The 48,168-nt window shown below is 53.3% G+C and carries 44 protein-coding genes, 1 other RNA gene and 1 pseudogene (1 of these 46 cut by a window edge); 29 read left to right on the top strand and 17 right to left on the bottom strand.

Annotated features, from left to right (window positions below; all coding sequences use genetic code 11):
- Positions 1 to 284: 284 nt before the first annotated feature.
- The 5 genes from ABRZ28_RS19425 to ABRZ28_RS19405 all read right to left on the bottom strand — a co-directional run bounded on the left by ABRZ28_RS19425 (position 285) and on the right by ABRZ28_RS19405 (position 7,338).
- A complete protein-coding gene (locus ABRZ28_RS19425; protein ID WP_330521199.1) occupies positions 285 to 2,036 on the bottom strand; it encodes a hypothetical protein in 1,752 nt (583 codons plus the stop codon).
- Positions 2,037 to 2,342: 306 nt separating this feature from the next.
- Positions 2,343 to 3,611: a hypothetical protein gene (locus ABRZ28_RS19420; protein WP_330521198.1), complete on the bottom strand. Its 1,269-nt coding sequence runs from the start codon at positions 3,609 to 3,611 to the stop codon at positions 2,343 to 2,345.
- 216 nt (positions 3,612 to 3,827) lie between these two features.
- The gene (locus ABRZ28_RS19415; RefSeq protein ID WP_330521197.1) at positions 3,828 to 4,832 is read right to left on the bottom strand and encodes a hypothetical protein; all 1,005 of its coding nucleotides are present in this window, start codon (positions 4,830 to 4,832) and stop codon (positions 3,828 to 3,830) included.
- Between the two features lie 591 nt (positions 4,833 to 5,423).
- Positions 5,424 to 6,299 (bottom strand): integrase domain-containing protein, encoded by an 876-nt coding sequence (locus ABRZ28_RS19410; RefSeq protein ID WP_330521196.1) that lies wholly within the window; start codon positions 6,297 to 6,299, stop codon positions 5,424 to 5,426.
- Between the two features lie 793 nt (positions 6,300 to 7,092).
- The gene (locus ABRZ28_RS19405) at positions 7,093 to 7,338 is read right to left on the bottom strand and encodes a helix-turn-helix domain-containing protein (protein WP_330521195.1); all 246 of its coding nucleotides are present in this window, start codon (positions 7,336 to 7,338) and stop codon (positions 7,093 to 7,095) included.
- 158 nt (positions 7,339 to 7,496) lie between these two features.
- Between ABRZ28_RS19405 and ABRZ28_RS19400 the strand changes: the two genes are divergently transcribed.
- Together ABRZ28_RS19400 and ABRZ28_RS19395 are read left to right on the top strand one after the other, a co-directional pair.
- Entirely contained in the window at positions 7,497 to 7,778 is a 282-nt protein-coding gene (locus ABRZ28_RS19400) for a helix-turn-helix domain-containing protein (RefSeq protein WP_048636099.1), read from the top strand.
- Positions 7,779 to 7,886: 108 nt separating this feature from the next.
- Positions 7,887 to 8,153 (top strand): helix-turn-helix transcriptional regulator, encoded by a 267-nt coding sequence (locus ABRZ28_RS19395; RefSeq protein WP_048636098.1) that lies wholly within the window; start codon positions 7,887 to 7,889, stop codon positions 8,151 to 8,153.
- A gap of 69 nt (positions 8,154 to 8,222) precedes the next feature.
- On the opposite strand, the gene ABRZ28_RS19390 is transcribed toward ABRZ28_RS19395, so the two are convergent.
- From ABRZ28_RS19390 to smpB, 3 genes are all read right to left on the bottom strand, one after another.
- On the bottom strand, positions 8,223 to 9,464 hold the full coding sequence (locus ABRZ28_RS19390) for an integrase domain-containing protein (protein WP_330521192.1): 1,242 nt from the start codon (positions 9,462 to 9,464) through the stop codon (positions 8,223 to 8,225).
- A gap of 190 nt (positions 9,465 to 9,654) precedes the next feature.
- Positions 9,655 to 10,018: a transfer-messenger RNA gene (gene ssrA / locus ABRZ28_RS19385) on the bottom strand.
- 49 nt (positions 10,019 to 10,067) lie between these two features.
- Positions 10,068 to 10,550, bottom strand: a complete 483-nt coding sequence (smpB, locus tag ABRZ28_RS19380) for an SsrA-binding protein SmpB (RefSeq protein WP_319605663.1) — start codon at positions 10,548 to 10,550, stop codon at positions 10,068 to 10,070.
- A 154-nt stretch (positions 10,551 to 10,704) separates the two neighbouring features.
- Here smpB and ABRZ28_RS19375 point away from each other — a divergent pair, with 154 nt between their 5' ends.
- Both ABRZ28_RS19375 and ABRZ28_RS19370 read left to right on the top strand, forming a co-directional pair.
- Positions 10,705 to 11,139 (top strand): type II toxin-antitoxin system RatA family toxin, encoded by a 435-nt coding sequence (locus ABRZ28_RS19375; protein WP_319605664.1) that lies wholly within the window; start codon positions 10,705 to 10,707, stop codon positions 11,137 to 11,139.
- Entirely contained in the window at positions 11,132 to 11,416 is a 285-nt protein-coding gene (locus tag ABRZ28_RS19370) for an RnfH family protein (protein ID WP_319605665.1), read from the top strand. The genes ABRZ28_RS19375 and ABRZ28_RS19370 overlap by 8 nt, the downstream gene beginning before the upstream one ends.
- Positions 11,417 to 11,529: 113 nt before the next feature.
- Here ABRZ28_RS19370 and bamE read toward each other — a convergent pair whose 3' ends face one another.
- Positions 11,530 to 11,865, bottom strand: coding sequence for an outer membrane protein assembly factor BamE (gene bamE / locus ABRZ28_RS19365; protein ID WP_319605666.1), 336 nt, complete (start codon positions 11,863 to 11,865; stop codon positions 11,530 to 11,532).
- Between the two features lie 468 nt (positions 11,866 to 12,333).
- Here bamE and ABRZ28_RS19360 point away from each other — a divergent pair, with 468 nt between their 5' ends.
- Genes ABRZ28_RS19360 through ABRZ28_RS19340 form a run of 5 tightly spaced genes read left to right on the top strand, consistent with a single transcriptional unit; the run spans position 12,334 to position 19,021 of the window.
- A complete protein-coding gene (locus ABRZ28_RS19360; RefSeq protein ID WP_330521191.1) occupies positions 12,334 to 13,983 on the top strand; it encodes an ABC transporter substrate-binding protein in 1,650 nt (549 codons plus the stop codon).
- Between the two features lie 31 nt (positions 13,984 to 14,014).
- On the top strand, positions 14,015 to 14,983 hold the full coding sequence (locus ABRZ28_RS19355) for an ABC transporter permease (RefSeq protein ID WP_330521190.1): 969 nt from the start codon (positions 14,015 to 14,017) through the stop codon (positions 14,981 to 14,983).
- Positions 14,980 to 15,864: an oligopeptide ABC transporter permease gene (opp4C, locus tag ABRZ28_RS19350; RefSeq protein ID WP_319605669.1), complete on the top strand. Its 885-nt coding sequence runs from the start codon at positions 14,980 to 14,982 to the stop codon at positions 15,862 to 15,864. Before ABRZ28_RS19355 ends, opp4C begins: the two co-directional genes overlap by 4 nt.
- Before the next feature lie 57 nt (positions 15,865 to 15,921).
- The gene (locus tag ABRZ28_RS19345) at positions 15,922 to 17,394 is read left to right on the top strand and encodes a Sapep family Mn(2+)-dependent dipeptidase (protein WP_330521189.1); all 1,473 of its coding nucleotides are present in this window, start codon (positions 15,922 to 15,924) and stop codon (positions 17,392 to 17,394) included.
- A 25-nt stretch (positions 17,395 to 17,419) separates the two neighbouring features.
- Entirely contained in the window at positions 17,420 to 19,021 is a 1,602-nt protein-coding gene (locus ABRZ28_RS19340; RefSeq protein ID WP_330521188.1) for a dipeptide ABC transporter ATP-binding protein, read from the top strand.
- Positions 19,022 to 19,063: 42 nt separating this feature from the next.
- On the opposite strand, the gene recN is transcribed toward ABRZ28_RS19340, so the two are convergent.
- Positions 19,064 to 20,725, bottom strand: a complete 1,662-nt coding sequence (gene recN, locus ABRZ28_RS19335) for a DNA repair protein RecN (RefSeq protein WP_319605672.1) — start codon at positions 20,723 to 20,725, stop codon at positions 19,064 to 19,066.
- A gap of 85 nt (positions 20,726 to 20,810) precedes the next feature.
- A complete protein-coding gene (gene nadK / locus ABRZ28_RS19330; protein ID WP_319605673.1) occupies positions 20,811 to 21,689 on the bottom strand; it encodes an NAD(+) kinase in 879 nt (292 codons plus the stop codon).
- Between the two features lie 130 nt (positions 21,690 to 21,819).
- Between nadK and grpE the strand changes: the two genes are divergently transcribed.
- The 3 genes from grpE to nudK all read left to right on the top strand — a co-directional run bounded on the left by grpE (position 21,820) and on the right by nudK (position 24,604).
- Positions 21,820 to 22,398: a nucleotide exchange factor GrpE gene (gene grpE / locus ABRZ28_RS19325; RefSeq protein WP_330521187.1), complete on the top strand. Its 579-nt coding sequence runs from the start codon at positions 21,820 to 21,822 to the stop codon at positions 22,396 to 22,398.
- Between the two features lie 268 nt (positions 22,399 to 22,666).
- Positions 22,667 to 23,905 (top strand): Nramp family divalent metal transporter, encoded by a 1,239-nt coding sequence (locus tag ABRZ28_RS19320; protein WP_319605675.1) that lies wholly within the window; start codon positions 22,667 to 22,669, stop codon positions 23,903 to 23,905.
- Positions 23,906 to 24,025: 120 nt separating this feature from the next.
- Positions 24,026 to 24,604, top strand: a complete 579-nt coding sequence (gene nudK, locus ABRZ28_RS19315; protein ID WP_319605676.1) for a GDP-mannose pyrophosphatase NudK — start codon at positions 24,026 to 24,028, stop codon at positions 24,602 to 24,604.
- Between the two features lie 150 nt (positions 24,605 to 24,754).
- Here nudK and ABRZ28_RS19310 read toward each other — a convergent pair.
- Positions 24,755 to 24,928, bottom strand: a pseudogene (locus tag ABRZ28_RS19310) (transaldolase family protein); the annotation flags it as partial.
- A gap of 89 nt (positions 24,929 to 25,017) precedes the next feature.
- On the bottom strand, positions 25,018 to 25,476 hold the full coding sequence (gene rpiB, locus ABRZ28_RS19305; RefSeq protein ID WP_319605678.1) for a ribose 5-phosphate isomerase B: 459 nt from the start codon (positions 25,474 to 25,476) through the stop codon (positions 25,018 to 25,020).
- Between the two features lie 441 nt (positions 25,477 to 25,917).
- Here rpiB and ABRZ28_RS19300 point away from each other — a divergent pair, with 441 nt between their 5' ends.
- From ABRZ28_RS19300 to maeB, 7 genes are all read left to right on the top strand, one after another.
- The gene (locus ABRZ28_RS19300) at positions 25,918 to 27,282 is read left to right on the top strand and encodes an MFS transporter (protein WP_330521186.1); all 1,365 of its coding nucleotides are present in this window, start codon (positions 25,918 to 25,920) and stop codon (positions 27,280 to 27,282) included.
- A gap of 1 nt (position 27,283) precedes the next feature.
- Positions 27,284 to 29,056 carry an L-erythrulose kinase gene (lerK, locus tag ABRZ28_RS19295; protein WP_330521185.1) on the top strand — a complete coding sequence of 591 codons (1,773 nt, stop codon included), beginning with the start codon at positions 27,284 to 27,286 and terminating at the stop codon, positions 29,054 to 29,056.
- Complete coding sequence (gene lerI / locus ABRZ28_RS19290; protein ID WP_330521184.1) at positions 29,053 to 29,826, top strand: L-erythrulose-1-phosphate isomerase; 774 nt, start codon at positions 29,053 to 29,055, stop codon at positions 29,824 to 29,826. The genes lerK and lerI overlap by 4 nt, the downstream gene beginning before the upstream one ends.
- Positions 29,827 to 29,851: 25 nt before the next feature.
- On the top strand, positions 29,852 to 30,688 hold the full coding sequence (locus tag ABRZ28_RS19285) for a sugar phosphate isomerase/epimerase family protein (RefSeq protein ID WP_330521183.1): 837 nt from the start codon (positions 29,852 to 29,854) through the stop codon (positions 30,686 to 30,688).
- Positions 30,689 to 30,726: 38 nt separating this feature from the next.
- Positions 30,727 to 31,584 carry a phosphogluconate dehydrogenase C-terminal domain-containing protein gene (locus ABRZ28_RS19280; RefSeq protein ID WP_330521182.1) on the top strand — a complete coding sequence of 286 codons (858 nt, stop codon included), beginning with the start codon at positions 30,727 to 30,729 and terminating at the stop codon, positions 31,582 to 31,584.
- 326 nt (positions 31,585 to 31,910) lie between these two features.
- A complete protein-coding gene (locus tag ABRZ28_RS19275; protein WP_319605684.1) occupies positions 31,911 to 32,873 on the top strand; it encodes a sugar-binding transcriptional regulator in 963 nt (320 codons plus the stop codon).
- 227 nt (positions 32,874 to 33,100) lie between these two features.
- The gene (gene maeB, locus ABRZ28_RS19270) at positions 33,101 to 35,380 is read left to right on the top strand and encodes an NADP-dependent oxaloacetate-decarboxylating malate dehydrogenase (protein WP_330521181.1); all 2,280 of its coding nucleotides are present in this window, start codon (positions 33,101 to 33,103) and stop codon (positions 35,378 to 35,380) included.
- A gap of 61 nt (positions 35,381 to 35,441) precedes the next feature.
- Here the strand turns inward: maeB and ABRZ28_RS19265 are convergent, their stop codons facing one another.
- Both ABRZ28_RS19265 and hemF read right to left on the bottom strand, forming a co-directional pair.
- Positions 35,442 to 35,888, bottom strand: a complete 447-nt coding sequence (locus ABRZ28_RS19265) for a YaiI/YqxD family protein (RefSeq protein WP_330521180.1) — start codon at positions 35,886 to 35,888, stop codon at positions 35,442 to 35,444.
- Positions 35,888 to 36,832: an oxygen-dependent coproporphyrinogen oxidase gene (gene hemF / locus ABRZ28_RS19260; RefSeq protein ID WP_330521178.1), complete on the bottom strand. Its 945-nt coding sequence runs from the start codon at positions 36,830 to 36,832 to the stop codon at positions 35,888 to 35,890. The genes ABRZ28_RS19265 and hemF overlap by 1 nt, the downstream gene beginning before the upstream one ends.
- Before the next feature lie 187 nt (positions 36,833 to 37,019).
- On the opposite strand from hemF, the gene ABRZ28_RS19255 reads away from it, so the two are divergent.
- The 10 genes from ABRZ28_RS19255 (at position 37,020) to ABRZ28_RS19210 (ending at position 46,469) form a co-directional block, all read left to right on the top strand.
- Positions 37,020 to 37,445 (top strand): GNAT family acetyltransferase, encoded by a 426-nt coding sequence (locus ABRZ28_RS19255; RefSeq protein WP_319605688.1) that lies wholly within the window; start codon positions 37,020 to 37,022, stop codon positions 37,443 to 37,445.
- Positions 37,446 to 37,654: 209 nt separating this feature from the next.
- Positions 37,655 to 38,242 (top strand): RpoE-regulated lipoprotein, encoded by a 588-nt coding sequence (locus ABRZ28_RS19250; protein WP_319605689.1) that lies wholly within the window; start codon positions 37,655 to 37,657, stop codon positions 38,240 to 38,242.
- Between the two features lie 38 nt (positions 38,243 to 38,280).
- Positions 38,281 to 38,724, top strand: coding sequence for an arginine:ornithine antiporter (locus ABRZ28_RS19245; RefSeq protein WP_330521177.1), 444 nt, complete (start codon positions 38,281 to 38,283; stop codon positions 38,722 to 38,724).
- 201 nt (positions 38,725 to 38,925) lie between these two features.
- Positions 38,926 to 39,825: a Dyp-type peroxidase gene (locus ABRZ28_RS19240; RefSeq protein ID WP_330521176.1), complete on the top strand. Its 900-nt coding sequence runs from the start codon at positions 38,926 to 38,928 to the stop codon at positions 39,823 to 39,825.
- A 587-nt stretch (positions 39,826 to 40,412) separates the two neighbouring features.
- Positions 40,413 to 41,441, top strand: a complete 1,029-nt coding sequence (locus tag ABRZ28_RS19235; RefSeq protein WP_330521175.1) for a sulfate ABC transporter substrate-binding protein — start codon at positions 40,413 to 40,415, stop codon at positions 41,439 to 41,441.
- Positions 41,441 to 42,274 carry a sulfate/thiosulfate ABC transporter permease CysT gene (gene cysT / locus ABRZ28_RS19230; RefSeq protein ID WP_330521174.1) on the top strand — a complete coding sequence of 278 codons (834 nt, stop codon included), beginning with the start codon at positions 41,441 to 41,443 and terminating at the stop codon, positions 42,272 to 42,274. Before ABRZ28_RS19235 ends, cysT begins: the two co-directional genes overlap by 1 nt.
- Positions 42,274 to 43,164, top strand: coding sequence for a sulfate/thiosulfate ABC transporter permease CysW (gene cysW / locus ABRZ28_RS19225; protein WP_330521173.1), 891 nt, complete (start codon positions 42,274 to 42,276; stop codon positions 43,162 to 43,164). Before cysT ends, cysW begins: the two co-directional genes overlap by 1 nt.
- Positions 43,165 to 43,220: 56 nt before the next feature.
- Positions 43,221 to 44,102 carry a cysteine synthase CysM gene (cysM, locus tag ABRZ28_RS19220; RefSeq protein ID WP_330521172.1) on the top strand — a complete coding sequence of 294 codons (882 nt, stop codon included), beginning with the start codon at positions 43,221 to 43,223 and terminating at the stop codon, positions 44,100 to 44,102.
- Between the two features lie 295 nt (positions 44,103 to 44,397).
- Positions 44,398 to 45,078 (top strand): response regulator transcription factor, encoded by a 681-nt coding sequence (locus tag ABRZ28_RS19215; RefSeq protein ID WP_319605696.1) that lies wholly within the window; start codon positions 44,398 to 44,400, stop codon positions 45,076 to 45,078.
- Complete coding sequence (locus tag ABRZ28_RS19210) at positions 45,078 to 46,469, top strand: ATP-binding protein (RefSeq protein ID WP_319605697.1); 1,392 nt, start codon at positions 45,078 to 45,080, stop codon at positions 46,467 to 46,469. The genes ABRZ28_RS19215 and ABRZ28_RS19210 overlap by 1 nt, the downstream gene beginning before the upstream one ends.
- 81 nt (positions 46,470 to 46,550) lie before the next feature.
- Here the strand turns inward: ABRZ28_RS19210 and crr are convergent, their stop codons facing one another.
- The gene (gene crr / locus ABRZ28_RS19205) at positions 46,551 to 47,060 is read right to left on the bottom strand and encodes a PTS glucose transporter subunit IIA (protein WP_319605698.1); all 510 of its coding nucleotides are present in this window, start codon (positions 47,058 to 47,060) and stop codon (positions 46,551 to 46,553) included.
- Between the two features lie 47 nt (positions 47,061 to 47,107).
- Positions 47,108 to 48,168: the 3' portion of a phosphoenolpyruvate-protein phosphotransferase PtsI gene (ptsI, locus tag ABRZ28_RS19200; RefSeq protein ID WP_319605699.1), read on the bottom strand. 667 nt of this gene lie beyond the right edge of the window; the window shows 1,061 of its 1,728 coding nt (coding positions 668–1,728); the start codon falls outside the window, past its right edge; it ends in the stop codon at positions 47,108 to 47,110.

Below are 48,168 nucleotides of genomic sequence, written 5' to 3'. Positions count from 1 at the left end.
CATCAGAGACGGTGTAGTTTTGATCGACAACCAGCTGAGCAGATTCGCGTTTGAATTCAGGACTAAAATTTCTTCTTTTCATTGGAGCACCTGTGTTGTTCTGAGGTGAGCATATCACCTCTGTTCAGATGGCCAAATTCAGTAAACCACTACAACTAACGTACCCATGTATCAGCAAACAGATCGCAGAGCACAGTAAGATTGATTATTAATAATGCTGCCTAACATTGATTTAACAAAAAGCTTTAGAATTTCTTCTGAAAATTATATTACAGTCCGAATACTTAATGTAGGACTTTATTTAAAACTATATTAATGCATTCTAAGCTCTCAATGATTTTATCAAATATAAAATCTAACGCATGGCTATAACCGGATGCCAAAGTTGCACTATCAAAGCCAAGCTTAGCTAAATGTTCGATGGATTTACCCACTGCTTCGTGAGCTTCAGAGTTCCTCAAATCGTTATTTATAAATAGAGCTGCTAACTTAAGGTTAGGTGAATTGAAATTTGCAAGTTCATTAGCATGTTTAAGTGCTGATTGTTCCTCATTCTGTTCAAGAGTAGCCTTCGTAAGGTTTAATATTCCTTGCAATAACTTTAGCGTTTGCAATCTTTCAATATCCTTAGTATTCACACCCATTGCAATACTTAGTTTCTTTAATGAACCTATTCTAATCTTATTGATGATCTCGTTTATAGTCTTGCATCTCGCTAAGAAATCTTGCTCTTGCATATCGCTTGAGGCTACATGAGAAAGCTTTTGCAATACAGGATAGTTTCTTAGGCCTTCAGCATCAAGTTCATCTTTGTTATATTCAAAAATATCAGAACTCGATAGGTGAACATCCAAAACCCTCCCTAGAGATACTAGGTTATTATTAAGATTAGCTAGTTCTCTAGCAAATCTAAAAGTCTTAGAAACAATATGCTCAACATCTAATGAGTTAACATCAATAAGATTTTGATCTTTCGCATAATCAAAGACATGATATATTTCTTTTTCTGGAACTCCTCGGTACAGCTCATAAAAAGGTATTTTTACTAAGTTTCTTCCGACTCTTATACAGTCTCTAAACGCCCACTGCCCGCCATAACTAGGGTCTGCTTGATAATGATTATTATAAAAAAATGGAATAGCTTGGTAGGTTTTATCTTTCTCATATTTAATAAGAAAAGCATCATCAACATACACGTATTCGCTTCTTCTATAATCGCTAGCTCGGGACATTGTCATCGGAGCCGTGTGACCAGGCCATACTAATGTATTGACGTCTAATTCAACGCAAAGCTCTGGCTGAACAGATTGAACAGTTCCCCATGCTTGAATTATTACCCTATCTCCATGATCAACTATTTCGAAATCAATCCAAGGAAGATTTAATACATAGTGATTAGCACCTGATAAAAGACTGAGTACCTCTTTGGTTCGTTCGATAAAGGCTTCGAAGAAGAAAACTTTTACGCCTACACAACCTTTCATCCATAAATATTTTCTGAGGTAATCATTCCTCATTGTCCACTTAACATCTTTCTTGCTTTTAAAGTAATATTCGCTTGAGACATCTCCTTGTGCGACGCCATAAGATGGCGAAGTAACCTCATCAAATATAACTTTTTGTTCATCATCACCTATGAGCCTTGGTTTTAAACCCAGTTTCATCCAAACATCTTCGGCCAAAAAAAAGGAGTAGTGAGAACTAGACCCCCAAGAGGCTACAATATACCCATAACCTGAAATAGATATATTTATCCCCCAAGCTCCACCTTTTACTGTACAGTCTGGCGTGGAATATGTTACGACACCTTCACTGGATTCACGTAACACTCTTAGTTTTGCAACATCATCCTCGGGAACTACGGCCATGATCATATGAGTATAATCATAATCATCTTGATATTTATTTTTTTCGTACCGATGAGTTACAGTAACATCTCGCTGAGGGTTGGAATTGTCTTCAACAAATAATAGATCCTTTAAACCCGGAGGTATTTGCTCAGCTGGTAACGGAAGCTTTGATATATAATCAAGCATTTAATAACCCTTTATGATAATTATGAATGTTTTCTAATTTAGCAATTATATCCAATTTGAAGAGTTTATGTCTAACCTACTTTTGTCAATAAAATCATTACAGAGCTTTAGCATTTCTGCAAGCAGTGATCACTATATGTCTGTCGCTGAAGTGCACTATTACTTGTTGCAAATTGCCTGTCTGCTATTGGCACGAAGCAGACCACCTGAAGGACTGTGGGGTCTGCTAAGAGCGAGGTGCTGACACTAACTTAAAGCCCCCAAACGATCTAATATGGCAAAGGCTCATGAATTTTTATGAAATTGCTACTTTAAATTTTTTTTGAGTTCATTGATTCCTATCACTTGGGTCTTAACACCAAGTATCTCATAAATAATTCTAGCTCGATTTTTTAATCTTGTATCTTCTGTCACAAAATAATCACAGATATAGGCATGTTCTAAATGCGCTCTATCTCTATACGAACTAGCAATCTTGTTAATTTTTGAAAACTTTAAGTGTTCTGTTTCGAAATTTACAAAATCAAAAAGAGAACTTAGATCCTTTATCGCTGTTCTGTAGTCCTCAACGAAACCAATACTCCCGGAGTCAATAAATTCACCGATGCTTGTATTTGAAAACTTGTGTTTAACATAGTTAAATCCAGAAACCTTCTCCTTTTCATTTCTCTTAAAGAACCCAATAATATCACTGGATATAGTATTACTCAATTCACGACCTTTACGCAATTCAGGGTAAGCGTGAAAATATTTGATAAAATCCGGTGCAATGGTAGATTCGAATAATTTTGTCAGTCCAAAGTACTTTTGGACACGAGCAGTTGTATGCTCAATATTTTCAGTTACATAGCAAAGCCCTTCGTTCATATAACCAACCATCTCACCATTAGTTAATGAAAGCAAGTCTGAGCAGAAAGAACTAAAAAATATTGGATTACTATTTAATGCATCTTCAACCAAATAAGAACTATAAACAAATGAATAGTTTGCTTTTTTTGTTAGACTCAAGTCATTTGCTAGTATTTGAATAGTATTAGTATCTAAATATATTGATTTTTTTTTGATAATTATTTTTTTGAATCTTATGTTTTTTTCTTGAATAATATGTTGGTTGTCGAAAAAAACATCTTGAGAATCTGCACTCTCATAACTCAATAACGCTAGTCTAAAATCACATATAATACCATCGAGGACTGAAATATAATTCCGATATTTGCTACTCCAAGGAGGTGATAGTTTAATGGAGATTTTCTTTTCGTGGTTGTAAAGAGTTCCTGAAATAAGAAGATCATCTTCTATTTTAGCATCATATATTTTCAGTATATGTGAAATTAACTCTTTATTCCCCTTGTTTAATTTATTAACGCATTCGTTTACTTTTTTATAAGCGCCAACAACTAGATCATAATCAACATTCTCTTCACCTTCAGTGCATTTATACATCCTATCTAAATCGATGAGCAGCTTAAAATCTTGCATTTCTTTTATTTTAGCAATTGACTCTATATCATCAAAATGTTGCCTAAGTAAATTATAGAGTATCCTTGCGATTGCTTTTCCTAATGTTTTGTTCATTTTAAATTTCATCTACATAATGTTTTTAAAGATGGCTAGCATGCTGATGGAAAACAATTCTAATTGTATACACTATATTTGTTTTTTGCGGATTTCAAGCGTTGATGTTCGAAAAACCGCTAAAAAATATGAATTTTGTAGAAATGAGTTTCATCTCAACATTTCAGGTTAAAATAACCCCCTTCCACAATTACCTTTATGAACGAAGGGAAGAGATCAATCTAATGCTGTGTCATCGGTGTTTTCAGCTTTATTTGTTAGTTCCTTCTTTTTTTTGGTAGTGCATCGATTTAAATTTGCTAATTTCTGCAAAATTTCACTTTCCTTTGTCTTTATATGCTTGATGGTTACTTTGTTAATGGGGAATGCTTGATTACTTTCCGCTCTAGATAAATTCATGCCCCAAAACTCCTTGAACATTATCTTATGTATTTCTGAGAGCTTAATAGGTGAGCAACTATTGTACATAGAGCTACTTATCATATATTTTCTGAGCTCAGTATTATCTTTCCCACCTAAAGCGACTAAGAATATGTATGTGCATTCTACATAGGTTAATTGTGAAAAAACTAAATCGCGATATTGTTGTATATTAGAATTTACAGGGCAATTTTCTTCTAAATGTCTAAGTAATATTTTGAAACTTTCTATTAGTCTCCATTGACGACTCAATACACTGCTGAGAAAGATGAAATGCTTATAATAGTAGTAATTCATTATTTCTTTATCATCATCAGTAAGTTCATTTCTTCTATATTTTTTGCGTAGTTGAGCCGGAATGACATTTAATCCAGAATCTTTTATTTTCCCGGTAAATATGGCTAATGATTTTTGAAGAGCATCTCGCCCAAATAATTCACTACCTTCATAATTTATTTTAACTTCTTTCATGGTGCTATGAAAAAGAGAAATTAATTTATGTAACGTTTCTTCGTATTGTAGTTGAGAAGATATTCTATCTTGTTTCTTTGACTCGTTTTCTTGACTGTTTATTTGACGTTGTTGATAAAAAAGAGTAATTAAGAGGCCTGAGAAACCCAGCCCTGAAAATAATGCATTTAGAATTCCAAAGCTATCGCCGAATGAACCTAATGAACTAAGAGAGTCTGTCTCGCTTACGTTGTGGATTATGTAGGCCATAAATCCAAAGTAAATGAATATAATGATTGTGAATGGTATGGTAAATATGTAATTTTTTTTGAGCCAATTAATGTCTTTCATTGTATTCATATAAATTAAATTGTGAGTATCGATATGGCCATATTAGTAAGCTTACGCAATGTTCGCTATCAAGGCTTTTAGGCTACTGTCATAGTGTTTTCATCCAACATAACCTCCATAGAAAATCTGAGGCTTATGACAGCGAGTGTAGCTAACGTTCTTAATAAAGACCACAATTTTTAAGTTCATGGTACCCTGTATAAGGGGCTGATAAATAAATTGATCTCTTCGCTGAAAACAGAGCCAGAAAGAAGTCAAGCAACTTAAACGCGAGCTGGTTCGTAAGGAAAAGGCGCTGACGGTGGGGGCCGCGATACTGATGCTACGAAAGCAGTCGCGGGATTTTTACAGGGAAACCGACGACCCCCGCACAAGAACGGCAGACACTTATAGGTTGTGTGCGAGAAGCGATGGTTGACGATCCTGCCCTAAAGTTGGGCTGACCCATCCTGAATCACTTAAAAGTGTAGTTCTCCGGGTGCGAATGACCACAGTTGGCACATAGCCGCCTGCCGGATTAGATTGCGCTCAGATCAGCAAAAGAGCCGGATCGAGCATGGGTCAGTACCCGCTGATTTATTCAACGACACTCTACAGCGCTTTCCCATAAACCCGCTCCACATACCTCCCACGCCCATCTCCATGCCCTAAATCCATCGAAACCAGCGAGCGGGCTTCCCGGTTACTGAACCCCTGTCGCCGATAATAGCGCATCGCATCCTGCGCCCATGCGTAACGCAGGCTGTGCGGGGAGTATTGCCCCTTTAGTCCTGCCAGAGCAGTTTGTGAACGCCAGCGGTTAATGGCGCTTTTCAGATCCGGTTTATCAATCAGCCGACCATTGCGAGCAGCGGTAATCGCAATCGCCTGATGCACTGCCTGCGTTAACGCTTCCCGATCCAGCACTCGCGTTTGCCGGGGCCGTCCGCCTTTGGTGCCGAATACCACCGTTAATTGCTCGTCGCCTCTCTCCAGCGCGGTGGCCCACGTCTTGAGCGACTGCGAACACTGCACCGCCTCTTGCGAACGTAGGCCCATCATTCGTGCCAGTTGAAGCGTCAGCGCGAGTCCAGTGTCTTTCTGTTGCAGGATTGCCAGCGCCGCCCGATAGCGCTCCGGCGTAATCGCCTGCCGCGTGCCGTCCCGGCTGGCGCCGCTCAGCCCTAACGCCCTGTTGCTCAATCGGTCCGAATCCGCCAGCTTAGCCCGCCCGGCGGTGCGCAGTATCACCCTCACTGCCGCCATTTCATTATGCAGCGTGCGCAGTGTAATTCCCTGCTCTAACCGCCCGGCGATATAGCATTCGATGTGTTTTGCTTTCAGATGCTGCACCGAGCGGATCTGAATATTCAAAGACAGCAGATGGCTGGCAAGCCGCTCTGCAATCTTTAGTCGATCATGTACCGTCTTATGGCTGCCGCCGGCCTGTCGGGCCAGCGTCTGCATCTCCCGACTTAATCGTGACATATGCTATCCCCACCATACTCAATAACCTCTGTTCTCCGGCGCACGGTGATTCACGACACGGATTTACCGTGCCGCACTGAACAATACCTGCGCGCCGGAGCGGCAGCGGTTGAGATATGACGGAGATATCGGTTATGCACTCGGTGCAGCCGCCTGCATCAGCAGGGTAATCCCCTCAGGCTGAAAGCCTGCCTCAGGTATCGGTTCAGTCCTCCTCTGATAAGTGGGTTGATGAGAATTGACGCAGAAAATGTGCGTCAGATGACAGGTCGCGCCGGAAAGCGCTGTGGCGTAAGGGTTGGCGCAGAGATTGTTCGCGGCGTCACTTGCAACGGCTATGCGCCGTATGAAGTGACGCCGCTGCCTCATGGGTAAATCAGGCTGAGGCAGCAAAAGGCTGCAGACGGTTACGCCAGCTATAAAGGTTGTTGTACGCATCAATGCGTATGCAAAAAGCAGTTGCTTCACGAAGAACAAGCAGGATGCCGCCCTAAGGAGCTGAAATAAGGTAGCTACCATCGCCGCAGCGATCACCCGCGAACTGGTAGCGAGGCGGGTTGGGAGTCGACCACACAGGTTGGTCCTGCGCGTTGCCTTGAAGGTCGTGGCAACATGGGAGTGCTGCGTGCAGCAGCGGTATAACACTGACAATCTACTGCGCCAAAATCCGTATATCAAGCGGCTAACGCGCTGCGCTTGTTGGCTCCTTACTGGGTTTCTATTCCATAGAAATCCAGTAAGGAGCGTCTAAATCCACTAACAGTATGAAAAAATTTTTGTAAATTTTTAGTGGCTAATCCGGAGTTCCATCTCGGTATTGTTGATGCTGTCCGCTGTTATAACGTGAAGGCCAGATCTCTTCAGGGCGTTTATGCAAGGCTTCGGCGATTAAGCGTTCTCCTTTAGGCCAATGGCGCGTCAGTGTATTTGCCAAAGTGGAAGAGGCGAGTCCCGCTTCTCTGGAAACCGCAGCCAGTGTTGTGCCTTTCTTTCTTAAACCAGCAATGATATCTGCCGGATGCCAGTCTTGTTCGGTCATCGGAAGTTACCCTCGTTAGTAGTCATAAGACAGAGTCAGCGAAGTTGCCTTCTTCCGACTCAGGCATGTTTTATGTTTCTTCTTTAGGAAGTCTAAAGATAATGAATCTTAAGGAATGCTAAAGATTCTGTCAATACAGTTATTGATGGCAGATCCTTATGATCCCTGAACGTCTTAAAAATGCGAGGTTACGGGCTAATCTGACGCAAGAGCAGCTTGGCGTATTAGCCGGGATTGGCGAAGAGACGGCCTATTCTCGTCTCTCGCAGTATGAGAGCGGAACTCATACGCCATCGTTCAAAACGGTTTGCGCCTTTGCACACGCTTTGAACGTGCCAGAAAGTTATTTCTACACCGTGGACGATAGCTTTGCAGAAGCGATCCTGAAACTGTATGCCGGTGAAACCGTACGGTGGCAACGCACGCCAGATGGCAAATAAGGGCAGGGTGCATACTAAGCGTGTCGCCATCTTTATAAACTCTAAAGAAAATCCATATTGAGGAATGCTAAAGATTACCGCAATACATTAACTGCCGGTAATAACTGAATGATTCCTAAGCGTTTGAAAGCGGCCAGATTAAGAGCGAATTTTACGCAGGAGAAGCTCGGCGTACTGGCTGGTATCGAAGAGGCTACCGCCTATTCGCGTCTGTCTCATTATGAAAATGGCACGCATAAACCCACGTTTGAATTGGCCTGCGAATTTGCCCGCGTACTCAATGTGCCGGAGTGCTACTTTTACATAGTTGACGATGAATTCGCAGAAGATGTGCTGAATTTGTATCTTGAACGTTCCCGCCGCAAAGAAAAATAACGCGTCTCCCGCCTCACACCATCACTTGCTTATGGTGTGAGGCGGGAGAAAAAACACGGCTTCATACAATCACCCAATTGCCTTAAGTCCTCGGACCCCGCCTTCCAGCACGCTGCCGTTGTCCGCCGCTTTTACAAAGTCAGCCCACCATTGCATCATGGGGCGGCGTTGTTCCAGATAGTCGCTGCGGTTATAGGCCCGGCGTACTTCATTTTTATCTACGTGGGCGAGGGCGGCTTCGATGACATCGGGCGGAAAGCCTTGCTCATTGAGCGCGGTACTGGCAATGGATCGCATGCCGTGTGATACCAGAATGCCGCCTAATCCGGCGCGTTTTAGCGCGGCGTTGACCGTCTGGCTATTCATTGGCTGTAACGGTTTAATGCGGCTGGGGAAAACATATTCCCGGTGGCTGCTTAAGGGTTTCATTAGCGCCAGAATCGCCAACGCCTGTTCTGACAGCGGAACGATATGTACCCGCTTCATTTTCATGCGTTCGGCCGGAATGCGCCATTCTTTAGCGTCCAGATCGATCTCTTGCCAGCGTGTTTCAGCGGCTTCGACAGGGCGGGTGAGGGTGAGAAGCTGCCACATAAACAGACAGCGGGTCGGCAACTCGATATTTGCCAGCCGCATCGTTTGCATCAGTTGCGGTAGCTGATCCGGGCGGATACTGGGCATGTGCTTTTTCTGCGGTTTCTCGAATGCCTTACTGATATTGATGCTGGGAGCCGCATCGATCAAGCCAACGTTCATGGCATAGATCATCACCTCGTTAATCCGCTGGCATAACCGCCTTACCGTTTCCAGCGCGCCTCTGGCCTGCACCGGCTGGATAGCCTGTACCAGCGTGCGCGCTTTAATGTCCGTAATGCTGATATCGCCGATGGCGGGAAAGATATCCTTTTCGAGGGAGCGCCGGATATCGGAGGCATAGTCGGCGGTGACGCTGCTCTTTTTTAACTGTAGCCAGCGTTCGGCAACGACCTTAAAGGTGTTGGATTGGGTTTCCAGTGCTTGCTTGCGCAATGAAAGCTGGTGTTCATAAGGGTCAATATCTTTTACCAGCAGGGCGCGGGCCGCTGTACGGCGTTGCCGGGCGTCGGCCAGAGTGACTTCGGGATAAGGGCCAAAAGTCAGTTTTGCGCGCTTTTTGGTTAAAGGCCGGTAGTAGCGCATCTGCCAGACTTTCCTGCCGCTGCTTTTGATTAGCAGTTGCAGACCGTCGCCGTCATGCAGTGTGTAATCCGCCTCCTGTGGTTTGGCGGCTTTGATCTCCGTATCGGTGAGGGGTTTTGTTAACCGTGCCATAGGTACCTCCATCATTTAGGTACCCGTTAGATGGGTACCTGCCTTTCGGGTACCTAAGAAGGTACCTAAAAGTTGTGGAAGCCACAAGATCGCCCCAGCGCTCAGCAGACGCAAAAAAGCCCGCAGGGCTTGCGCCATGCGGGCTTTTCGTACTTCACCGGCCTTATCTGGTAATAACCGGTGTCTAAATTGGTGGAGCTGGGGGGATTTGAACCCCCGTCCGGAATTACTCTACCGTTGGTACTACATGCTTAGTCTAATCTTTACATTCGCCTGCCAGCTGCGGATAGACACGCTACTAACAAACTAGCCTGATTGGATTTAACGCTTCAGCCCCAGGCAGGACATCCACGCGATCTCTTTTGGGTTTGACCTCTCTTGATCCCCGTCCTAAGAGCGGAGGCTAGGGAGAGAGGGCTCAGAGCAGGTTATTAAGCTGCTAAAGCGTAGTTTTCGTCGTTTGCGACTATTTTTTTGCGGCTTTTTACGAGGCCAACCGCCCCTCGGCATGCACCTAGGGCTTTGCAAATCCCGTCGAATCCAGAATCAGCCCCAAGGAACTTTCGTTAGTATATCAGAACTTACCTGACTTTAGCCACCCGCTTAGCGGTTTGCGTTCTTCATGATACGCGCTTTGTCTACTTTCCACTCACGATCTCGAATATCGTCACGTTTGTCGTGGTCTTTTTTACCTTTCGCTACGCCGATTTTGACTTTGCTCCAGGCGTTTTTCCAGTACATGGATAAGGCAACCACCGTGTAGCCATCACGGCTGGTGCGGCCCAGCAGAGAATCGAGTTCCCGTTTGTTGAGTAACAGTTTGCGCGTGCGCGTCGGATCACAAACAACATGTGAAGAGGCGACGTTGAGCGGTGTGATGGTGGCGCCGAACAGATACGCTTCGCCGTCACGGAATGTCACATAGCTGTCGCTGATATTGGCTTTGCCCGCACGCAGTGATTTTACTTCCCAACCTTGCAACGAAAGACCGGCCTCAAATTCCTCTTCAATGAAGTATTCGTGGCGGGCACGCTTGTTTTGCGCAATGGTAGCGGAACCGGGTTTGTACGCTTTTTTCTTTGTCATAGTGCCGTCATTATACTGGATGTAAAAGGGAATGAAATCCCTGCCGATTGTTTGAACCATTGTTAATGATATTGTGCGATAGTGCGCGCGGAATTTTCATCTGTCGGCTTATCAGTGCTATTATTTTGCGCGTTTATGAATCACGGAAAATGATATGCCAAAGATAAGTCGTTCTGCTCTGGTGCCATTCAGTGCGGAGCAAATGTACCAATTGGTGAATGATGTCTCTTCTTATCCCGCGTTTTTACCAGGTTGCACCGGCAGCCGGGTAATTTCTGCCACGCCAGATGAAATGACCGCCGCGGTTGATGTTGCCAAAGCGGGGATTCACAAGACATTTACCACACGCAACACGCTGACCAATAACCAGAATATCAACATGCAACTGGTTGATGGTCCTTTTCGCCAATTAAGCGGCGACTGGCGCTTTACGCCGTTAAGCCCCGATGCCTGCAAGGTGGAGCTGCACCTTGATTTTGAATTCACCAATGCGTTGATTGAACTCGCTTTCGGTAAAATTTTCAAGGAGTTGGCAGGAAATATGGTGCAGGCGTTCACGCAACGGGCCAAAGAGGTTTACAGTGCCTGATATTCGCGTGGAGGTCGTTTATGCCTTATCGGAACGACAATACCTGCGGCCGGTAACGCTGGCGGAAGGGAGTACCGTCGAACAGGCGATTGTTGCATCGGGGCTGTTGGAACTGCGCCAGGATATCGATTTACAGACCAATAAAGTCGGTATCTACAGTAAAGCGGCGAAATTGACCGATATTCTCAATGATGGCGATCGCGTCGAGATTTACCGGCCGCTGATTGCCGACCCGAAAGCGTTGCGTCGTCAGCGCGCCGAGCGCGCTAAAAAGTAAAGCGTCCGGCGCTTTACTCCCGTCACTCGTCTGCACAGCGGAAACCTTGTCTGATAAAATCGTGGGTTTTCGCTGTTTCAGATTCGCTCTACATTCAACAGGTTATCGCCAGATTAATTCAGCGCGGGTTTGTTATCGATGTGAGTTAACACGCCTTCGCCGCTAAAGGTCAGCGTCAAGGTTTGTTGTTTGACGGATTCATGGCCCGGCTGTTGGCGGAATACATAAAACCAGGTATTGCTGCCGAACGGATCCTGCATCATGGGCGTTCCCAGGATATAAGCAACCTGTTGTCGGGTCATTCCCGTGTGGATTTTCGCGACGTCAGCCGGCGCCAGATAGTTTCCCTGATTGATATCCGGCCGATAAACCACTTTCTCTAACGTGGAACAACCGGCAGTCAGCATAACAACCACCGCAGCGACGACAGTCAGCGTTTTACAGCGCATAGTGATTACATTCCTTAAGAGCATAGGTTGCCGATGATAATAGACCTTGCCTGAATTGAAAACCTGCAAGACCCCAGTATGACCTCGGGAAGGCAAAAAAGTTGGGATTTTTTATGGCGGGCCGTCACTACGTGGCTTGAAAACGCGCCCGGCGTTAATTGCTTTGCTTTATCGAGTAAGGCTGACTTCCCCTTATCGGGTTTACGGGCGTCGATGTCCCCGATTTTCAGCGTCCGCAGGCTGCGTTTCCTTCCCCTGTTTTTCTGCAAAAATAACGCATAATCAATACCATTTTTGTTCTTTGTGGTTTCTGTTCGCCTGTGGCAGCATCGCTCTGGACTCAGGTTCTCCTGTCTTCTTGTGCCATCGTCCGATCCGGCGGCACTCATCCTTAGCTTAACTATGAATACATCATTACTGCCCGTTGGCGTCATATCGGCGGGTGGCTTCGCTTAAAATGAGATCGATATGCTATTTTCAACTGCGTTTTACTTTTTCTCCGCCAGTAAATTAAAGAAATATGCCGCCGCGGCCGTGATGGGAACGTTATTTTTGCTTACCGGTTGCGATGATGGCGGTAATGAAACGCAAACGTCATCGCCCTCGACGATCCGTTATGCGCTATGGTCTTCTCCCAGCGGAAACTTTCATCCCGAACTTTATTTTACCGATTACGATCGCGCGGTGATTTTTGTCACCTTTGATCGTCTGGTGGAGCTGAGTCCGAAGCAGGAGTTTATTCCTTCGCTGGCGACCCGTTATGAGTACGCCAACGACGGCAAGACGCTGATTTTCCATCTGCGCGACGACGTAAAATGGCATGACGGTAAACCGTTCACCGCCCATGACGTGGCGTTTACCTATCAGGCCACGGCGGATGCGAACTGGCCGGCGGATACGCCGGAGTTTACCACCCAGCTCGAAGGCTTCGACGCTTACCACAGCGGTAAGGCGCAGCAGGTGAGCGGCATTAATGTCATTGACGATCACACGGTGAGCTTTACGTTCAAAACGCCTTACGCTTCGGCGCTGGCGTATTTTGCCGATCGCCCGGTGCTGGCGAAACACGTATGGGAAAGCACGCCGGTAGGCGAGTGGAGCAACGCAACCGCGCTGCTGAATAACCCGGTGGGAACCGGCCAGTATAAAGTGGTGCGTTTCGTGCCGGATCAATATGTGGAACTGGCGCGTAATGATGACTACTTCAAAGGGCAACCGAAAACCGAGCGGCTGATTTTCAAAGTCAGCAACCGCGATACGGCCCAGTCGGAACTGCTGAACGGCGAACTGGATATTGTGCAACTGTCCTCTTTTAACCCCGCGGATTTAAAGCAGTATGAAGATGCAGGCGTTAATCTGGTGATTCAGAACGGCACCAGCGGGCAGTATATGACCATCAACCATCAGGATCCGATCCTGGCCGACGTGCGCGTGCGTCAGGCGCTGATATATGGCATCAACCGGCAGGGGATTATCGATCATTTGCTGTTTGGCCACGGCCAGTTATTCAATGCCAAGGTTCACCCGCAGGATCCCGCCTATCCGTCGGCGATCAACAATTATTCCTATTCGGTTGAGAAGGCCGGCGAACTGCTGGAAGAAGCGGGCTGGCTGAAGGGCAGCGATGGCGCGCGCGTCAGAGACGGCCAGCGTTTGACGCTGACGCTGCATGTGCCGACCGGCAACCGCACTCGCGAACAGTCTGCGGCAATCATCCAGCAGGATCTGAAAAAGTTGGGGATTGACGCCAATATCATTGTCGGCGACTTCAACTCCACGCTGTCGATCCTGCAAAAGCCGAGCACGCCTTACCAACTGCTGTTGATGGGCGGCACCTTCCGTCCGGGGCAGTACGACAATAACTACTGGTGGGAACGCTTCAGCGACGATCGCCTGACTCAACTGGGCAATGAAGCCAACCGGACGGTGGATAACGCCGCACGCTACCAGATTCTGCATCGTTGGGTACAGCGCCAGAACGAACTGGCGATCCTTGGCTGGCTGTATATCCCCAGCATCGGTTATGCGGTGAATCCCCGCATTCAAAACTATCAGCCCTATCCCTATGAACCTTTCCGACAGGCCTATCAATGGGAGGTTGAGCAGGCAAAACCGTAGGTCATAGCCGATAAAGGAGAGTCAGATTGCTATGCTGATCGTCTATTTTTTACGCCGTTTGCTGCTGGTGTTGCCGATCGCGTTAGGGATTTCGGTGCTGGTGTTCTTGTTGATTAACATGCAGCCCGGCGATCCCTACGCGTTGATGATCGATCCCAACGCGCCGCCGGCGGTGAAAGAGGCGCTGTTGCAGCGCGTGGGGTATTACGACCCGCTTTATATCCAATATTTCAAATGGTTATTTCGGGTATTGCAGGGCGACTTCGGGTTTTCGCTGCATTACCGCATGCCGGTTTCCGAGGTGATAGCGAGCCGGTTCGGCAATACGCTGTTGCTGGCCGGCGCGGCGCTGGCGATTTCGTTTCTGGTATCGATACCCTTGGGTACGCTGGCGGCGTTACGTCGCCAGACGTCGTTGGATTATCTGACGGTCTCTTTCAGTTTTATTTTTTTCTCCATCCCGGCCTTTTTCCTCGGTCTGGTGCTGATCAAACTGTTCGCCGTGGATCTGCGCTGGCTGCCGGTATCGGGCAAGGTCACGCTGGGTAAAACGCTGACCGGCGTTGATTACGCGCTGGACGTGCTGCGTCATCTGGTGTTGCCGGCCCTGGTGCTCGGCTTGATGAACAGCGCGGTATTTATCAAATATTTACGCAGTAGTCTGATCGGCATTTTGGATCAGGATTTTATGCGTACCTTGCGCGCCAAAGGGTTATCGCGGCGCAATATCATCTGGCGTCATGCGCTGAAAAACGCGGCCAGACCGATGATTACCGTCTTGTCGCTGGAGATCCCGGTGCTGTTTTCCGGCGCGCTGATGACGGAAACGGTATTTTCCTGGCCGGGTATCGGTCGTCTGAATTATGAAGCGGTATTAAACCGTGATTACAACCTGCTGATGGGGATCATCATGCTGTTGGCGCTGCTGACGCTGCTGGCCAATCTCTTGGCTGACGTGCTGTATGCGATAGTGGATCCGCGGGTGAGGTACACGTCATGAGTATCACGCTGCCTGCCGCGAACGATGCGGCGTCGATACAAGGCAACCGGGCGTGGCGGCGTTTTCGTCGTCATACGCCGGGTATGGTCGGGCTGGCGGTATTGGCGCTGATCGTCATCGTGGTGCTGGTCGCGCCGTGGTTTATGCCGCTCGACCCTGATGATATCGATTTGACGCGCATCGAGTCGCCGCCCTCCGTTCAGCACTGGCTGGGAACGGACGAACTGGGGCGGGACGTGCTTACCCGTCTGATCTATGGCGGACAGGTTTCCGTGCTGGTGGCCTTCAGCGCCACGCTGTTGCAACTGGGCATCGGCATCACGCTCGGCGGTCTGGCCGGCTATTTTGGCAAAGGCGTTGACGCCGTGGTGATGCGTTTCACCGACATCATTATGTGCTTCCCGTTTTATGCCATCGCCATTTCCATGGCCGGCCTGCTTGGCGCCAGCACCTGGAACGTGGTGATCATCATCGGCGTGCTGAACTGGACCGGGATTGCACGTCTGATCCGCGCCGAATTTCTCTCTTTATCCAGTCAGGAATATGTGGAGGCCGCTCGCGTGATGAACGTAGGGCACTGGCGCATCATTTCCCGCCATTTGCTGCCGAACGCGCTGGGGCCGGTCATCGTCTACGCCACGCTGGCGATCGCCACCGGCATCCTGGCCGAGGCCGCGTTGAGCTTCCTCGGGCTGGGGGTAAAACAACCGACGGCCAGTTGGGGCAATATGCTGTCGGCGGCGCAAAATATGCGCGTGTTGGGCAATGCCTGGTGGCTATGGCTGCCGCCGGGCGTGATGGTTTTTGTCATGGTGCTGGCGATTAATTTTGTTGGCGATGCGTTGAGATACGCATTCGATCCCACTTCTTCGCGGGCTTAATACCCTGTTGGCAGTAATCCCATGTTGGCGGTAATACCACGTAGTGTCGGAGGTAACATGAGTACGTCTTTGAATGAGCAGGAACAGCAATGGCTGGCGCGTATTGACGAATGGGTTGAACGGCATCAGGAAGAGTTGGTGGCCGATATCGCCGAGTGGGTGCGGATTCCGAGCATCAGCATCAGTCAGGACGGCGAGGACGCGCCTTTCGGCGCGAACTGCGCGCAGGTGCTGGACGTCGCGCTCAGACGCGCGCGCGAACTGGGCTTTCGCACGCAAACGCATCAGGGTTATGCCGGTTCCATTATTTATGGCGAGCACGAACAGGATATCGGTCTGGCGAGCCATCTCGACGTGGTGCCGGAAGGCGAAAACTGGGTTTACCCGCCGTTTGAGGTTACCCGCAAGGGCGACTTTCTGATTGGGCGCGGGGTGGCGGATAACAAAGGGCCGGCGGTGCTGGATTTGTATCTGCTGCGTCTGATTCGCGATCTCGGTATTCCTCTGTCGCACAATTTGCGCCTGATTTATGGTCTGGCGGAGGAGACGGGCATGGAAGATCTGGCCTGGTATGCGCGCAACGCGCCGGTGCCGGTGGTTTCCATCGTCACTGACGGTCGTTTTCCGGTGAATTATGCCCAGAAAGGCCAGATTTCGCTGACGCTGAATGTGCCGGTGGGCGAGACGCTGCGGCATTTTTCCGCCGGTATCGCCGGCAACAGCGTGCCGGAACGGGCTGGCATTCAGCTCGACGGTATTGATTTGACCACGGCGCAGGCGGCGGTGGCGCGGCTGTCCGGGCTGGCGCAAGGAAAAGTGCATGTTGAGGCGCGTGCGCAAGGCGTATGGCTGGAAGCGCAGGGGATCGCGGGCCATGCCGCGTTTCCCGAGGGAACGCTGAGCGCGGTGCGCGTGCTGTTCGCCGCGTTGCTGGAAGCGCAACTGCTGACGGGGCGCGATCGGGACGTCGCGTTGTTCTTCGAGCAGGCGCTGGTTTCCCCCTATGGCGAGCATGTCGGTATCGCTTTTGCGGATGCGCCGTCCGGCAAGCTGACATTCAATGCCGGCGTCTGGCGGCCTGACGAACGGCAGGACGCGCTGCGGGTCACTCTGGACATCCGTTATCCGGTGACGACGAAGGCGGAAGCGGTGATCGCCGGGCTGGAGAAAACGCTGGCGCCGCAGGGCATTACGCTGCTGTCATGGAAAGATACGCCGCCGTTTTATATCGAAGAAAACGATCCGCGCGTACAGATCTTACAGCAAAGCTATCAGGCCATACGCAAAACTGATGAACCGCCTTACGCCATGGGCGGCATCACCCACTCGAAAGTGCTGCCCCGGGGCATCACCTTCGGGCCGGGCTATGCGCGTACCGACGGCCGAATTCCCGATTTCCTGCCGCCGGGACACGGTTTCCCGCACGGCGCGGATGAATCCCTGCATCTGCCGTCGCTACTGTCGGTGTTCCCGATTTATGTGTTATCGATTATCCGGCTGGATAACTGGCTGCGCGAGAATCCGCAATAACCTGAATTTCTAAGGAAATAGAGTGATGCCCAATCCCCCCTCATCGCTTGTGCTGTCCGTGCGCGGTCTGAATGTGAGTTTTGCTCAGGCCGCGGGGGAGCAATCGGTGCTGACGGATATCGATTTTGATCTGTACGGCGGCGAGGTGTTGGCGCTGGTTGGCGAGTCCGGTTCCGGTAAGAGCCTGACGGCGCTGTCGATACTCGGTTTGTTGCCCGCCAATGCCCGCGTCAGCGGCGATATCCGCTATGCCGGACAGTCGCTGCTTGCGGCGTCGGAAAGCCAATTAAGGCAGATTCGCGGTAAGCGTATCGCCATGATCTTTCAGGATCCGCGTCTGGCGTTGGATCCGGTGTTCCGTATCGGCGAACAGATTACCGAGGCGCTGCTGACGCATCACAAAGCGCTCAGCCGCGCGGCCGCCCGAGCGCGCGCTCTGGAATTGCTGGAACTGGTGGATATTCCCGACGCGGCCAGCCGCATCGATGCCTACCCGCACGAACTGTCCGGCGGGCAGTGTCAGCGGGTGATGATTGCCATGGCGCTGGCGTGCGATCCGGAAATTCTGATTGCCGACGAGCCTACCACGGCGCTGGACGCCACGGTGCAGAAAGAGATACTTCAGGTATTGCGTCGTCTGCGTCAGCGTATTCCTATCGCCATCTTGCTGATCACGCATGATATGGGCGTGGTGGCGGAAAGCGCCGATAGGGTGATTGTGCTGCGCCGCGGGCGCATAGAGGAAATCACCGACGTCGCCGCCTTGTTTCATCAGCCGCAATCGGCCTATAGCCGGGAATTGCTGGCGGCGATCCCTCGCTATCGTCGGCATGCGCCGACGTCGACGCCTTCTCTGCCGACGTTAGTTCAGGTGACCGGACTGTGCGTGGAATACCGACGGCATCGGCAACGCGTGCGGGCGCTGGACGCGCTCTCCTTTACCTTGCCGGCGGGCTGCTTCACCGGCATGGTGGGGGAGTCCGGTTCCGGCAAATCGACGGTGGGGCGGGTGCTGGCCGGTCTGGTTGCTCCCGGCGCCGGCGAGGTGGTGATCGACGGTATCAATATGGCAGACGGTCGGACGCGGGATATACGGCGCGTTCGCCAGCAGATCGGCATGGTATTTCAAAGCCCGCGCAGTTCGCTCAATCCGCGTTATACCGTGGCGCAGTCGATAGCCGAACCGCTGGCGGTGCATAGCGATCTGGCGAAACGTGCTATCGACGTTCGGGTTGATCTTTTGCTGGAGCAGGTTGGGCTGGGGAGTTCGTGGCGGCATCGTTATCCGCATGAGCTATCCGGCGGGCAGTGTCAGCGCGTAGCTATCGCCCGTGCGCTGGCGCTGAAGCCGACGCTGCTGATCGCGGATGAACCGACGTCGGCGCTGGATGTGTCGGTACAGGCGCATATTTTGACGCTGTTGAAAAATCTGCAACAGGAATACCGCTTCGGCTGTTTATTCATCAGTCACGATCTGGCGGTGGTCAGCGAATTGTGTCGTGAAGTGCTGGTACTGAAAGCGGGACGTCTGGTGGAGTCGGGGCCGGTCGATAAAGTGCTGCATCATCCCGATCATCCCTATACCCGCAAACTGATCGACAGCGTTCTGTATCCGCTCGCCACCTGAGGGTTTTGTCGCGGCTGACCGGCCCCTCCCTGGGGCCGGGCCTTACGCGGCCAGCAGCTCTTTGGCGTTCGCCAGCGTATTTTTCGTAACGGCGCTGCCGCCCAGCAGCCGCGCCAGCTCCTGCAAGCGAGCGCGCTTATCCAGCGGCTGCATCAAGGTTTCCGTTTCCGCGCCGTCCGTCTGTTTGCTGACAAAAAAGTGATGATGACCGCAGCCGGCGACCTGAGGCAGGTGGGTGACGCACATAACCTGCGTGGACTCGCCAAGCTGACGCAGCATTTTCCCGACGATGGCTGCGGTCGGGCCGCTGATACCCACGTCGACCTCATCAAAAATCAGCGCGGGCGTATCCATTTTACGCGCGGTGATCACCTGAATAATCAGCGCGATACGCGACAGCTCCCCGCCGGAGGCCACTTTAGCCAATGACTGGTGCGGCTGGCCGGGGTTGGTGGTGACGCGAAACTCGATGCTGTCCGCGCCGCTGGCCGTCAGGAATTCAGGGGTAAATTTTACGTCGATAGTGAAATGCCCGTGCGGCATGGCCAGTTCATGCATATTGCTGGTGATCAGCTGCGCCAGCTCTTTGGCGTGGTGCTGACGACGAACATGCAGCTGCTCGGCGACATGCAGCGCCTGCTGATGATATTCACTGACGGCGAGGCTCAGGGATTCATGATCGCTTTCCTGCTGCGCCAGCAACTGCTGTTCTTCCAGCAACTGCTGGTGAAACGCCGGCAAGGCTTCCGGCTGAACATGGTGTTTACGCGCCAGCGCCAACTGGCGGGACAGCCGTTGCTCAAGTTCAAACAGCCGGATAGGGTCGAGATCCATCTGTTCACTGTAATGACGCAGTTCGTCGCTGGCCTCGCTAAGTTGGATGCCCGCTTCCTCCAGCATGGAGAGCACGCCGGATAGCTTCTCATCCATACCGACCAGCTCGCCGAGCCGATGTTTTACGCTATGCAGCATGCCGAGCATATTTTGCTCTTCGTCTTCGCTGAGCAACTGCAATGCCTGCTGACTCAGCGCCAGCAGTTGCCCGCTGTTCGACAACCGTTTGTATTCGGCGTCGATCTGTTCATATTCGCCGGACTGCGGGGCGAATTCATTCAGCTCTTTCAATTGATATTGCAGCAGTTCGCGACGGGCTTCCCGTTCTATGGCGGCCTGTTGCAACTGCGCCAGCGAACGGCAGCTCTGGTGCCACTGCTGCCACACTTGCTGCATGGCGCCGAGCAATTGGGCTTCATCGGCGTAGGCGTCCAGCAGATGTTTCTGGTGCTCCGGTTTGAGCAGCAACTGATGCGCGTGCTGGCCGTGCAACTGAATCAGAAGCTGGCCGAGTTCGCGCAGTTGCGACAGGGGAACCGCCGTACCGTTGATAAAACCGCGCGAGCGGCCGTCCGCGCCAATCACCCGGCGCAGCAGGCACTCATTGCTGTCGTCCAGTTGATTTTGCTCCAGCCAGCGCCGCGCGCTGGGCGTGTCCGCCAGCGAGAAACGCGCGCAGATATCCGCGCGGGACGCGCCCGGCCTTACCATGCTGGCGTCAGAACGATTGCCCAGGCACAGGCCGAGGGCATCGATAGCAATGGATTTACCGGCGCCGGTTTCGCCGGTGATCACGCTCATTCCCGCCTGAAAATCGATTTCTAACTCACGCACGATGGCGAAGTTACTGATAGTGAGTTGCGCCAGCATGATAGTTTTCCTGTATGTAATAACAAGGTGTGAATGCATACAGTATAAACTGGTTTTATATACAGTAAAGTGGTGAAAAGCGATTTTAGAATAATTTTTTCGACCAGCCGAGCTTTGAACTTAACGTATTGAAATAATTATAATTTTTAGGGTGAATAAGATTCAGCGCATATTCGCTGCGGCGAATCAGCACCTCTTCCTTTTCCTGTATCGGCAGCGAAATCTGGCTGTCGCAGCTGATTTCCAAATCGCTGGTGATGTGGGAAAACTTTAAGCGGATGGTGCTGCTGCTGTTGATTACCAGCGGACGCGCCGAAAGCGTATGGGGGAACATCGGCACCAGCGTAATGGCGTCCAGCGAGGGGGTCAGGATCGGGCCGCCGGCGGATAAGGAGTAGGCGGTGGAGCCGGTGGGCGTGGAAATGATCAGGCCGTCCGAACGTTGGGAGAAGGCGAAGCTGTCGTCGATATAGACTTCGAATTCAATCATGTGCGCCACTTTCCCCGGGTGGAGCACCACTTCATTAATCGCGGTGCTGCTGCTGCTGGGCCGATCGGCGCGGCAAATATGCGCTTCCAGCATAAAACGTCGTTCGCTCAGATACTGACCGCTTAATACATCGGAAAGTTGCTGTTGGGCGTGGTCGGGATCCAGATCGGTCAGAAAGCCGAGGTTGCCGCGGTTAACGCCGATAACCTGAATGTCGTAACGCGATAGTACCCGGGCGGCCCCCAGCATATTGCCGTCGCCGCCCACCACCACGGCGAGATCGGCTTTCTGACCAATCTCGGCCAGACTGCCGCTTTGCGCGCCTTTCAGATTCAGATCGAGGGCGATCTGCTGCTCAATCAACACCGTATAACCTATACTGGTCAGCCAATGATAGAGCATTTCGTGGGTCGCCAGCGCGGTAGGATGGCGCGGATGGCCGACTATGCCAATACATTTAAACGGTTTATTCATTGCTGTCGTTATCCTCGGCGTAATGAGCCAGTAGCGGGGAAATCAATATGTGACTGATTCCCTTGAATCCCCGGTTTTGATCCCCATAATAAGCAACTAGCGGGATTAATGCTAAAACGCGGAGAATTTCATGAGTAGTAAAGAACAGAACACGCCTGACGAGCAAGTCTTGGATCAAACGGACGCGGCAAAAGGGCAACAGGCGCAAGGCGCAACAGACGCAACCGACCCACGCGATGCGCGTATCGCCGAACTGGAAGCGCAGTTGAGCGAGTTGCAACAGCGTGAACGTGATAACGTGCTGCGCGCCCGCGCCGAAGCCGATAATATCCGCCGCCGTGCGGAAATCGATGTTGAGAAGGCGCATAAATTCGCGGTGGAAAAATTCGCCAGCGAAATGCTGCCGGTGATCGACAATCTTGAACGTGCGCTGGATTTGGCGGATAAATCCAACGAAGCGTTGGCGCCGATGGTTGAAGGTATCGAACTGACGCTGAAATCACTGCTTGATGCCGTGCATAAGTTTGGCATTGAAGTCATTGAGGACGTGAATGTTCCCTTTAATCCGGACGTCCATCAGGCCATGACCATGCTGGAATCCGCCGATCACGAACCCAATCACGTCATGATGGTGATGCAGAAGGGCTACACGCTGAATGGACGCCTGCTGCGTCCGGCGATGGTGGCGGTCTCTAAAGCGAAAGCCTGATTACCTTTCATCTTTCACGTCGCAGACCGGGATATCTGTTGTTTCCTGCGGCCTGAGACCTTGCGTTACACTCTGACCCCATGCCTCGGCGTGGGGTTTTTGTTTATATTTTGTTAAGGTTTTTTTATTAAAGGCGTGTTTTTTATCCTCTTGTTGGACCATCATATTTATCTATCAGAAGAATCGTTATTGCCATTTTAAATGCGCTTGATAATCATTATCATTTATGTGAAGGTGATAAAAACAATAGCGTTAGAAGGGTTATACTATGTCGAGCAGTCGAGTCGCCGAATCAGCACGCCGTACATCAAGAAAAGTTAAACTTTCTTTGATGGGGCCGGCGTTTATCGCGGCGATCGGGTACATCGATCCTGGTAACTTCGCAACCAATATTCAATCCGGCGCCGCCTACGGCTACACCCTGTTATGGGTTGTGGTATGGGCCAATGTCATGGCGATGTTGATCCAACTGTTGTCGGCCAAGCTGGGGATCGCCACCGGAAAAAATCTGGCGGAACTGATCCGCGATCGTTTTCCTCGCCCCGTGGTTTGGGCCTACTGGGTTCAGGCCGAGGTTATCGCGATGGCGACCGATCTGGCTGAATTTATCGGCGCCGCCATCGGTTTCAAACTGCTGTTGGGCGTCTCCCTGCTTGAAGGGGCGATTCTCACCGGCATCGCCACCTTTTTGATTTTGATGCTGCAACGGCGCGGGCAGAAGCCGCTGGAGATGGTGATCGGCGGATTGTTGCTGTTTGTCGCCGCCGCTTATATCGTCGAACTGGTTTTCTCTCAGCCTGAATTAGCCGCACTGACCCGCGGACTCGCCATTCCCAGCCTGCCGACGTCGGATGCGGTGTTTCTGGCGGCCGGCGTGCTGGGCGCAACCATCATGCCTCACGTGATTTATCTGCACTCATCTCTGACGCAGCGCGCGGGGGGACACTCCCGCGCCGAACGCTATTCCGCCACGAAAGTCGACGTCGCCGTGGCCATGACCATCGCCGGGTTTGTCAATCTGGCCATGATGGCGACCGCCGCCGCGGCCTTCCATTTCAGCGGCAATCAGAATATCGCCGATCTGGATCGGGCCTATCTGACGCTGGAGCCGCTGCTGGGCCAGGCCGCAGCGACGATTTTCGGCCTGAGTCTGGTGGCGGCGGGACTCTCCTCGACCGTGGTCGGCACGCTGGCCGGACAGGTGGTGATGCAGGGGTTCGTCCATTTCCATATTCCGCTGTGGGTACGGCGGAGCGTCACCATGCTGCCCTCATTCATTGTTATTTTGCTGGGCATGGATCCCACCCAGGTGCTGGTATTCAGTCAGGTTATCCTGAGCTTTGGTATCGCGCTGGCGCTGATCCCCTTACTGTCCTTCACCGGCAACCGGGCATTGATGGGAGAGATGGTAAACAGCCGGTTAATACAGAATGTCGGAAAAGCGATAGTTTTCGTTGTGGTGGCGCTTAATGTTTACCTGCTCGTCAGCACGGCGTTGGGATGGTGATGCTACGTGCATTCCGCCGGATCCCGCTTTATCATCGGGCATTGAATTTTTTGTAACGGGCCTTGCCGCCCGTTATCCTTCCTGGTGCCGTCTCAAACGACGTTTTATTTGGGGGCTGTGATGTCGTCGCCTATCAATATCATTGAAAAAAAACTATTGTCCGATCATTGGTTTATTCTGCATAAATATGTTTTTGATTTAAAAAGAAAGAATGGCGGCGTCGTCCGTCAGATCCGCGAGGTTTACGACCGGGGGGACGGCGCGACCATCCTGCTGTATAACCGGCGCAAGGGTACCGTTATCCTGACCCGGCAGTTTCGTATCCCAACCTACCTGAATGGCAATGAAAGCGGCATGCTGCTGGAGGCTTGCGCAGGCATGCTGGACAATCACTCGCCGGAAGCCTGCGTGCGCAACGAGGCGATAGAAGAAACCGGTTATGCGGTCGGTCAGGTGGAGAAACTGTTTGATGCCTATATGTCGCCCGGCGGGGTGACGGAGCGGCTGCATTTTTTCGCCGCCGAGTATAGCGATGCCGACCATAACAACACGGGCGGCGGTGTCGAGGACGAAGATATCGAAGTGCTGGAATTGCCCTTCACGCAGGCCATGGACATGATAAATGACGGCCGCATTAAAGACGCGAAAACCATTATGCTGCTGCAACACGCCTATATTCGGGGATGGTTTGCGAAATGACGTCGTAATCCGTCCTTTACGTGCGCTTGTCCGGCTGGTTAAGCGCGTATTTATTGAATGCGGTTCAACAACGATGAGTCGAACGCGTTGCCCGAATGCGTCCGGCTCTGTCATCCGCCGGTTTGGGTGCGGATTGCCGGCGGCGAAAAATTACAGTCTGGCCGCCAGCAGGTTTTCCAGCTTTTGCTGATCGGCGGCGAACAGACGGATCCCCTCCGCCAATTTATCCACCGCCATCGGATCCTGATTATGCTCCCAGCGAAATTCGGGTTCGGATAAGGACGCCGGGTGGTGAAACGCTTCCGTTGACGGCGTGAGTCGGCGTATGGCGTCGATATCTACCACCACGGTGAACTGTTTAAGGGCGTCTAACTGGTTCATGGCTGAGTTCCTTGCATCGAAGTGGGAAAGGCTCACCGATCGTTTTCCTGATTTTCGTAATAGCTTATTTTCTCGACTTTGGGGGCGGATCCGCCGCCTTCAAACTCGGATGTCAGCCACACGGAGACGATCTCTTTTGCCAGCTCAGGGCCGATGACCCGCGCGCCGAGCGCAATAATCTGCGCATCGTTGCTTTTTCGCGCGCGTTGGGCTGAATAGGTATCGTGGCACTGTGCCGCACGGATACCGGTCACTTTATTGGCGACAATACTCATGCCGATCCCGGTGCCGCACAGCAGGATCCCTCGCGCATGTTTACCGTCTTTAATCGCGTGCGCCAGCGTGTAGGCAATATCCGGGTAGATCGGATTATCGCCGGTCGGATCGTAACTATAGTCGGTTACCTGTAATCCCTGTTGCTGCAAGTAATCAACAATCGTGTTTTTCAGATCAATTGCGGCACTGTCCGCACCTATCGCAATCGAGAGCATGTCTACCTCCTGCCTTTTGAAATGTACCGGCTATAAACATATACCGACCCGATCAAATGTTCAATTGGTGAATATTTGTTTTATTGATTACAGGTATAAACATTCTTTAAAAGAGCATTTTTTGTCCAGAAGGATGAGTTTTAGCGGCTTTTTTACCTTTTTGATACATATCTAGATCATGCTCACACTTTTTAAACGTCAGCTATAGGCAAAAGATCGTGGTAAAGCTATTGTTCATATGTTCATTGAATGTGTTAATGATCTAAACCTTTTTGAGGAGATCACAATGTGTCAGACCTGCATGCACGAGATAAAAAAGACAAAAAAGAGAGAAGGTCGCACCGGGTACCCAATGATCAAGTATTACGGCGTTGCTCAGGAACAGCCTGGCGTAGAGGCGGAGTTACGGAATGGTGTGACTATCGGTCGTGAGGAGTCCGTATGAGTAAGATCTCTGTTACTGAAACCGCAGAACAGTCTTCAATCCCGTCTTCTGTAGAAAAATCGGCCATTCGCAAGATTTCCCTGCGTCTGGTGCCTTTCGTCGGGTTGATGTTCTTCATTAATTTTCTCGATCGCACAGCGATATCTTTCGCTGGCCCTAATGGTATGAATACCGATCTGTCGCTGACCGTTGCGCAGTTCGGACTGGCTTCCGGCATTTTTTTCATTGGCTATATTCTGCTTGAAGTACCCAGCAATCTGGCGCTGCACCGTTTCGGCGCCCGCAAGTGGTTATCGCGCATTATGGTGACCTGGGGGATTGTTTCGCTGCTGTTTACCTGGGTCAGCAGCGTCGAAGGATTGTATACGCTGCGATTTTTACTGGGGATTGCGGAAGCCGGTTTTTTCCCCGGCGCGATTCTGTTCCTCAGTATGTGGGTTCCAGCCCGCTACCGCAGCAAAATCCTGGCGCTGTTTTATCTGGCTCAACCGCTGACGGTGGTGCTGGGCGCGCCGCTGGCCGCCTGGCTTATCGATCAGCATGGCTTATTCGGGCTTTCCGGCTGGCGCGTGATGTTTCTCGGCGTGTCAATACCGGCAATTGTCGTCGGCATTATTACCTGGTTCTATCTGGCCGATCGCCCGGCAGAAGCAAAATGGTTGAATGATGACGAGAAACGCTGGCTGGTGGGCGAGCTGGAGAGCGAACACGCCACGAAAAACCACAGCAAGCACCCTGGCGTCATGACCGTGATGTTTAACAAACGCGTATGGGTGTTGTGTCTGATTTACTTCGGTTTCATTTATGGCCTGTATGCGCTGGCGTTCTTCCTGCCAACCATTATCGCCGGTTTCCAACAGCAGTTCGGAACGACGTTTAATGTCATGGAAAAAGGGCTGATTACCGCCGTGCCGTATCTGCCTGCCGCCATCGTCATGTATTTCTGGTCGCGTGACGCCACTCGACGCGGCTGTCGTTCATGGCACATCGCCATCCCGGCGCTGACCGGCGCGGTCAGTATTCCTCTGGCGTTGTTTATGGAGTCGCCGACGGCGACGATAGCCGTGATTACGGTGACCGCCTGCTCCATTTTTGCCGCCTTGCCCAACTTCTGGACGCTGCCGACTCAGTTCCTGACGGGGGCGTCGGCCGCCGCCGCTATCGCATTGATTAACACCATTGGCAATATCGCCGGTTTCTCCGCGGGATACATAACAGGTATGGTGCGTGGCCTCACCGGAACCTACATTATTCCGATGATGATCGTCGGCGGCCTGATGCTGCTTTCAGCCGTGTTAATTGTCCTGCTCAGCCGTTCGGATCGGCAATCCAAAGCCGTATCCGCAACACAGGAGCATTGATATGACTTATTTGTTCAACCAACCTTCCGCGTTTGCCAGGGAATTAGTCGAAGGCTTTGTCGCCGCGCATGCCGGCAAGGTACGTCAGGTTCCCGGCGGCGTGGTCAGAAGTACGCGCAGTCGTGAAGGTGGGGTCGCCATTGTGGTGGGCGGCGGTTCCGGCCATTATCCGGCGTTCGCCGGGCTGGTCGGCCAGGGGCTGGCGCACGGCGCGGCAATGGGCAATTTGTTTGCCTCGCCTTCCGCACAGCAGATCTGTTCTGTCGCCAGAGCTGCGCACAATGGCGGCGGCGTACTGCTGACATTCGGCAACTACGCGGGAGATGTTCTGCATTTTGGTCAGGCTAAGGCGCGCCTGAATGCGGAAGGTATTCCCTGTGAGCTGCTGGCGGTGACCGATGACATCTCCAGCGCGCCGCTGAACGAATGGCAAAAGCGACGCGGCGTGGCGGGCGATTTGATGGTCTTCAAGACCGCCGCCGCCGCCGCGGAAGCCGGATACGATCTGGCCGCGGTACTTGAGATCGCCACGCGAGCCAATCAGCGCACGCGTTCATTAGGCGTCGCGTTTTCCGGTTGTACTCTGCCGGGGGCGGAACAGCCGCTGTTTCAGGTTCCTGCCGGTACGATGGCGGTAGGTATGGGGATCCACGGCGAGCCGGGCATTCAGGAAGGACCGATATCCAGCGCGGATGACCTGGCGGAGCTGCTGGTGAGTTCACTGTTGGCGGAAGTGCCGGCGGGGATTGGCGCCATTGCCGGGCAGCGGGTCAGCGCGATCCTTAATGGCCTGGGCTGTGTGAAGTATGAAGAACTGTTTGTGGTTTATCGCCGGGTTTCGCAACTGCTGGCTGAACAGGGGTTAACGGTGGTGGAACCGGAAGTCGGCGAACTGGTGACCAGCTTTGACATGGCGGGCCTGTCGCTCACGTTGTGCTGGCTGGATGACGAACTGGAGCGATTCTGGCGCGCGCCGGCCGATACGCCCGCGTTCCGTAAAGGCAGCGTGTTGGCCGCCGAACCGTTGGCCGAGCGGGAACTGGCGGCCGAGCCGGAAACGATCCCGCCGGCGACGGACGTCTCAAGGGATGCGGCTCGCTGTGTGTCCGCCGCGCTGGATGCGGCAAAACGGGTGATTGTGGAAAACGTTGCAGAACTGGGACGTATTGACGCCATCGCCGGCGATGGCGATCACGGCATCGGTATGGAGCGCGGCGTGATTGCCGCGGCAGAGAAAGCGGCGGAGATGCTGGCGCGGCAGGCGGGGGCCGGCACGTTATTACAGCGTTCGGCGGATGCCTGGGCCGATCGGGCCGGAGGCACCTCCGGCGCGATTTGGGGCGTGGCGCTTAACGCGCTGGGCATCGTGCTGGGGGATGAGAAACGTCCTGATGGCCACTGCGTGGCGGAGGGCGTCCGCCAGGCCAAAGAGAGCATTATGCATTTTGGCAAGGCGAAACTGGGCGATAAAACGCTGGTTGATGTGCTGAGTCCGTTTAGCGATGAACTGACCCGGCTCGTCAATGAAGGCGCCTCGTTGCCTCAGGCCTGGCAGCAGGCGGTGATTCGCGCGCAGCGGGCGGCGCAAGAAACCGCGCATCTGCGTCCCAAAATTGGCCGCGCTCGTCCGCTGGCGGAAAAAAGTCTCGGCACGCCCGATGCGGGTGCGGTATCGCTGGCCATGATTGTTGAGGCCGTCTCGGCGGTATTGAATTCCGCGCAAACTTCAGCGTCCTCCTCTCAGGCGGTGACGCACGGGGAGTGTGAGCGATGAGCGCACGTAAACTGACGCTGGGCGTCAGCCTGAAAATGTATTTCGGCTATCAGCAAACGCTCGACTGGTGCCGGAAAGTCGGCGCCATCGTTGCACAGCACCCTCTGGCGTCGAGGCCGCAGGTCAGGCTATTTGTTCTACCCGCCTTTCCGGCTTTGGCGCCGGTTATCCGCACTCTGGCCGACGGCCCGGTCGGCGTGGGCGCGCAGGATCTGCACTGGGCGGACAGCGGCGCGTTTACCGGTGAAGTCAGCGGCGCCATGCTGCATGAAATAGGCTGTCGCTATGTGGAAATCGGCCATGCCGAGCGCCGTCGCTACTTTGGCGAAACGGATGAACATATCGCGCTGAAAACCGCCGCCGCCTGGCGTAATGGCCTGACCCCGGTGCTGTGCGTCGGCGAGGAAAATCGTGGCTCGGTGCGGCAGGCGATCGAAATCTGCCAGGCGCAGTTGGACGCCGCGCTGGATCTGGCCCGAAAGCAGCAGCTAACCGGCGATCTGATCCTGGCCTATGAGCCGCAGTGGGCGATCGGCAGTATCGAGCCCGCGCCGGTTGATGAAATTAGCGAAGTTTGTCAGGCGCTGAAGCAGAAATTCAACCAGCAGGCGGACGTGCGCGATGGTCGGGTGATTTATGGCGGCAGCGCTGGACCGGGATTGCTGAGTCAGCTTGGCGAACCGGTTGACGGTCTGTTTTTGGGGCGTTTCGCCCATGATCCGGCCGCTTTCCGGTCGATTTTGGATGAAGCGCTGGCGCTGCATCGGTAGGCGCAAGGACAACAGAGGAAAAAAAATGGCAATCGGATTAAGCACCTATGCGTTTTTTTGGCGAGCCTCTTCCCGCGTGCCGACGCCGCTGGGACTGGAAGCCATGCTGGAACAAACCGCGGAAGCCGGCGCGAGTGTTTTTCAGATTTGTGATTATGCCGCGCTGGAAACGTTATCGGCGCCCGAACTGGAGCATTTGCGCCAGCGTGCGGTCGATCAGGGGGTTCAGCTTGAGCTGGGGACGCGCGGGCTGGCGACGGAACACCTGTCGCGTTATCTCGCTATGGCGCGCGCGCTGGACGTGCGTTTTGTGCGCACGATGTTCAATTCCGCCGCGCACAAGCCTACGCAGGAAGAGGCGCTGGCATTGCTGCGTCGCGTGCTGCCCGAGTTTGAAAAACAGGATGTCCGCCTGGGGCTGGAGACGTACGAACAGGTCAAAACCCGTGACGTGCTCGCCGTCGTCGATGCCATTGATAGCCCCGCGCTGGGAATTTGTCTCGATCCCGGCAACTGCGTTGCCGCGCTGGAATATCCGCGTGAAGTGATCGACATGGCGGCCAGTCGCGTCGTGAACCTGCATATTAAAGATTTCGCTTTTGCCCGGCAGGAAGGGTGGGTTGGTTTTACTTATTCAGGCTGTCTGCTGGGAAACGGCTTACTGGATTACGACTATCTCCAACAGGCCGTTCGTCCGAATGAAAACAATATCAACCAGATCGTCGAGCACTGGCTTCCGTGGCAGTCCAATGCAGAAGAAACCTGCCGGCTGGAAGAAGTCTGGACGCGTCATAGCCTGCATTACCTGTACGGCAGGAACCCGTCTGCGCCTTCTGCGCGACAGGAAACTCATTCTGTTTAAACAAAATCCGATGTACCCAAATTCGAGGAGTAATCGTCATGGCTGCTGAATTAAAAAAAATTACGGTATTAGGTGCCGGCGGTAAAATGGGCATGCGCATTTCCGCCAATTTCCAGAAAAGCGACTATCAGGTTTTCTACTGTGAGAACTCGCCGCGCGCGCAGGAACAGGTTATTGCCGCGGGCAGAGAGTTGTCCGTCGCCGAGCATGTCATCCCGGAAAGCGACGTGGTGATTCTGGCCGTGCCGGATATTGCCCTGAAGGTCGTATCGGCGCAGGTTGTCCCGCAGATGAAAAGTTCCGCTATCCTGCTGACGCTCGATCCGGCGGCGGCTTATGCCAATCTGATCGCCAGGCGCGATGATATCGACTATGCCGTTGCGCACCCTTGCCACCCGTCGGTGTTCCTGGATCGTTTCACGCCGGAAGAGCACGCTGATGCTTTCGGCGGCGTCGCCGCGCCTCAGCACGTCGTCGCATCTTATGAAACGGGCAGCGATGAGCAGAAAGAGACGCTGGCCCATGTAATCAAAGTGATGTACGGCCCGGTGCTTGACGTACACTGGGTGACGGTAAAACAGCTCGCCTATCTGGAGCCGACGCTGGTAGAAACCGTAGCCTGCATGGTGGGTACCTTTATGAAAGAAGCGCTGGATGAAACCATTCACACCGTTGGCGTGCCGGAAGCCGCGGCGAAAGCGATTCTTTATGGCCATATCCAGATTGCGCTGGCTGTCGCCTTCCGCAGTACCAATCCATTCTCCGACGCCTGTATGATCGCTATTGAGTACGGTAAAGAGAACATTATCAAACCTGACTGGAAGAAGATCTTCGATGAGAAAGAGCTTGATTTGGTGATTGCGCGTATGCTGAAAATCGACGCGATATCACGTTGAGTAACGGAAAGGTTGTTTCAGCAGGTCATATCGACGGCGCCGGCCATTGGCCTGGCGTCGTCGCATTATAATTTGTACCCTTTACATTATTTCTATATCACGGCGCCGGGGTTGAGCCGTGTTCTTCATCATGCAACAATCTCTTACCACGACCTGTTTTCATCTGTAGGTACAGCGTCTGTATAAACTGCTTTATACCCGCCATCCTTCAAGTCGCAGATGCATTGGCTGTTTTACCCGGCCCGTTCCCGGTGGCCGCCTTTCATGCCACTCGACATCTATTGGGTATAGGGTCGCATCACCTTGTTTAAGGAAAATTTTACCGGATGGAAAAGCAACCAGGATCTCAGGAAAACGAACTGCTGACTGAAATTGCCGTAGCCTATTATCAGGACGAAATTACTCAGGAAGAGATCGCGAAGAAGTTCGGCATTTCACGCATCAAGGTTGGTCGTTTGCTCAAACGGGCAAAGGAGGAGGGGATTGTTGAAATTACCGTACGCTATCATCCGGTATTCAGTACCCGCCTTGAACAACAAATGCTGGAGCGTTTTCCGATAAAACGCGCGTTGATCGCGCTGGATTATCAGGGGGAGGAAGAACAACGGCGTCAGGTGGCGGCGCTGGTTTCCAACCATCTGGCGCTGACCCTAAAAGATGACATGGTCGTGGCCGTCGGGCAGGGGCGCAATGTCGCGGCCGTGGCCGATCACGTCAGTAATGTGGTTGAGCGTAACTGTCGCTTTATCTGCGGTATCGGCGGGACGCATCGCCCCGGCGATGCCATCAACGCCGACCACATTAGCCGGCGTCTGGCGAAGAAATTCGGCGGCAGCAGCGAAACGCTTTATTCCCCGGCCTATGTTGAGAATCGGGCGCTGAAAGACGCGTTTATGCAAAACGGCACCATTAAGGAAACGCTGGATCGGGCGCGCAAAGCGGATATTGCGCTGGTCGGCATTGGCGATATGAACGAAAACAGCTACATGGTGAAGCTGGGTTGGTTTACGCCGCACGAGATTATCGATGCGAGCCTCAATCAGGGCGTCATTGGCGATATCGCCGGCTATGATTTCTTTAATGCGCAGGGTCAGCATGTCGATACGGTCATGAACGATCGGGTGATTGGCGTCAGTATTGAGGAACTGCACAAAATCCCTTGTGTGATTGCCATTGCCTCCGAAAATACCAAAGCGTTGGCGATCCTTGGCGCGTTGCGCACCGGCGCGATTGATATTATCGCCACCAGCGCCGGGAATATCCGCACGATTTTAAACATGACGCAGTGAAGTCTGTCCCGTCAAAGCGCCGCTTGTCTAACTCCCGATACTGATTTTGCCGCCGGTAACCCGCGCCGGCGGCAAAACCGAGTTGTAAATTAATTATATTAACTATATTAAGCGAAATTAAATTCCGCTTTTTGCCGTCCTTCAAAGTTTAACAAACCACACACATTATACTGGCCCTCTATAACCTCATTCCCTCCCCATAACGAAAACAGACAAAGGACGTAACAATGGACGACCAATTGAAACAGAGCGCATTGGATTTCCACCAATTTCCGGTACCAGGGAAAATTCAGGTATCGCCGACCAAGCCGCTGGCGACTCAGCGCGATCTGGCCTTGGCATACTCTCCCGGCGTCGCCGCGCCATGTCTTGAGATCGCCGAGGATCCGCTGGCGGCGTACAAGTATACGGCGCGCGGTAATCTGGTGGCGGTGATATCGAATGGCACCGCCGTGCTGGGTCTTGGCAACATCGGCGCGCTGGCCGGCAAGCCGGTGATGGAGGGGAAGGGCGTTCTGTTCAAGAAATTCTCCGGTATTGATGTATTCGATATTGAGGTGGATGAGCTGGATCCGGATAAATTGATCGATGTTGTCGCGGCGCTGGAACCGACGTTTGGCGGTATCAATCTGGAAGACATCAAGGCGCCTGAATGTTTCTACATTGAGAAAAAGCTGCGCGAGCGGATGAAGATCCCGGTATTTCATGACGATCAGCACGGCACCGCCATCATCTGTACCGCCGCGGTGCTGAACGGTCTGCGCGTGGTGGAGAAGAATATCGCCGATGTGCGTCTGGTGGTTTCCGGCGCCGGCGCGGCGTCCATCGCCTGTCTGAATCTGCTGGTGGCGCTGGGCCTTCAGAAACGCAACATCGTCGTCTGTGATTCGCGCGGGGTGATTTATCAGGGCCGTGATGAAAATATGGAAGAAACCAAAGCGGCCTACGCGGTTGAGGATAACGGCGCGCGTAAGCTGGCGGACGTCATTCCCGATGCCGATATTTTCCTCGGCTGTTCCGGCCCCGGCGTGTTGACGCCGGAGATGGTGAAAACCATGGCGCCGCGTCCGCTGATTCTGGCGCTGGCCAACCCCGAGCCGGAAATTCTGCCGCCTCTGGCGAAAGAAGTGCGCCCGGACGCCATCATCTGCACCGGTCGTTCCGATTATCCGAATCAGGTGAACAACGTGCTGTGCTTCCCGTTCATCTTCCGCGGGGCGCTGGATGTCGGCGCCACCACCATCAATGAGGAGATGAAGCTGGCCTGTGTGCATGCCATCGCCAACCTGGCGCTGGCGGAGCAGAGCGAAGTGGTGGCGTCCGCCTATGGCGATCAGGATCTGTCGTTCGGGCCGGAGTATCTGATCCCGAAACCGTTCGACCCGCGGCTGATTATCAAAATCGCGCCGGCGGTGGCGAAAGCGGCGATGGAGTCCGGCGTCGCCAAGCGGCCGATTGAGGATTTCGACGCCTATATCGAGAAGCTGACCCAGTTCGTCTATAAAACCAATCTGTTTATGAAACCGATTTTCTCCCAGGCGCGTCAGCAGCCGCGCCGCGTGGTGCTGGCCGAAGGGGAAGATCCGCGCGTGCTGCATGCGACGCAGGAGCTGGTGACGCTGGGGCTGGCCTTCCCGATATTGATCGGTCGTCCGAACGTCATCGAGATGCGTCTGCAAAAGCTGGGGTTGCAGTTGACCATCGGTAAAGATTTTGAAGTGGTGAATAACGAATCCGACCCGCGCTTCAAAGAATACTGGGGCGAGTATTTCGAAATAATGAAACGCCGCGGCGTGTCGCAGGAAAAAGCGCAGCGCGAGGTGATCGGCAATCCAACCCTGATTGGCGCCATCATGGTATTGCGCGGCGAAGCGGATGCGCTGATTTGCGGCACCATCGGTACCTACGAAGAGCATTTCGACGTGGTGGAGAGAGTGTTCGGCTACCGCGAGGGCGTGCATGTGGCCGGCGCGATGAATGCGTTGCTGTTGCCGAGCGGGAATACGTTTATCGCCGACACCTACGTCAACGCCGATCCGACGCCGGAGCAACTGGCTGAAATTGCCCTGATGGCGGCGGAAACCGTGCGTCGTTTCGGCATTGAGCCGAAGGTCGCCCTGTTGTCGCATTCGAGCTTCGGCACTTCCGATTCGCTCACCGCACAGAAGATGCGCGCCACGCTGGCGCTGGTGAATAAACTGGCGCCGGAACTGGAAATTGACGGCGAGATGCACGGCGACGCCGCGCTGGTGGAAGCGATCCGCCGCGAGCAGATGCCGGACAGTCCGCTGAAAGGATCGGCCAATATCCTGATTATGCCGAATATGGAAGCGGCGCGTATCAGCTATAACCTGCTGCGCGTATCGTCCTCGGAAGGCGTGACGGTCGGGCCGGTGCTGATGGGGGTATCCAAACCGGTGCATATCCTGACGCCTATCGCCTCGGTGCGCCGTATCGTCAACATGGTGGCGCTGGCGGTGGTGGAAGCGCAGACCCAGCCGCTGTAATCTGCCTGAGCTAAAAAAGCCCGCGGGAGTACGCGCTCCGGCGGGCTTTTTTTATCTTGCCTTAGGTGGCTTGCCGCAGCCATTTGTCCAGTTCGTTGGCGAACTGCTGGCGATCGCGTTGATTGAGGGTCGCCGGCCCGCCGGTCTGGATGCCGCTGGCGCGCATGGTATCCATAAAATCGCGCATGTTCAGCCGTTCGCGGATGGTGTCCGGCGTATAGCGTTCACCGCGCGGATTGAGCGCCACCGCGCCTTTTTCGATCACTTCCGCCGCCAGCGGGATATCGCTGGTGACCACCAGATCGCCGGTTTCAACCCGGCGCACAATCTCGTTGTCCGCGACATCAAAGCCGGCGGCGACGCGCAGGGTACGAATAAAGCGTGACGGCGGCACCTTCAGCGACTGGTTGGCGACCAGCGTGGTCAGGGTGGCGGTGCGATCCGCCGCGCGAAACAATACCTCTTTAATGACGTTCGGACAGGCATCGGCGTCGACCCAAATCTGCATTATTGGCTTACTCCTGTTGCGGTTTCTGCGCGGTTATTATCGTTCAGCCAGTCTCTGACGGGTAAAAAATCGCGGTACAGCGCGGCTTCCGGGCTGTCTGGTTCAGGTTGATATTGATATTCCCAGCGGGCCAGCGGCGGCATCGACATTAAAATGGATTCGGTGCGTCCGCCGCTTTGCAGCCCGAACAGCGTGCCGCGATCCCATACCAGGTTGAATTCGACATAGCGTCCGCGCCGGTAGAGCTGAAATTCACGCTCGCGCTCGCCCCACGGCAGCGCCTTGCGTTTTTCGACGATCGGCAGATAAGCCGCCAGAAATCCTTCGCCGACCGCCCGGGTAAAATCAAAACAGGTGGCGAAATCCGGCGTATTCAGATCGTCAAAGAATAATCCGCCGATGCCGCGCGCTTCATTGCGGTGTTTGAGATAAAAATAGTCATCGCACCATTTCTTATAGCGCGGATAAATATCGGCGCCGAAAGGACGGCACAGATCGTGGGCGGTCTGGTGCCAATGCACCGCGTCTTCCTCGAAGCCATAAACCGGCGTCAGATCGAAGCCGCCGCCGAACCACCATACCGGCTCTTCGCCCGGTTTTTCGGCAATGAAAAAGCGCACGTTGGCGTGGCTGGTGGGAACATAAGGGTTTCGCGGATGAATAACCAGCGATACGCCCAGCGCCTGATAGCTGCGTCCCGCCAGTTCCGGACGATGCGCGCTGGCCGATGGCGGCAATGAATGGCCCGCGACATGAGAAAAATTGACGCCGGCGCGTTCGAAGACGCTGCCGTCGGACAAGACGCGGCTGCATCCGCCGCCGCCCTGCGCGCGCTGCCAGATATCTTCATCAAAGTTCGCGGCGCCGTCCGCGGCGGCAAGCTGTCGGCAGAGTTCGTCCTGCAACGTGCGCAGAAAGGATGTTACCGCCTGAATGTTCGGCATAGGCTAACGTCTCGTGTCCTGGATCGCTAAAGGCGCTAAGTATAACGATTATTGCCGCGTGTAATAAATACTATCCCCGTCGCTGAACTTGTCGGGGGATTTCCATGGCCTGGGCGCAATTTGATATTGCGTCTGACACAAATCACGCGATAATCAGAGCTTACCTAATTGCAACCTGGTCAATGTGATGGAAATCCGCATATTCCGGCAAGATGACTTTGAAGAAGTGATCACTCTTTGGGAACGCTGCGATTTGCTGCGCCCGTGGAACGATCCTGAAATGGATATTGAGCGTAAGCTGAATCACGATCCCGATCTGTTTCTAATCGCTGAAGTCGGCGGTGAAGTGGTGGGGTCGGTCATGGGCGGCTACGACGGTCACCGCGGCTCGGCTTATTATCTTGGCGTTCATCCGGATTTTCGAGGCAGAGGTATCGCTAATGCGTTGATCAGCCGCCTGGAAAAGAAACTTATCGCCCGCGGCTGCCCCAAAATTCATCTGATGGTGCGTGAGGATAACGACGCGGTGATCGGCATGTATGAAAAACTCGACTATGAGATGGTCGACAGCGTCACGCTGGGAAAACGGCTGATTGAGGATCAGGAATACTGATCCGCCGTCTGGCGTCATCCGCTTCACGCCCTGTGACGTCAGGCTCGTCATTGCCGGGTCTGTCCGTCTGTCCGTCTGAGCGACGCATCGCCATCGGCGTCCGATTTCTTCCCCGTTTTACGGCACTTTCCTTCGACCCTATACTCAAACTCAAATCGGGTGATGGCGGCTACTGATTCAGCCCGTTCAATATTGAAGGAGTTAATGTAATGAAATTTCGCCCACTATTATTGGTTTTTCCGTTGTTGCTGACCGGGTGCGGCAGCCTGTCTCATTTTTCCTGGTCCAGCCTGTCGCCGTTTAACTGGTTTGGCCGTTCAATCCAGGTAACGGATAGCGGCGTCGGCGGCATTAATGCCGGTACGCCGCTATCGGAATCCGTTTTACAGGCGGCGCTGAATAATGACTATCGCCTGCGTAGCGGCATGGGCTCGAGCAACGGACAACTGGTGGCGTTCTATCAGGCATTGGATGGTAATGACGTGAAGCTGATTATCAGCGGCGAACCTAAAAGCCATGTCCGGAAAGTGGAAGTGATGGATGCGGCGATTGACAGCGAGTGGGGGGTTAAAATCGGCGATACGTTCGATTCATCCTACAGCAAGGCATTTGGCGCCTGCCAATTGGGGCAAGGGGATGATGCTCAAAGCGTTGAGTGTGTCGCGCCGCAGAGCAAACATGTCAGCTATCTGTTTTCCGGCGAGTGGCGCGGACCGGAAGGCCTGATGCCTTCCGACGATATTCTCAAGAGCTGGCGGGTCAGTAAGATCGTCTGGCATGCGCAGGCTCGCGACTGATCGCCGCCTCTTTTTGCCGATATAAAAGGGATTTAGTCATGATGGGGATTAAGGCGACGCCGATCTTTTATTTCTGGGGGATGATGGATCTTGCCTATGTCGTTCGCTTTCTATGGCTGAATTTTTCGCATCAAAGAATACCGATTTACGATGATACGCTTGCCTTTTTGTCGAATCGCCCTGTTTTGGGCGTTTATGGCGATCTGTTTTTCATACTATCGCTGTGCTTAACGCTTTCCCTTCCCGTATCGGCCTGGCTTTTTTTACGTCAGCGTCGGTGCGCCATCACGCTGGCGTACCTGCAAACGCCGGTCAGGTTGCTGACGGTAACGCCTTCCCTGTCTTTTATTCCCTGGTTGATTGGCATCATCGGCGTTCAACACGCGCTGTTGAACCTCGGATTGCTGTTATGTTCTGAGATAGCCAAAGTGCTGAGCTTGCGCTTTATTCGCGTCGATAGACGAAAAAACGCGGTTTCATAACAAATCTGCATTTTCCTTGTGGTTGATATTCAAATACCTTCTCAATATCTTCCGCCATGTTTAACGCGATAAACCCGGCGTTGGTGATGATTTTGCGCTTAAGCAAAGTAAAACCCTGATTTCTTCCGGTATGATAGTCCGGCCGCGCATAGTGCATGGCAAACAAGAATAAAGAAGCATGCTTAGATTGAGGAAGCAAAGATGACACAAGTTCAGAGCGGTATTTTATTGGAGCACCGCCGTTTTGCCATTTATATGGAAGCCATGATCCAGGGGGAGTTTGATGCCATCCGGCAGGGATGCAAAAAGTTTTGCCAGGCGTTGTCCGAGCTGCAACAGCAGTTTCCCGATGCCGGCCTGGGCGCGGTGCTCGCCTTTGGCTCTGACGTATGGCGCGATCTGGATTGCCAGAATTCCGCGCAGGAGCTCAAACCGTTTACGCCGTTAGGCAAAGGACTGGCGCCGGCAACCCAACGCGATTTGCTGATCCATATTCATTCATTACGACAGGATGTGAATTTCAGTCTGGGGCAGGCCGCGCTGGCCGCCTTTGGCAGCGCCATTCATGTGGAAGAGGAAATTCACGGCTTCCGCTGGGTTGAGGATCGTGATTTGAGCGGTTTTGTGGATGGCACCGAGAATCCGCAGGGCGACGCCCGTCACGATGTGGCGATCATTCCAGAGGGTCAGCCGGATGCCGGCGGCAGCTATGTTTTGACCCAGCGTTGGGAACATAATCTGAAGCAGTGGCAGCGCTTTAGCGTTGAACAGCAACAGCAGATGATTGGCCGCACCAAACAGGACAGCGAAGAACTGCCGCCCGAACAGCGTCCGGTGACGTCGCACGTCAGCCGCGTTGATTTAAAAGAAGACGGCAAGGGGCTGAAAATCCTGCGTCAAAGCCTGCCTTACGGCACGGCCAGCGGTAAGCACGGACTTTACTTTATTGCCTACTGCGCTCGTCTGCATAACATCGAGCAGCAGTTGCTGAGCATGTTCGGCGACCTGGACGGCAAGCGTGACGAGATGCTGCGTTTTACCCGCGCGGTGAGCGGCAGCTACTTCTTCGCGCCGTCGCTGGATCGCCTGCTGGCGCTGTAATCCCGGCCCAGTCGCTCCCGCAGGAGATTTGTTTTTTTAAGGTTTTCCTTCGCGTAAAAAATCGCGCTGAGGTGGGCGTGACTGCCGGGTGAGCGGCATGGACGCCGCGAAAGCCAGTGCCGCGCTGGGAGCGCGTCACTGGCGGCCCGACCAGCGGTCACGAACGCCGAAGGCATCGCGTAGCGACGCGATTTCGCGAAAAGCCCGGGGTCATGGGGCGGCGGCGACTGAGCCGCCCCATGTCGGGCGCGTGCTTCGACGGTTGCAGAAATCGACTGAGGTTAGTGCGCACGAAACCCTCACTGTGCTTACAGACATTCCTTTCCCTGAGTTGTGGGGGATTCTTCAGCCTACCGCAAGAGACGTTAAAAATTGCTCCCGGCAATTTTTTATGGCGGGCTATCCCTGCCCGCCACCCTTCGGGTCGTCGCAAGCGACGTTAAAAATTGCTCCCGGCAATTTTTTATGCGTTTCGATGCTTAAAAATCCCGAAATATTCTATATAAATTGCCTGGCCCGACCCCAACCTGCACATACACTGGTCTCTTAATAAGCATTCCCGACAATAACTCTGGCAGGAAAAAGTGATGAATAAAAAACCGATAACAAACTGGTTGGTAAAGGGTTCCCTGGCGTTGTCATTACTGTTGGGCGGGCAGGGTTATGTTTCCGCCACCGAGATTTTAAACAGTTCCTATGATGTTTCCCGCGAGCTGTTCGCCGCGTTAAATCCGGGGTTTGAAAAGCAGTGGCTGGCGCAGCACCCGAACGATCCGCTGACCATCAAGCAATCCCATGCCGGCTCCTCCAGACAGGCGCTGGCGATTCTGCAAGGACTGAAAGCGGATGTGGTCACTTACAATCAGGTGACGGACGTGCAGATCCTGCACGATCGCGGGCAGTTAATCCCCGCCGACTGGCAGAGCCGCTTACCGAATAACAGTTCTCCGTTCTACTCGACCATGGCTTTTCTGGTGCGCAAAGGCAATCCGAAAGAGATTCATGACTGGAGCGATCTGGTGCGCGACGACGTTAAGCTGATTTTCCCCAACCCCAAAACGTCCGGCAACGCCCGTTACACCTATCTGGCGGCCTGGGGCTCCACCAGTCAGGCCAACGGCGGGGATGAGGCGAAAACCCGCGACTGGATAAAACGTTTTCTGGCCAATGTGGCGGTGTTTGATACCGGCGGCCGCGGCGCGACCACTACCTTTGTCGAGCGTCAGCTTGGCGATGTGCTGATCAGCTTTGAGTCGGAGGTGAATAATATTCGCCAGCAGTACGGCACGGAGAACTATGAGGTCATTGTGCCGAAGGTGAATGTGCGGGCCGAATTCCCGGTCGCCTGGATCGACAAGAACGTCGCCGGCAACGGCACCGAACAGGCGGCCAGGGAATATTTGCATTATCTCTACAGCCCGGAGGCGCAGCAGGTCATCGCCGATTTTTACTACCGCGTGAACAATCCGGCGCTGATGCAAACGCTGCAATCCCGTTTTCCCGCTACCGAATTGTTCCAGGTGGAAGAGCAGTTCGGCCCCTGGCCGCAGGTGATGAAAACCCATTTTGAAACCGGCGGCGAGCTGGATAAATTGCTGGCGGCCGGTCGTCAATAATGCTTTCCGTCGCGAGTAAGCGGGTGCTGCCGGGATTTGCGTTGAGTCTGGGCAGCAGTTTGCTGTTTATCTGTTTGATTCTGCTATTGCCGCTGAGCGCGCTGGCGATGCAACTGGCGGATATGAGCTGGGCGCAGTACTGGGCGGTGATCTCCTATCCGCAGGTTGTCGCCGCCTATAAAGTGACTTTATTGTCGGCGGGGGTCGCCACGCTGTTTAACGCCGGGTTCGGCCTGCTGATGGCCTGGATCCTGACGCGTTATCGCTTTCCCGGCCGCGCGCTGCTGGACGGCCTGATGGATTTGCCCTTTGCGCTGCCTACCGCCGTGGCCGGGCTGACGCTGGCCGCGCTGTTTTCAACCACTGGCTGGTATGGAGCCTGGCTGGCGGAATACGGCATCAAGGTCTCCTATACCTGGCTGGGGATTACGGTGGCGATGGCGTTCACCAGCATTCCTTTCGTGGTGCGCACCGTGCAGCCGGTGCTGGAGGATCTCGGGCCGGAATATGAAGAGGCGGCGCAAACGCTGGGGTCGAATCGCTGGCAGTGCTTTCGCTACGTGATTCTACCGGAGCTGACCCCGGCGTTATTAACCGGCACCGCGTTGTCGCTGGCCCGCAGTCTGGGGGAGTTCGGCGCCGTCATTTTTATTGCCGGCAATATGGCCTGGCAAACGGAGGTGATCTCCCTGATGATTTTTATGCGTCTTCAGGAGTTTGATTTTCCGGCCGCCAGTGCGATTGCCTCCGTGGTGTTGGCCGCTTCTTTGCTGTTATTATTCGCCATCAACGTGGTGCAAAGCCGTTTTGGCCAGCGAACCCGGAGCGTTTAATGGCCGATCCTTTTACCGTGACTCAGCAACCGAAGCATCCTGTCCGCCCGTCGCGCAACTGGGGGAAATGGGCGTTGATTACGCTGGGGGTGATATTATCGCTGATTATGCTGGTCATTCCGCTGGTCTCGATTTTTGCCGCAGCGTTCTCGCAGGGGTTCGGCGGCGTATGGCGTAACCTGAGCGATCCCGAAATGCTGCATGCGATAGGCCTCACGCTGCTGGTGGTGGCGATCGCCGTGCCGGTCAATCTGGTATTCGGCACGCTAATGGCCTGGCTGGTGACGCGTTTTCAGTTTCCGGGGCGGCAGTTGCTGCTGACGCTGATCGACATCCCCTTCGCCGTTTCGCCGGTGGTGGCCGGCCTGCTGTATCTGCTATTTTACAGCACCAACGGGGCGGTCGGCGGCTGGCTGGATGCGCATGGGGTGCAACTGATGTTCGCCTGGCCGGGTATCGTTCTGGTCACCATCTTTGTCACCTGCCCGTTTATGGTCAGGGAACTGGTGCCGGTGATGATGAATCAGGGCAGTCAGGAGGAGGAAGCCGCCGTGCTGCTCGGCGCGTCGGGCTGGCAAATGTTCTGCAAAGTGACGCTGCCGAATATCCGCTGGGCGCTGCTGTATGGCGTGGTATTGACCAATGCGCGGGCGATCGGCGAATTCGGCGCGGTGTCAGTGGTTTCGGGCGCGATCCGCGGCGAAACCTACACCTTGCCGTTGCAGGTGGAACTGCTGCATCAGGACTATAACACCGTCGGCGCCTTTACCGCCGCGGCGTTACTCACGGTGATGGCGATACTGACGCTGTTCGTCAAAAGCGCGTTACAGTGGCGCGTCGCCCGGCAACTGGCGCGCGGGCGGGAACATCATCCGCCCGATCAACATTAACGTTTTACCGCTTCCATCGTACATCGTCGGTGATGGAATTTTTTAGGATTTAATTCGTGACAACGCTTGAACATTGTATTGGCAATACGCCGCTGGTGAAATTGCAGCGCTTGACGCAGGGAACGGACAGCGAAGTGTGGCTGAAACTGGAAGGGAACAATCCGGCCGGATCGGTTAAAGATCGCGCGGCGTTATCCATGATTCAGCAGGCGGAGCGCCGTGGCGATATCGCGCCCGGCGATCGATTGATCGAAGCGACCAGCGGCAATACCGGTATCGCGCTGGCGATGATCGCCGCGGTTAAAGGCTATCGTTTGCGTCTGTTGATGCCGGAAAATATGAGTCAGGAACGGCAGGCCGCGATGCGCGCTTACGGCGCCGAGCTGATTCTGGTCAGCCGGCAGTCAGGGATGGAAGGCGCGCGCGATTTAGCCCGCCAGATGGCGCTGTCGGGCGAGGGGAAAGTTCTCGATCAGTTTAACAACCCGGATAACTCGCTCGCCCACTTTTTGACCACCGGCCCGGAAATCTGGCGGCAAACGTCAGGGAAATTGACCCATTTCGTTTCCAGTATGGGTACCACCGGCACCATTTCCGGCGTCAGCCGCTATCTGAAAGCGCAGCGCGACGACATCGTTACGGTAGGGCTACAGCCCGCCGAAGGCAGCCATATTCCCGGCATTCGCCGTTGGGCGGCGGAATATATGCCGGGTATTTTCGATGCGGATGTGGTCGATCGCATCATGGATATTTCACAGCAGGAAGCGGAAGACGCCTTATGCCGCCTGGCTCGGCAGGAAGGCATTTTCTGCGGCGTCAGTTCCGGCGGCGCAGTGTCGGGCGCGTTGCGTATCGCGGCGGAAAACCCCGGCAGCGTGATTGTGACGATCGCCTGCGATCGGGGCGACCGCTATTTATCGACCGGCGTATTCGAGTAGGCGTCGTAGACGTCAATCGCGCGCTGAAAATTCAACATTCGGCGTCACCGTAATCCAATCTTCAACGTACCGTGCCGGCCTTTTCCTGAACGAGTACCCGCCGTCACGATCCATGTATAGCGGGGAGCTAAACGGTTAATCTACGCTGTGTATGGAAAAGCAGCGGCGATCTTTATACCCTTCATCTTGAAATTTATCGGATACGGTAAATGAAGGGTAAGGATTCTGTAAATCCGGCTGCCAAGATTGATGCCAGGCCTGAGAATGCACGATACATCCGCGAATGGGGACAGAGATGAAAATTTTACTGGTCGATGATGACGTAGAACTGGGGAATATGCTTTGCGAATACCTGAATGCTGAAGGGTTTGCTACATCAAGGGTACTGACCGGCAAAGAAGGCATTGATGGCGCGATGTCAGGGGAATATACCGCGATCATTCTGGATATTATGCTGCCCGACATGAGCGGTATCGATGTATTGCGTCAAATCAGAAAGAACCAAAAGCTGCCGGTGATTATGCTGACGGCGAAAGGCGATAATATCGACCGCGTTATCGGGCTGGAAATGGGCGCCGATGACTATATGCCGAAGCCATGCTATCCGCGGGAACTGGTCGCTCGTCTCAGGGCGGTGCTGCGTCGTTACGACGATCGGCCGAGCAAACAACAGGACGATAGCGTCGCCGCCTATGGCGATCTGGTGCTTAATCCGGCAACCCGCAGCAGCGAGTGGAAAGGGCAGGCATTCGATCTCACCGCCTCCGAGTTTAACTTGCTGGAGTTGCTGTTACGGGCGCCGGAACGGGTTGTTTCCAAAGACGAGCTGTCGGAAAAGTGCCTGGGACGTCGGCGTGAGGCCTACGACCGCAGCGTGGATGTACACATCAGCAATATTCGCCAGAAACTCGGCGCGTTGGAGGGGAATACGATGACCATCGAAACCGTGCGCAGCGTGGGATACCGGATTCGTTGATGATGATACGCGGACGGCTTTTCTGGAAAATATTGCTGGGGTTCTGGCTGACGTTTATCATCATCTCGCAGCTGTTATGGCTGGCGTTTTCTTTGTACGGTCAACCGCATAAATCCATGGAGGAGACGGCAGTTACGCATGTCGCCGCCATGCAGTCGGGCATTGCGTTGGCCGTGTTGCAGCATGGCGGTTTAGCGGAGTGGCAGGCCGTGATGGCGCAATGGCCTGAAAAGGACAGGCGTTATATTGCGGTCACCTCCTCATCGCAGCCCTTATCCGAGCAGGACATGGGGCATCATCCTCAGTCTGGCTCAAATCCAGGCGATCAACCAAAGCCCGGAAAGGGGCTTGAGCTCTCTCCCGAGTCCGATGAGTTTGCGCCGGCCAGTATGCTCAGGCAGGTTCAGGGGCCGCAGGGCGAGTGGTATCAGGTTCGCTACGATACCAGCCGGTTGCGTAGCGAGTTTCGTCCTCCCGCCAGGCCGCGGGAGATCCTCAATGTACCTATGCCTTTGTTTTTGATCGGCGGTTTTTGCGGATTGCTTTTCAGTTGGCTGTTGGCCTGGAACCTGGCCCGACCGCTTGATCAACTGCGTGCGGGGTTTGGCCGCGTGGCTCAAGGCGATCTCACCGTGCGCCTGTTGCCGTTGATGCGCAAGCGTCATGATGAAATCAGCGAAGTCGCGCGTGACTTTGACTCGATGGTCGAGCGGCTGGATATACTCGTCAGTACCAGAGAGCAGTTATTGCATGATGTGTCGCATGAACTGCGATCGCCTCTGGCGCGATTACAGTTGGCGATAGGGCTGGCTCATCAGAACACCGATAATACGGAAAGTTCGCTGTTGCGGATAGAACGTGAAGCGGCCCGCATGGACAAGATGATTGGCGAACTGCTGGCGTTATCGCGTACCCAGAACGCCGGCATGGACGAAGAGTATTTCGATTTACTGGGGCTGGTGAAAGCCGTGGTCAACGATGCGCGTTATGAAGCGCAGATCCCCGGGGTTGATATCCTGTTTGAGGCGGATGAAAATCTGGATCACACGGTGAAAGGGAATGCGGAACTGATGCGCAGGGCGATCGATAATATCGTCCGTAATGCGCTGCGTTTTTCTTCCCGGGCGCAGAAGGTTAATGTTTCGCTGAAGGGCGACGAAAGCGAATGGACGATACGTGTCGCCGATCAGGGGCCAGGCGTGGATAAAAGTAAGCTATCCAGTATCTTTGATCCCTTTGTCCGCATCGAATCACCGGTTTCTGGTAAAGGATACGGTCTGGGATTGGCCATCGCCCGTAAAGTCGTATTGGCCCACGGCGGACGCATTGAAGCGGAAAATGGCGCGCAGGGCGGATTGACTATCTGCCTGTGCATTCCCCGTTGGCAGTAAAATAACGCCGAACGCCATCCCGTAAAAATAAAAACGGCGCCAATCAGGGCGCCGTTTTCAAATCATCAATGACGATGTGATTTATTTCTTGATACGGATAACCGGCGTTTCACCAACGACAACGGTGCCGCTCAGTTTAACCAGGTCTTTGATTTCATCCATATTGGAGATAACCACCGGCGTCAACGTAGACTTGGCTTTTTCTTCCAACAGCGGCAGGTCAAACTCAATGATGAGATCGCCTTTCTTCACACGCTGGCCTTCTTCAGCAATACGCTTGAAACCTTCGCCCTTCAGTTCGACGGTGTCGATACCAAAGTGAACGAACAATTCAATACCACTATCAGACTCGATAGAAAAAGCATGGTTGGTTTCAAAAATTTTGCCGATAGTGCCATCTACCGGAGCGACGATTTTGTTGCCCGTAGGTTTAATAGCGATACCGTCACCGACGATCTTCTCAGCAAACACGACATCAGGAACATCTTCAATATTGACGATTTCGCCAGACAGCGGCGCAATGATTTCGATGCTGCCGGTGTCTTTCTTATCATCAGAAACCAGAGATTTCAATTTATCAAACAAACCCATGATCTTCTCCTAAGCGTTAATATTGGGCCAGCGTCAGTATAGCGGACTCAGCAGAGCGTTTTTTCTTTAATAAAGCGGCTCACCAAGTTGCTCAACTCTTGTGCCGTTGGTTGGGCTAACGCCTGTTCCGCCAGCGCCTTCGCATCTTCGTAATTTGCATTACGGATAATTTTCTTGATGCGTGGGATAGAGATGGCACTCATACTGAATTCGTCCAGACCCATTCCCAATAACAGTAGTGTAGCACGTTCGTCACCAGCGAGCTCACCACACATTCCTGTCCACTTACCTTCGGCATGGGATGCGTCAATCACCTGTTTAATCAGGGTCAATACTGCTGGGGACATCGGGTTATAGAGATGAGAGATCAGCTCATTACCCCGATCAACTGCCAGAGTATACTGGGTTAAATCGTTTGTCCCAATACTAAAGAAGTCAACTTCCTTCGCTAAATGGTGAGCAATGGTCGCCGCCGCCGGCGTTTCAACCATTACACCCACTTCAATGGATTCGTCGAATGCTTTGCCTTCTTCCCGCAACTGGCCTTTCAGCATTTCCAGTTCCGCTTTCAGCGCCTGTACTTCTTCGACGGAGATGATCATCGGGAACATGATGCGCAGCTTGCCGAATACGGACGCCCGCAGGATTGCGCGCAGCTGGGCATGAAGAATTTCTTTACGATCCAGACAGATACGAATAGCGCGCCAGCCGAGGAATGGGTTCTCTTCCTTCGGCAGGTTCATGTACGGCAGGTCTTTGTCGCCGCCGATATCCATGGTGCGCACGATAACGGCCTGGGCGCCAACGGCTTCAGCAACGGCTTTATAAGCCTGGAACTGCTCTTCTTCGGTCGGCAGGGAGTCGCGATCCATAAACAGGAATTCGGTACGATACAGACCAACGCCTTCCGCGCCATTGCGTTCCGCGCCGGCGACATCGCGTACGGTGCCGATATTGGCGCACACTTCCACCTGATGACCGTCCAGCGTGATGGCCGGCAGATCCTTCAGTTTGGCAAGTTCATGCTTCTCTGTGTTGTATTGTTGCTGAACGGCCTTTAATTCGTCGATAACTTCAGCGGATGGATTCTGATAGATTTTGTTGTTGA

Origin of the sequence: Brenneria sp. g21c3 (assembly GCF_040240345.1) — a bacterium.
Lineage (GTDB): Bacteria > Pseudomonadota > Gammaproteobacteria > Enterobacterales > Enterobacteriaceae > Brenneria.
Note: the sequence above shows the minus strand (reverse complement) of the source record. Positions and strands in the feature narration are given on the sequence as shown.

What these genes read in the sequence shown, in the direction of transcription:
- ABRZ28_RS19300 (WP_330521186.1), top strand. Translation starts at nt 25,918, where the DNA reads ATGAGTAAGATCTCTGTTACTGAAACCGCAGAACAGTCTTCAATCCCG.
- maeB (WP_330521181.1), top strand. Translation starts at nt 33,101, where the DNA reads ATGGACGACCAATTGAAACAGAGCGCATTGGATTTCCACCAATTTCCG.
- nudK (WP_319605676.1), top strand. Translation starts at nt 24,026, where the DNA reads ATGTCGTCGCCTATCAATATCATTGAAAAAAAACTATTGTCCGATCAT.
- ABRZ28_RS19410 (WP_330521196.1), bottom strand. Translation starts at nt 6,299, where the DNA reads ATGTCACGATTAAGTCGGGAGATGCAGACGCTGGCCCGACAGGCCGGC.
- hemF (WP_330521178.1), bottom strand. Translation starts at nt 36,832, where the DNA reads ATGCCGAACATTCAGGCGGTAACATCCTTTCTGCGCACGTTGCAGGAC.
- ABRZ28_RS19340 (WP_330521188.1), top strand. Translation starts at nt 17,420, where the DNA reads ATGCCCAATCCCCCCTCATCGCTTGTGCTGTCCGTGCGCGGTCTGAAT.
- recN (WP_319605672.1), bottom strand. Translation starts at nt 20,725, where the DNA reads ATGCTGGCGCAACTCACTATCAGTAACTTCGCCATCGTGCGTGAGTTA.
- ABRZ28_RS19400 (WP_048636099.1), top strand. Translation starts at nt 7,497, where the DNA reads ATGATCCCTGAACGTCTTAAAAATGCGAGGTTACGGGCTAATCTGACG.
- smpB (WP_319605663.1), bottom strand. Translation starts at nt 10,550, where the DNA reads ATGACAAAGAAAAAAGCGTACAAACCCGGTTCCGCTACCATTGCGCAA.
- bamE (WP_319605666.1), bottom strand. Translation starts at nt 11,865, where the DNA reads ATGCGCTGTAAAACGCTGACTGTCGTCGCTGCGGTGGTTGTTATGCTG.
- ABRZ28_RS19355 (WP_330521190.1), top strand. Translation starts at nt 14,015, where the DNA reads ATGCTGATCGTCTATTTTTTACGCCGTTTGCTGCTGGTGTTGCCGATC.
- grpE (WP_330521187.1), top strand. Translation starts at nt 21,820, where the DNA reads ATGAGTAGTAAAGAACAGAACACGCCTGACGAGCAAGTCTTGGATCAA.
- ABRZ28_RS19375 (WP_319605664.1), top strand. Translation starts at nt 10,705, where the DNA reads ATGCCAAAGATAAGTCGTTCTGCTCTGGTGCCATTCAGTGCGGAGCAA.
- ABRZ28_RS19255 (WP_319605688.1), top strand. Translation starts at nt 37,020, where the DNA reads ATGGAAATCCGCATATTCCGGCAAGATGACTTTGAAGAAGTGATCACT.
- ABRZ28_RS19285 (WP_330521183.1), top strand. Translation starts at nt 29,852, where the DNA reads ATGGCAATCGGATTAAGCACCTATGCGTTTTTTTGGCGAGCCTCTTCC.
- ABRZ28_RS19395 (WP_048636098.1), top strand. Translation starts at nt 7,887, where the DNA reads ATGATTCCTAAGCGTTTGAAAGCGGCCAGATTAAGAGCGAATTTTACG.
- cysT (WP_330521174.1), top strand. Translation starts at nt 41,441, where the DNA reads ATGCTTTCCGTCGCGAGTAAGCGGGTGCTGCCGGGATTTGCGTTGAGT.
- ABRZ28_RS19265 (WP_330521180.1), bottom strand. Translation starts at nt 35,888, where the DNA reads ATGCAGATTTGGGTCGACGCCGATGCCTGTCCGAACGTCATTAAAGAG.
- ABRZ28_RS19210 (WP_319605697.1), top strand. Translation starts at nt 45,078, where the DNA reads ATGATGATACGCGGACGGCTTTTCTGGAAAATATTGCTGGGGTTCTGG.
- nadK (WP_319605673.1), bottom strand. Translation starts at nt 21,689, where the DNA reads ATGAATAAACCGTTTAAATGTATTGGCATAGTCGGCCATCCGCGCCAT.
- rpiB (WP_319605678.1), bottom strand. Translation starts at nt 25,476, where the DNA reads ATGCTCTCGATTGCGATAGGTGCGGACAGTGCCGCAATTGATCTGAAA.
- opp4C (WP_319605669.1), top strand. Translation starts at nt 14,980, where the DNA reads ATGAGTATCACGCTGCCTGCCGCGAACGATGCGGCGTCGATACAAGGC.
- ABRZ28_RS19245 (WP_330521177.1), top strand. Translation starts at nt 38,281, where the DNA reads ATGATGGGGATTAAGGCGACGCCGATCTTTTATTTCTGGGGGATGATG.
- ABRZ28_RS19425 (WP_330521199.1), bottom strand. Translation starts at nt 2,036, where the DNA reads ATGCTTGATTATATATCAAAGCTTCCGTTACCAGCTGAGCAAATACCT.
- ABRZ28_RS19215 (WP_319605696.1), top strand. Translation starts at nt 44,398, where the DNA reads ATGAAAATTTTACTGGTCGATGATGACGTAGAACTGGGGAATATGCTT.
- ABRZ28_RS19280 (WP_330521182.1), top strand. Translation starts at nt 30,727, where the DNA reads ATGGCTGCTGAATTAAAAAAAATTACGGTATTAGGTGCCGGCGGTAAA.
- ABRZ28_RS19360 (WP_330521191.1), top strand. Translation starts at nt 12,334, where the DNA reads ATGCTATTTTCAACTGCGTTTTACTTTTTCTCCGCCAGTAAATTAAAG.
- ABRZ28_RS19415 (WP_330521197.1), bottom strand. Translation starts at nt 4,832, where the DNA reads ATGAAAGACATTAATTGGCTCAAAAAAAATTACATATTTACCATACCA.
- ABRZ28_RS19345 (WP_330521189.1), top strand. Translation starts at nt 15,922, where the DNA reads ATGAGTACGTCTTTGAATGAGCAGGAACAGCAATGGCTGGCGCGTATT.
- ABRZ28_RS19250 (WP_319605689.1), top strand. Translation starts at nt 37,655, where the DNA reads ATGAAATTTCGCCCACTATTATTGGTTTTTCCGTTGTTGCTGACCGGG.
- ABRZ28_RS19420 (WP_330521198.1), bottom strand. Translation starts at nt 3,611, where the DNA reads ATGAACAAAACATTAGGAAAAGCAATCGCAAGGATACTCTATAATTTA.
- lerK (WP_330521185.1), top strand. Translation starts at nt 27,284, where the DNA reads ATGACTTATTTGTTCAACCAACCTTCCGCGTTTGCCAGGGAATTAGTC.
- ABRZ28_RS19235 (WP_330521175.1), top strand. Translation starts at nt 40,413, where the DNA reads ATGAATAAAAAACCGATAACAAACTGGTTGGTAAAGGGTTCCCTGGCG.
- ABRZ28_RS19275 (WP_319605684.1), top strand. Translation starts at nt 31,911, where the DNA reads ATGGAAAAGCAACCAGGATCTCAGGAAAACGAACTGCTGACTGAAATT.
- cysW (WP_330521173.1), top strand. Translation starts at nt 42,274, where the DNA reads ATGGCCGATCCTTTTACCGTGACTCAGCAACCGAAGCATCCTGTCCGC.
- crr (WP_319605698.1), bottom strand. Translation starts at nt 47,060, where the DNA reads ATGGGTTTGTTTGATAAATTGAAATCTCTGGTTTCTGATGATAAGAAA.
- lerI (WP_330521184.1), top strand. Translation starts at nt 29,053, where the DNA reads ATGAGCGCACGTAAACTGACGCTGGGCGTCAGCCTGAAAATGTATTTC.
- ABRZ28_RS19405 (WP_330521195.1), bottom strand. Translation starts at nt 7,338, where the DNA reads ATGACCGAACAAGACTGGCATCCGGCAGATATCATTGCTGGTTTAAGA.
- ABRZ28_RS19320 (WP_319605675.1), top strand. Translation starts at nt 22,667, where the DNA reads ATGTCGAGCAGTCGAGTCGCCGAATCAGCACGCCGTACATCAAGAAAA.
- ABRZ28_RS19390 (WP_330521192.1), bottom strand. Translation starts at nt 9,464, where the DNA reads ATGGCACGGTTAACAAAACCCCTCACCGATACGGAGATCAAAGCCGCC.
- ABRZ28_RS19240 (WP_330521176.1), top strand. Translation starts at nt 38,926, where the DNA reads ATGACACAAGTTCAGAGCGGTATTTTATTGGAGCACCGCCGTTTTGCC.